This window comes from Psychrobacter sp. CX97 (assembly GCF_057396285.1).
This window is the reverse complement of record NZ_JBXYJE010000003.1, coordinates 57,672-115,342: the sequence shown is the minus strand read 5'-3', so window position 1 is coordinate 115,342 and position 57,671 is coordinate 57,672. Positions and strand designations below refer to the sequence as shown.

The 57,671-nt window shown below is 41.0% G+C and carries 44 protein-coding genes, 2 tRNA genes and 1 pseudogene (1 of these 47 only partly in view); 19 read left to right on the top strand and 28 right to left on the bottom strand.

Annotation, left to right across the window (positions count from 1 at the left end; translation table 11 throughout):
- Window positions 1-560: the 5' portion of a cell division protein FtsL gene (ftsL, locus tag AC2SLL_RS03480; protein ID WP_486530286.1), read on the bottom strand. 79 nt of this gene lie to the left of the window's left edge; 560 of the gene's 639 nt are visible here — the first part of the coding sequence; it begins with the start codon at window positions 558-560; its stop codon lies off the left edge, out of view.
- 154 nt (window positions 561-714) lie between these two features.
- A complete protein-coding gene (gene rsmH / locus AC2SLL_RS03475; RefSeq protein WP_486530425.1) occupies window positions 715-1,707 on the bottom strand; it encodes a 16S rRNA (cytosine(1402)-N(4))-methyltransferase RsmH in 993 nt (330 codons plus the stop codon).
- Between the two features lie 773 nt (window positions 1,708-2,480).
- Between rsmH and gltX the strand changes: the two genes are divergently transcribed.
- Window positions 2,481-3,995, top strand: a complete 1,515-nt coding sequence (gltX, locus tag AC2SLL_RS03470) for a glutamate--tRNA ligase (protein WP_486530285.1) — start codon at window positions 2,481-2,483, stop codon at window positions 3,993-3,995.
- 875 nt (window positions 3,996-4,870) lie between these two features.
- Window positions 4,871-6,058, top strand: coding sequence for an acyl-CoA dehydrogenase family protein (locus AC2SLL_RS03465; RefSeq protein WP_486530284.1), 1,188 nt, complete (start codon window positions 4,871-4,873; stop codon window positions 6,056-6,058).
- Between the two features lie 382 nt (window positions 6,059-6,440).
- Here the strand turns inward: AC2SLL_RS03465 and AC2SLL_RS03460 are convergent, their stop codons facing one another.
- On the bottom strand, window positions 6,441-7,301 hold the full coding sequence (locus AC2SLL_RS03460; protein WP_486530283.1) for a DMT family transporter: 861 nt from the start codon (window positions 7,299-7,301) through the stop codon (window positions 6,441-6,443).
- 151 nt (window positions 7,302-7,452) lie between these two features.
- Here AC2SLL_RS03460 and AC2SLL_RS03455 point away from each other — a divergent pair, with 151 nt between their 5' ends.
- Window positions 7,453-8,868 carry an aminotransferase-like domain-containing protein gene (locus AC2SLL_RS03455; protein ID WP_486530282.1) on the top strand — a complete coding sequence of 472 codons (1,416 nt, stop codon included), beginning with the start codon at window positions 7,453-7,455 and terminating at the stop codon, window positions 8,866-8,868.
- Window positions 8,869-8,979: 111 nt separating this feature from the next.
- Here the strand turns inward: AC2SLL_RS03455 and AC2SLL_RS03450 are convergent, their stop codons facing one another.
- Window positions 8,980-9,483, bottom strand: coding sequence for a YgjP-like metallopeptidase domain-containing protein (locus tag AC2SLL_RS03450; RefSeq protein ID WP_486530281.1), 504 nt, complete (start codon window positions 9,481-9,483; stop codon window positions 8,980-8,982).
- A 302-nt stretch (window positions 9,484-9,785) separates the two neighbouring features.
- Here AC2SLL_RS03450 and AC2SLL_RS03445 point away from each other — a divergent pair, with 302 nt between their 5' ends.
- The 3 genes from AC2SLL_RS03445 (at window position 9,786) to AC2SLL_RS03435 (ending at window position 11,276) form a co-directional block, all read left to right on the top strand.
- Window positions 9,786-10,673: a pirin family protein gene (locus AC2SLL_RS03445; protein WP_486530280.1), complete on the top strand. Its 888-nt coding sequence runs from the start codon at window positions 9,786-9,788 to the stop codon at window positions 10,671-10,673.
- A gap of 306 nt (window positions 10,674-10,979) precedes the next feature.
- Window positions 10,980-11,055 (top strand) — tRNA-Ala (locus tag AC2SLL_RS03440).
- Window positions 11,056-11,200: 145 nt separating this feature from the next.
- Window positions 11,201-11,276, top strand: a tRNA-Glu gene (locus AC2SLL_RS03435).
- Window positions 11,277-11,761: 485 nt separating this feature from the next.
- On the opposite strand, the gene AC2SLL_RS03430 is transcribed toward AC2SLL_RS03435, so the two are convergent.
- Window positions 11,762-13,162, bottom strand: coding sequence for a Do family serine endopeptidase (locus AC2SLL_RS03430; RefSeq protein ID WP_486530424.1), 1,401 nt, complete (start codon window positions 13,160-13,162; stop codon window positions 11,762-11,764).
- 1,126 nt (window positions 13,163-14,288) lie between these two features.
- Between AC2SLL_RS03430 and AC2SLL_RS03425 the strand changes: the two genes are divergently transcribed.
- On the top strand, window positions 14,289-16,385 hold the full coding sequence (locus AC2SLL_RS03425) for a cation:proton antiporter (protein WP_486530279.1): 2,097 nt from the start codon (window positions 14,289-14,291) through the stop codon (window positions 16,383-16,385).
- Between the two features lie 350 nt (window positions 16,386-16,735).
- Here AC2SLL_RS03425 and tmk read toward each other — a convergent pair whose 3' ends face one another.
- A complete protein-coding gene (gene tmk / locus AC2SLL_RS03420) occupies window positions 16,736-17,368 on the bottom strand; it encodes a dTMP kinase (protein ID WP_486530278.1) in 633 nt (210 codons plus the stop codon).
- A gap of 38 nt (window positions 17,369-17,406) precedes the next feature.
- Window positions 17,407-18,666 carry an endolytic transglycosylase MltG gene (gene mltG, locus AC2SLL_RS03415; RefSeq protein WP_486530277.1) on the bottom strand — a complete coding sequence of 420 codons (1,260 nt, stop codon included), beginning with the start codon at window positions 18,664-18,666 and terminating at the stop codon, window positions 17,407-17,409.
- Between the two features lie 116 nt (window positions 18,667-18,782).
- On the opposite strand from mltG, the gene AC2SLL_RS03410 reads away from it, so the two are divergent.
- Together AC2SLL_RS03410 and AC2SLL_RS03405 are read left to right on the top strand one after the other, a co-directional pair.
- A complete protein-coding gene (locus AC2SLL_RS03410; protein WP_486530276.1) occupies window positions 18,783-19,043 on the top strand; it encodes a DpnI domain-containing protein in 261 nt (86 codons plus the stop codon).
- A pseudogene (locus AC2SLL_RS03405) lies at window positions 19,040-19,376 on the top strand (DpnI domain-containing protein). Before AC2SLL_RS03410 ends, AC2SLL_RS03405 begins: the two are co-directional and overlap by 4 nt.
- A 40-nt stretch (window positions 19,377-19,416) precedes the next feature.
- On the opposite strand, the gene AC2SLL_RS03400 reads toward AC2SLL_RS03405, so the two are convergent.
- On the bottom strand, window positions 19,417-20,376 hold the full coding sequence (locus AC2SLL_RS03400) for an aminotransferase class IV (RefSeq protein ID WP_486530275.1): 960 nt from the start codon (window positions 20,374-20,376) through the stop codon (window positions 19,417-19,419).
- A gap of 192 nt (window positions 20,377-20,568) precedes the next feature.
- Window positions 20,569-21,252 (bottom strand): hypothetical protein, encoded by a 684-nt coding sequence (locus AC2SLL_RS03395; protein WP_486530274.1) that lies wholly within the window; start codon window positions 21,250-21,252, stop codon window positions 20,569-20,571.
- Between the two features lie 537 nt (window positions 21,253-21,789).
- On the opposite strand from AC2SLL_RS03395, the gene aroE reads away from it, so the two are divergent.
- Window positions 21,790-22,584, top strand: coding sequence for a shikimate dehydrogenase (aroE, locus tag AC2SLL_RS03390; protein ID WP_486530423.1), 795 nt, complete (start codon window positions 21,790-21,792; stop codon window positions 22,582-22,584).
- Window positions 22,585-22,939: 355 nt separating this feature from the next.
- Here aroE and AC2SLL_RS03385 read toward each other — a convergent pair whose 3' ends face one another.
- Genes AC2SLL_RS03385 through AC2SLL_RS03375 form a run of 3 tightly spaced genes read right to left on the bottom strand, consistent with a single transcriptional unit; the run spans window position 22,940 to window position 23,433 of the window.
- Entirely contained in the window at window positions 22,940-23,098 is a 159-nt protein-coding gene (locus AC2SLL_RS03385) for a hypothetical protein (protein WP_486530273.1), read from the bottom strand.
- A gap of 24 nt (window positions 23,099-23,122) precedes the next feature.
- The gene (locus AC2SLL_RS03380; RefSeq protein ID WP_486530272.1) at window positions 23,123-23,269 is read right to left on the bottom strand and encodes an FUSC family protein; all 147 of its coding nucleotides are present in this window, start codon (window positions 23,267-23,269) and stop codon (window positions 23,123-23,125) included.
- A complete protein-coding gene (locus AC2SLL_RS03375) occupies window positions 23,239-23,433 on the bottom strand; it encodes a hypothetical protein (RefSeq protein ID WP_486530271.1) in 195 nt (64 codons plus the stop codon). The genes AC2SLL_RS03380 and AC2SLL_RS03375 overlap by 31 nt, the downstream gene beginning before the upstream one ends.
- Window positions 23,434-24,007: 574 nt before the next feature.
- Here AC2SLL_RS03375 and AC2SLL_RS03370 point away from each other — a divergent pair.
- Entirely contained in the window at window positions 24,008-25,828 is a 1,821-nt protein-coding gene (locus tag AC2SLL_RS03370) for an acyl-CoA dehydrogenase C-terminal domain-containing protein (RefSeq protein ID WP_486530270.1), read from the top strand.
- A 109-nt stretch (window positions 25,829-25,937) separates the two neighbouring features.
- Here AC2SLL_RS03370 and AC2SLL_RS03365 read toward each other — a convergent pair whose 3' ends face one another.
- The 5 genes from AC2SLL_RS03365 to ybaK form a co-directional block, all read right to left on the bottom strand.
- The gene (locus AC2SLL_RS03365) at window positions 25,938-26,690 is read right to left on the bottom strand and encodes a YoaK family protein (protein WP_486530269.1); all 753 of its coding nucleotides are present in this window, start codon (window positions 26,688-26,690) and stop codon (window positions 25,938-25,940) included.
- Between the two features lie 394 nt (window positions 26,691-27,084).
- Window positions 27,085-28,977 (bottom strand): amidohydrolase, encoded by a 1,893-nt coding sequence (locus tag AC2SLL_RS03360; protein WP_486530268.1) that lies wholly within the window; start codon window positions 28,975-28,977, stop codon window positions 27,085-27,087.
- Window positions 28,978-29,488: 511 nt separating this feature from the next.
- Window positions 29,489-29,716 carry a DUF1427 family protein gene (locus AC2SLL_RS03355; protein ID WP_486530267.1) on the bottom strand — a complete coding sequence of 76 codons (228 nt, stop codon included), beginning with the start codon at window positions 29,714-29,716 and terminating at the stop codon, window positions 29,489-29,491.
- Window positions 29,717-29,872: 156 nt separating this feature from the next.
- A complete protein-coding gene (locus AC2SLL_RS03350; protein WP_486530266.1) occupies window positions 29,873-30,565 on the bottom strand; it encodes a hydrolase in 693 nt (230 codons plus the stop codon).
- A gap of 724 nt (window positions 30,566-31,289) precedes the next feature.
- The gene (gene ybaK, locus AC2SLL_RS03345) at window positions 31,290-31,763 is read right to left on the bottom strand and encodes a Cys-tRNA(Pro) deacylase (protein WP_486530265.1); all 474 of its coding nucleotides are present in this window, start codon (window positions 31,761-31,763) and stop codon (window positions 31,290-31,292) included.
- A 225-nt stretch (window positions 31,764-31,988) separates the two neighbouring features.
- On the opposite strand from ybaK, the gene AC2SLL_RS03340 reads away from it, so the two are divergent.
- The gene (locus AC2SLL_RS03340; protein WP_486530264.1) at window positions 31,989-32,384 is read left to right on the top strand and encodes a SpoIIAA family protein; all 396 of its coding nucleotides are present in this window, start codon (window positions 31,989-31,991) and stop codon (window positions 32,382-32,384) included.
- Window positions 32,385-32,601: 217 nt separating this feature from the next.
- On the opposite strand, the gene rapA is transcribed toward AC2SLL_RS03340, so the two are convergent.
- Window positions 32,602-35,484, bottom strand: a complete 2,883-nt coding sequence (gene rapA / locus AC2SLL_RS03335; RefSeq protein WP_486530263.1) for an RNA polymerase-associated protein RapA — start codon at window positions 35,482-35,484, stop codon at window positions 32,602-32,604.
- Between the two features lie 770 nt (window positions 35,485-36,254).
- Here rapA and AC2SLL_RS03330 point away from each other — a divergent pair.
- Window positions 36,255-37,265, top strand: a complete 1,011-nt coding sequence (locus AC2SLL_RS03330; RefSeq protein WP_486530262.1) for an NAD(P)-dependent oxidoreductase — start codon at window positions 36,255-36,257, stop codon at window positions 37,263-37,265.
- A gap of 97 nt (window positions 37,266-37,362) precedes the next feature.
- Window positions 37,363-38,310 carry a D-2-hydroxyacid dehydrogenase gene (locus AC2SLL_RS03325; protein WP_486530261.1) on the top strand — a complete coding sequence of 316 codons (948 nt, stop codon included), beginning with the start codon at window positions 37,363-37,365 and terminating at the stop codon, window positions 38,308-38,310.
- Between the two features lie 376 nt (window positions 38,311-38,686).
- Here AC2SLL_RS03325 and AC2SLL_RS03320 read toward each other — a convergent pair whose 3' ends face one another.
- The 3 genes from AC2SLL_RS03320 to AC2SLL_RS03310 are packed head-to-tail and all read right to left on the bottom strand — an operon-like array spanning window position 38,687 to window position 41,502.
- A complete protein-coding gene (locus AC2SLL_RS03320) occupies window positions 38,687-39,709 on the bottom strand; it encodes an RES family NAD+ phosphorylase (protein WP_486530260.1) in 1,023 nt (340 codons plus the stop codon).
- Complete coding sequence (locus AC2SLL_RS03315; protein WP_486530259.1) at window positions 39,706-40,644, bottom strand: sce7725 family protein; 939 nt, start codon at window positions 40,642-40,644, stop codon at window positions 39,706-39,708. Before AC2SLL_RS03315 ends, AC2SLL_RS03320 begins: the two co-directional genes overlap by 4 nt.
- Complete coding sequence (locus AC2SLL_RS03310) at window positions 40,645-41,502, bottom strand: sce7726 family protein (protein ID WP_486530258.1); 858 nt, start codon at window positions 41,500-41,502, stop codon at window positions 40,645-40,647.
- Window positions 41,503-41,653: 151 nt separating this feature from the next.
- Here AC2SLL_RS03310 and AC2SLL_RS03305 point away from each other — a divergent pair, with 151 nt between their 5' ends.
- Window positions 41,654-41,803 (top strand): hypothetical protein, encoded by a 150-nt coding sequence (locus AC2SLL_RS03305; protein ID WP_486530257.1) that lies wholly within the window; start codon window positions 41,654-41,656, stop codon window positions 41,801-41,803.
- Window positions 41,804-41,879: 76 nt separating this feature from the next.
- Here the strand turns inward: AC2SLL_RS03305 and AC2SLL_RS03300 are convergent, their stop codons facing one another.
- A complete protein-coding gene (locus tag AC2SLL_RS03300; RefSeq protein ID WP_486530256.1) occupies window positions 41,880-42,800 on the bottom strand; it encodes an EamA/RhaT family transporter in 921 nt (306 codons plus the stop codon).
- A 232-nt stretch (window positions 42,801-43,032) separates the two neighbouring features.
- On the opposite strand from AC2SLL_RS03300, the gene AC2SLL_RS03295 reads away from it, so the two are divergent.
- From AC2SLL_RS03295 to AC2SLL_RS03285, 3 genes are all read left to right on the top strand, one after another.
- On the top strand, window positions 43,033-44,952 hold the full coding sequence (locus tag AC2SLL_RS03295; RefSeq protein ID WP_486530255.1) for an ABC transporter ATP-binding protein: 1,920 nt from the start codon (window positions 43,033-43,035) through the stop codon (window positions 44,950-44,952).
- 420 nt (window positions 44,953-45,372) lie between these two features.
- Window positions 45,373-46,290, top strand: coding sequence for an alpha/beta fold hydrolase (locus AC2SLL_RS03290; RefSeq protein WP_486530254.1), 918 nt, complete (start codon window positions 45,373-45,375; stop codon window positions 46,288-46,290).
- Between the two features lie 42 nt (window positions 46,291-46,332).
- The gene (locus AC2SLL_RS03285; protein ID WP_486530253.1) at window positions 46,333-46,977 is read left to right on the top strand and encodes an alpha-ketoglutarate-dependent dioxygenase AlkB family protein; all 645 of its coding nucleotides are present in this window, start codon (window positions 46,333-46,335) and stop codon (window positions 46,975-46,977) included.
- Window positions 46,978-47,130: 153 nt separating this feature from the next.
- On the opposite strand, the gene AC2SLL_RS03280 is transcribed toward AC2SLL_RS03285, so the two are convergent.
- The 6 genes from AC2SLL_RS03280 to AC2SLL_RS03255 form a co-directional block, all read right to left on the bottom strand.
- Complete coding sequence (locus AC2SLL_RS03280) at window positions 47,131-48,126, bottom strand: NADP-dependent oxidoreductase (RefSeq protein ID WP_486530252.1); 996 nt, start codon at window positions 48,124-48,126, stop codon at window positions 47,131-47,133.
- A 322-nt stretch (window positions 48,127-48,448) separates the two neighbouring features.
- A complete protein-coding gene (locus AC2SLL_RS03275) occupies window positions 48,449-49,612 on the bottom strand; it encodes a glycosyltransferase family 2 protein (protein WP_486530251.1) in 1,164 nt (387 codons plus the stop codon).
- Window positions 49,613-49,893: 281 nt separating this feature from the next.
- The gene (locus tag AC2SLL_RS03270; RefSeq protein ID WP_486530250.1) at window positions 49,894-51,393 is read right to left on the bottom strand and encodes a hypothetical protein; all 1,500 of its coding nucleotides are present in this window, start codon (window positions 51,391-51,393) and stop codon (window positions 49,894-49,896) included.
- A 114-nt stretch (window positions 51,394-51,507) separates the two neighbouring features.
- A complete protein-coding gene (locus tag AC2SLL_RS03265; RefSeq protein ID WP_486530249.1) occupies window positions 51,508-52,797 on the bottom strand; it encodes a glycosyltransferase in 1,290 nt (429 codons plus the stop codon).
- Window positions 52,798-52,980: 183 nt separating this feature from the next.
- The gene (locus AC2SLL_RS03260) at window positions 52,981-55,077 is read right to left on the bottom strand and encodes a glycosyltransferase family 2 protein (RefSeq protein ID WP_486530248.1); all 2,097 of its coding nucleotides are present in this window, start codon (window positions 55,075-55,077) and stop codon (window positions 52,981-52,983) included.
- A gap of 886 nt (window positions 55,078-55,963) precedes the next feature.
- Window positions 55,964-56,614, bottom strand: a complete 651-nt coding sequence (locus AC2SLL_RS03255) for a DNA glycosylase (protein WP_486530247.1) — start codon at window positions 56,612-56,614, stop codon at window positions 55,964-55,966.
- 320 nt (window positions 56,615-56,934) lie between these two features.
- Here AC2SLL_RS03255 and upp point away from each other — a divergent pair, with 320 nt between their 5' ends.
- Window positions 56,935-57,576 carry a uracil phosphoribosyltransferase gene (gene upp / locus AC2SLL_RS03250; protein ID WP_486530246.1) on the top strand — a complete coding sequence of 214 codons (642 nt, stop codon included), beginning with the start codon at window positions 56,935-56,937 and terminating at the stop codon, window positions 57,574-57,576.
- Window positions 57,577-57,671 lie beyond the last annotated feature (95 nt).

Here is a 57,671-nt window from a genome sequence, read left to right as displayed (position 1 = left end):
ATACTCGGCTCTGCATTCGATACTGGACTTGAATCATTTTCTAAAGGCACATTAGAAGCTGCGGATTCGTGCATAGATTTAGGCTGTAAGATAAGCTTATCTTTTGTCGTGGGCGAATACATGCCCAGTTCCGTAATTGCACGGCTGGCAATTTGCGGCGTAGCACTAAAGGTTTGCTGCTCAATGACTAAGCGTTGATTTTCTATCTGTAGTTTACGGTGCTCAGCCTTCATTTTTTGCAATGACATATAGCTTTGATGATACTGCTGTACTTGCTCAGCTGTTAACACCGCAGTCCAAATAATACCGATGGCAAGTAAAATCATTACCGCACCATACAAACTGATACCACGATAACGTTTGGTCAAAATCTCACTTATTTCTAACGAGTCTGAGTCTACTGCTTTTTTATTACGGTGTTGTACACTCATCTTAGGTTTACCGGCATTTTTAGTGGCATTTAAAGTGGCGCTTGAGCTAACCCCTTCATTCATATGGCGAGGCGAACTCAACGCAAGAGCAGCGTTATTAGCTCTGGAAGACTTAGAAAACTTAATCATTAATTTCTCAAGCATTTTTAATATCTGGATGACTTAACTTACCGGCTCTAAGGAGCTATTTAAATTAGCATTATATTTTGTTTGTAGATCATCTTAATATATTAAACCATTATTATTACTTTTCACTATCATTACGTTTAACTGCGTCTAGTCATCAATGCTCTAGACCGTCATTATAGGGAGTATCCGTTCGAGTTGCCACTCTCAGCCATGCACTGCGTGAACGATTATTTACCGCCACTTCCGCCTTACTTGGTGCAATTCGTTTAGGTTTAGAGAAGTAGCGTGGACGCACCGATGGCATTGGCAGATTCTCATCTTCTGGATACTGACCACGGCTGTGACGCTGCAAAAACTTCTTGATGCGTCTATCCTCTAGCGAGTGAAAGCTAATAACAGCCAACTGTCCATCAGGCGCCAACAGCGGTAAGCTCTGCGCTAAAAAACTGTCTATATCACCTAGTTCATTATTGATAAAGATACGCATCGCTTGAAAGCTTTGAGTAGCGGGGTGTTTGCCTTTTTGCCATTTTGGATGTGCGTGCTTTATTGTCTCTGCAAGCTCTAGCGTGGAAGTATATCGTTCCATCTGTTTAATAGCACGTGCAATACGACGACTGTGACGCTCTTCACCAAAGTCATAAAGAACATTGGCAAGCGTTTCCTCATCTACAGTTTCTAACCACTCACCAACAGACATCCCGCAGCTGGTATCCATCCGCATATCAATGTCGCCATCACGCATAAAACTGAAACCACGGCTTCCATCATCTAGCTGCGGAGACGATACGCCTAAATCAGCCATAATGCCATTAACATGCTCAACACCATGTGCATGTAAGCATTCAGTTATCTTAGCAAAGCTCTCATGAACCACCGTAACACGTCTGTCGCTTTGAGCCAATGCATTTGCCACATCAATGGCTTCTGGATCTTTATCAAATACAAAAAGTCTGGCCTCATCTGATAAATACTTCAAAAGTAATTGACTGTGTCCCCCTCTGCCAAAAGTGGCATCAACATACATACCGGCATGTTTTGAGGTTTTGTCAGTTATTGTTCTCTTACCTAAAATAGCCGCCACAGTCTCGTTTAGCAACACAGTCTCGTGACTAAATTCAATATCTGATGGGGTGTCTAGTAACATAGAGTCTGGCTGCGATGTATCGTGCGGGCTAATCTTAGGTGGCAAGAGTGGGGAGTCGGTCACGGCTAATAAGCTCCCTTATAGGAGGTAAAATACAGTAGGAAGTAAAAATTCAGTAAAAATCAGTTCATTTTTTAAAATTTCAAATGGACACTCAAGCAGTGAGACGTTCGATTAACCATGTTTTAAATCACTACTCCAAGGTATGGCATTTATTAAAGGTAAACCTACGCCATTTAAAATAAAACTCATAATATTAGGGCTTGTCCTCATTCAGATCATTAGTCTAAGCATAGGATACATTGTCATCAGCCACGAATAATTTCGTAGGAAATATAAGTATATTAGCTAGAAGTCAGACACAGTTTGCCAAAATATGGCCATTTTTAGCCGCTACTACTAACAGGTACGTAGTATGAATGAGGAAACGGCTTAGTAAACTGCTTAATGGCCTTAATGGCTTAGTACACCGCTTAATATAGTTAGCCATTATCGCAATCCACGTCTTCATGTCAAGAACCGCAATAAAAGTTAACTAAAAAACATATGAAATATCGTATCTAAACGTTTCAAATGTCAATCATCACCTTTAGAGGAGGTTATAAGCAATAAATCAAACCTGTTATAATGAAGCTATATATTATACTAATTACGTCTGTCTCCCTTATCGCAACTGTTTATAATAATGCTCATTTTCGATATTAATAACGCTCTATTGACTGACTAAATTTTCTATAAAAACATTCTATTCTAAGATAACTTAAGAGAAAATAATGACCCAAACCACTGCTAATCGTCCTGTTCGTACCCGTATTGCCCCCTCGCCTACTGGCTTTCCACACGTTGGTACCGCTTATATTGCGCTATTTAATTTAGCGTTTGCCAAAGCCAATGGCGGCGAGTTTATCTTGCGTATAGAAGATACTGATCAAAGCCGCTCAACCCAACAATCGGAGCAAATGATTTTGGATGCGCTACGTTGGGTAGGTCTGGATTGGGCAGAAGGTCCAGATATTGGCGGACCCTATGCGCCTTATCGTCAAAGTGAGCGTAGTGAGATTTATAAACAGCATGCTCAGGAGCTATTGGATAAAGGCCATGCATTCCGCTGTTTCTGTACGCCAGAGGAACTTGACGAGATGCGAAAAGAACAAATCGCTCGTGGTGAAAACCCGCATTACGACGGCCGTTATGCTGACTTTCCTAAGGAGGAATCAGACAAATTAGCCGCCCAAGGCAAGCCTTTTGTCATTCGCATGCGCGTGCCTCAAGAAGGTGTTTGTAAAGTACAAGACATGTTACGCGGTGAGGTTGACATCCCTTGGGAACAGGTCGATATGCAAGTGCTACTTAAAACCGATGGACTACCCACCTATCATCTTGCCAACGTGGTGGATGACCACTTAATGGAGATCACCCATGTGATTCGCGGTGAAGAGTGGCTGAATTCTGCCCCGAAGCATCAGTTATTATACGAATACTTTGGTTGGGACATGCCTATTCTTTGCCATATGCCACTGCTACGTAACCCTGACAAATCAAAGCTATCTAAGCGCAAAAACCCCACCTCTATTACCTATTACCGTGATGCGGGCGTATTACCTGAAGCCCTGCTCAACTACTTGGGGCGTATGGGCTACTCCATGCCCAATGAGGAAGAACAGTTCACCCTTGAGGACATGATTGCAAGCTTTGATATCACTCGTGTGTCTTTGGGCGGGCCGATATTTGATATTGAAAAACTGCACTGGTTAAACGCGGAGTATCTACGTCAGCTAACCCCTGAGCAGCTAAAAGACAAAATCTTAGCGTGGGCCAATGATTCAGACAAGCTAACCGCTATTGCGGCAGCGATTCAGCCCCGTATTCATTTATTATCCGATGCGGTCAATTGGGGTGGATTCTACTTCCAAAACTTGCCAGAGATTAAAGCCGAAGACTTCGAGCACAAGACACTGACCCAAGAGCAAATTATAGAGATACTACAATTTGCGACGTGGAAGCTTGAGACGCTACCAGAGTGGACGGAAGACAATATCTTTAAGACGCTTAAAGGCTTAAGTGCGGCGCTTGATATCAAACTGCGTGACATGATGGCACCGTTCTTTATCGCCATTGCGGGTAGCACATCCTCTACACCTGTGATGAACTCGATGTACATTATCGGTGCTGATATGACCATGGCTCGCCTGCGTCATGCGATTGAAGTATTGGGCGGGCTGGGCAAGAAGAAGCTGAAAAAACTTGAGAAGACGGCAGCTGAATTGCCTGATTTTTTGGTTGATTAATTAGTAGACACTATATTGTAGATAACAATATAGATAAACCTGTATGCTAGCAGGGATCATCTATGAATATAGGTAATGATTTCTGCTAGTCATACGCACATAATTACGTTTAAACTAGTAACAATATTTATCTTTAAAAAACAAATTTGAAAAAAACACGTATTAAACTAGCAAAACTTAAATTTAGTAAGGTAATATATAAGCACTCTATCTTCCTTTTGAATTGGTAAATAAATGATTTTGCTTCTAGTTTTAGTACTGTTTCACCTGTGTTTATTCGGGGTCATAGAAATCTCCTTAGTAAACATTATAGTATTAGGCATCATGAGCTTAGCCTCTTTTAGCATAGTTGCGTTTTTACTCAATAAAAGCTTAGCTTCTGATCATCCTTTAAGCATTAAATTATCTTGGTTCGAAAGAGTCGATGTATTTCTTAGTGCCGTCCTTATATATGCATATTGTATCTTTACTTTTGTTTAACCTATTAAATGGCGATATCAACTAGTCATTGCGAAATATATATACAGTTGGATTCTATCCAACTCCTAGAAAAATTTGAAGCATATAAAAATCAGACACTTAAGACCGCATTTAAATCTTTTAAAAGTCTTAAATATTCAATCATACCTTCTTAGGTTTGTGCCATTCATATCAAAAACCCTCCTTTAACTATTCTAAAAACTCTCCTTTAGAAAGTGTTGGTTACGTGTGTAATACAAGACTTTATTTTTAATTTACTTTTGTTTTATGTAACCTTAGTTTTAAATATTATTGATAATATTAAGAGGAACTTAAAACTCAGTCTTAAACGCTCTTTATTGTCATGACCGTGAATTTCAACTTGAGCCCTCAACATACTATTTCAAGGAAAAAGTATGAATAAGTTACCTTCACAAGCATCTAAGAAAAAACTGCCCACTGAATACGCCCAAGAGCTTAGTGATTTAATCTTAACGTACGCTGAAGCCACTGAGAACCAAAGAAAAATCGCCCCGCCTATTGTTGAAAAGCTTAAAGAATTCAATTTATTTAAAATAGGCTTGCCAAAATCTTTAGATGGATGGGCAGACACTCCTGTAGAAACATTAAAGGTTTTTGAAGCATTAGCAAGTGCGGATGCCTCAATTGCTTGGGTCGTTTGGAATAGCCATACATCAGCTGCTTTAGGTCGTTATTTGGATGAAAAGAGCCTGCATGAGATATTTAGTTCACCAACTCATGCGGTCGCAAATGCAGGTAATCCACACGGTCTTGCTCAACAAGTGACTGGTGGCTTTAAAGTATCTGGCCAATGGAGTATTGTGTCTGGATGTGAGATCGCAGATTGGTTTATCTTACGCTGTTTGATTAGCACAGAGGACGAGCCTATGGCTGATAACCTCGGTACAGGGCCAGACTTAAAGTGGTTTTTTGTGCCCAAAAAAGAGGTAAAAGTAATAGACACTTGGCAGGTGGGTGGGTTACAAGGGACAGGTAGCCATGACATAGTGGTCAATAATGCTTTTGTAAAACCTAATCATGTTATTGATTTTGACCGGCCACTAGCTATTGATAGTGCATATAGCCGCCTACCTTTTGCCTGTATCAATGCTGCAGGATGTTCGGCCATAGCCTTAGGCGTTTTAAAAGGTGCTATTGATGCCTTAGTACAGATATGTCTCGAAAAGGTAACCGCTGGTAACAAGCCAGATTTACGCGACCGTGAAAGGGTGCAAACGGCCCTTGCCAAAAGTAAAGCGCTACTGTCATCAAACCGTCTGCAATTGCATAATAGCGTCTCAATATTGTGGGAATGTGCTCAAAATAATATTACTTATACCGATGAACAGCTTGCCGACGTATGGGCATCTGCCGTTGAAGCCGCTAGAGAAGCTCGCTCAATGGTGTCTGAATTATTTGATGTTGCAGGTACCGCTTCCCTCTATAAGATAAATAAGATTGAAAAAGCTCACCGAGATATTCATGCTGTTTTACAACACGGTATGCTTCAACCGCACTGGATGACCCTAGCTGGAATGGCCTATGTTGGTTTAAAGCCACCTAGCCCCATGTTTCGAGCATGACCTTTTAACTTCACCTATTGAAATATTTCAAGCATTAGCTTCCACACTGAAACAATTAAAAGCAAGGCAGCATCTAAGGGCTTGAAAGTTACTTAAGGGTTAGAAAGTTACTTAAGGGTTAGAAAGTTACTTAAGGGTTAGAAAGTTACTTGAGGGTTTGAAAGTTACTCCGCAATTTTAGGCCAATGAAACACATTTTTTAGATAGGATTTGCACTATTTTTCTATTGCTTAGTGTCAATCAATAAAAAATAAGTTTTGCGGCAGCGTAACGTGGGGGTTTATTGCCTATTGTTTTAGGACTTTACAGCCAATCTTAATATCTAATGCGGATTTAGCTGTAACTCCTTTTGACATTTAAACCGAGTGAAACTCTTACCTTATCAGGCATAGCGTTTAGCCCCTGCCACACACGTAATAGCGCCCAATGTGCTAATTATCATGCTTACACTTACTGTTTCATGAAGCAGTAATGCCGCCAACATTAATCCCATAAAAGGCTGTAATAATTGCAATTGCCCAACTGCCGCGATGCCGCCTTGTGCCAAACCACGATACCAAAATATAAATCCAATAAACATACTAAACAGTGAGACATATCCTAAACCAAGCCAGCCTTCTGTACTGACATTGGCAACGCTTTGCGGACGGGTAAAAATTGCCAGTGGCAACATAATTGGCAAGGAGACAATAAGTGCCCAGCTGATAACCTGCCAACCACCAAATATTTTAGTTAATCTTCCGCCTTCGGCATAGCCGATAGCGCAGGTTACGACTGCCCCTAGCATTAACAAACCCCCAATCATTGAAGTACGTCCTTCACTGAGAGCTGCAAACCCTGCCACAAAAGCGCTACCTAATAGTGCAAATACCCAAAACAATATTGGGGGACGTTTATCACCTCGTATCACCGCAAAGATAGCCGTCAATAGCGGTAGTATTCCTAAGAAGACGATAGCATGTGCTGAGGTAATATGTTGTAGTGCTAAAGCGCTAAGGAGCGGAAAGCCGACCACCACGCCTAAAGCTGTCACAATAATAGAAGCAAGATATTGCTTAGTGGGCACTTTTTGTTTCAATGCTATTAACACAATCGCCCCTAGCATGGCAGGAATAGTCGCTCGTACCGTGGTTAAAAATACAGGGTCAAAATCCATTACCGCCACCCTAGTAGCAGGTAGAGATCCTGCAAAAATAACCACACCGATAAAGCCATTTATCCATCCAGCTGTTTGTTCATTCATTGTCAAATGTCTCCTCTACATTGGGAGCACCATTACAACAAATTATTTTGACTTAAACGACAGACAATCCAGTACAATGACACTTAACTGTTTGGTGTTAACTACCCATACAGTTCCAATCTTACGCTATCAAAAGAGAAGTCGTTAAAATATGTCCTCAGAAACTACCATTCCATCGACACTTATCGAACAGATTATGGTGGACGTCAAACAAAAAATAGCCACCGTCAGCTATCTGCCTGGCACTCGCTTACCGTCTATCCGAGCGACTGCCAAAACACACAAGGTTTCACCCACAACAGTGGCTGAAGCGTATGAGCGTTTGGTTGCCGAAGGAGTGCTTTATTCAAAAGCTGGGGCAGGATTTTATGTGATGGATAGCGCGCCCCCCTTGTCTTTAGCAAAAATGGCGCCCAATCTTGAGAGAGTAGTAAACCCGCTATGGATATCAAGACAATCATTAGAAACTGATGACACTTCTATGAAGCCTGGCTGTGGCTGGTTACCTGCTGACTGGTTGTATGAAGAGGGTATGCGCCGAGGGTTGCGTCAAGCGGCTAAAGCAGGTTCTGATGTGATTGGCGAATACGCCACACCTTTAGGATTGCCAGAATTAAGGCATTATTTGGTACGGCGTATGGCAGGTTTGGGCATTGAAGCTGTACCTGAGCAAGTGATGTTAACCGTATCAGGGACACAAGCGATTGATTTAATTTGTCGTTATCTGTTAACTGCTGGCGATACGGTCATCGTTGACGATCCCTGTTATTTTAATTTTAATGCCATGCTAAGAGCACATCGAGTTAATATTGTTAGCGTGCCTTATATGCAATCTGGACCCGATATTGAAGCGTTCGCGACAGCCTTAACAACGCATAAACCGCGCTTATATATTACCAATGCGACGATTCACAATCCTACCGGTGCGACATTATCCCCGAGTACAGCGTATCAGATGCTTAAGTTAGCGCAAGATGCTGGACTGTATATTATTGAAGATGATATTTTTGCTGATTTTGAGGTTGCTAACTCTAAACTACCACCCGCACCAAGGCTAGCCGCACTTGATGGGCTTAACAATGTATTTTATATTGGTAGTTTTTCCAAAACCATTTCGGCATCATTACGTTGCGGCTTTATAGCAGCCCATGAAGATGTGATAGAGGAGCTGGTCGATTTAAAGATAGCTACTGGCTTTAGCGGTAGTCAGTTGGCGGAATCTGTAATTTTTTCCATATTGAACCATAGTGGCTATGCCAAGCACATTCATTTTCTTCATGGCCGCCTAAATCAAGTTCGTAAGCAGACGGTCAAACGATTGGCTGAATTAGACATAGTACCTTGGTTGCTGCCACAAGGGGGCATCTATTTATGGTGTCGTCTTCCTGAGCATATTAGTGCCTCTGAACTAGCCAAACGCGGATTGCACCACAATCTAGTATTGGCTCCCGGTAATGCGTTTAGCCACACTCAAAGCTGTGATAACTTTATGCGCTTTAATATTGCGCAATCGATTAATCCTGACATTTATAAGGTATTGGCGCATGTCATAACAGAGTTTGACTAGTTGCTTTTATATTATAGGACTTACGCGACAATACGATTTTACGGCTTTAAAAGCGACTGGTTATTATTTATATACGCTGGCTGTACCGTGGTTCCATTCATTACTCGTTTGCTATTGCAACTCCCGCCACAATAACCAAATTCTTGTGTCCAGTTCAACCTGATGATAGTCAGGTTGCATATGACAGCACAGCTGATAAAAGGCTTTATTATGATCACTCACTTTAAAGTGGGCTAACTCATGTACCACAATCATCTGCAAAAACTCTAATGGCGCTTCTTTAAATAAACTCGCTACCGTAATACTGTTATGTGCCTTGAGCTTACTGCCCTGCACTCTCGATTGATGGGTATGGATGCCGAGCGCATTTTTTAATACCGAAAGCTTGCTATTATAGCTGACTTTAGTAAGGGTTCCGACGTTACGAATGTGGTTATTTTTAAGGTCGTTCACATACTCATACAGTGCTTTATCACTTTGTATATCGTGCTTGCCTTGAATGAAATCAGGATATTTATGGTGTAGATAGTCGTCTAACTTGTGGTTATCGATAAGCGCGCTTACTTGTGTCTGAACCTGCTCAGAATAATGAGAAATATATTTTAATTTATTCAAGAGGCACTCCTGTCTATTCAACTAGCTATAATTTATATGGCTTAAGTTAGGGGGTTTAAGGTACGTCGTTGAAGTTCAATGGCTTAAGTTAAGTTGCGGATTATTTATCAAGATAGCACAATCAAAAAAACGATTGTAAAAACGAATGTTGTTTATAAATATATCTTAATTTATCAACTATTACGATTATTTTATCTTAACAATATAAACTAAACTCTAACAGAATCAGAACATTCTTAACCCTTGAATTTCATACCATTAGCTATCAAATAATTAGCATAATCAAACATCTGGAGATGGTAATGACTAATATAATTAACAATAACGTAAATATAACCCATCCTCGCCAAGTTGAGCATTTATATGCAGGTGTAGAAACCCAAGATGGTGCTGGGGTTAAACTAACCCGTGTCTTGACTCAGAATCTACAACAGCGTCTTGATCCGTACCTCATGCTAGATAACTTTAAAAGCGATAATCCAGATGACTATATTGCTGGCTTCCCAAGCCATCCACACCGTGGCTTTGAGACTATTACCTATATGATATCTGGCCGTATGCGCCATAAAGATAGTGCAGGTAATGAAGGATTACTTGAAAACGGCGGCGTACAGTGGATGACGGCTGCTCGGGGGGTCATTCACTCTGAGATACCCGAACAAGAAGATGGCGAAATGGAAGGTTTCCAACTTTGGTTAAATCTACCTTCTAAAGATAAAATGAATGATCCTTGGTATAAAGACTTTCAAGATGGCGACTTACCTAAATTTGAAACAGAAAACGGCACCAAAGTGACGGTTATTGCCGGTGAGTCGCATGGTGTAGAAGGCGCAGTAAGTCGTGATATTACTGAGCCTACTTATTTGGATATCCATATACCAGCCGGGGCAGGCTTCAGTCACCATATCCCTGCGAATCATAATGCGTTTGCTTTTGTTTATCGTGGCAGTGCCAATATCGAAGGTAAAGAAGTACCCGTTAAAAATATGGCCATATTGAAAAATGATGCCAATGCTGATGGTATTGTCATTGAGGCCGACAGCAATGACGACACAAAAGTAATTCTCATTACTGGTCGTCCGCTGAGGGAACCTATTGCTCAGTACGGACCATTTGTGATGAACAGTCAGCAAGAGATTATGCAAGCCGTTACTGACTTCCAAGAAGGTCGTTTTGGTGAAGGGGCATAATTTTGATACTGATATTTAAACTTATTCTTTGAAAGTTGAAAGCCCATCTTCAATAATGAGAGTGTTCATTAACATCACATGACTTAAAGTACTTTTAAGTAACAAACAAGTAGTAACAAGCTTTTCAGCAACAAGAACGTGAGATAGAAAGAGGTCGCTACAGTTAGCGGCCTCTTTTCATTTTTACCTCTAGTAGTTGGGGAGCAAAAATAATCATCGCTAAAAAAACTGAAATGTTTACGCCTTTTTGAAAAAAGGTATTGACAACTTGCCTCTACTTGCATAAAATACGCCAACTCTTAAAGAGGGGCTATAGCTCAGTTGGTAGAGCACTTGCATGGCATGCAAGGGGTCAACGGTTCGACTCCGTTTAGCTCCACCAATAAGTTAAGAATAGTTGGTACTCATAATTTATGTTATTCTGACTACCAGCGGCACTAACGTAAGCACCTAGGCAACGCTCATCTATTTTTAATAGATGTCAGCACCTTACGTTATAAAACTATTTCATGTTTACATGATTTTGTGTCCCGTTCGTCTAGAGGCCTAGGACACTGCCCTTTCACGGCGGTAACAGGGGTTCGAATCCCCTACGGGATACCACTTATTCGGTTGATATCTTTTTTTATTAAAGGCTATTAACACTAAACACCCAATCAGACCGATTGGGTGTTTTTTTATGCTTCTCTAATCTATATCTTTCAATCCTTCTCAGAAATATCAGTGGCGAGAAAAGGTGGCAAAATCATGACATCTAACCCAATATATATTCCAACACATGTACTCATAGTTAGTTAGGTAGTTAGGTTAGACAGCATATTTGCTTAAATAGCATGTAACCTAAACCATTCCAACAAAGCGAATGTTATTTTCAAGTTGTTCATGAGCCAGATGAGCGAATAAAAGAGTCCCCTAGTTGTTACGACACTAGAAAGACGCTTTATCTAATACTAACACTCTGTATCCGTAAGCTAAAGTTAGGGGGTTTTTAGGCAATTTAGCCAAAAACATACCATTGTAGATTTTGAATACAGGTTCTAAACTCTAAAACATGATGACACATCACGCTAACTGCGCTAACCATTCGCTTATTCAATGCGTAAACCAATGATCGCTGGAATACCTTGACGTACCACCTCAATGGTTACTACCCCTTTTTCAGGCAACTGCTCTAAAGCGCCTTTAAAGTCACTGATACTTTGAATAGGCTTTTGATGTAAGTTTGTAATGACATCACCTGCTTGCAGACCAGCACGTGCAGCCAAGCCAGTAGGGTCAACTGCAGTTATTAACACCCCATTTCCGCCAAGTGCGGCTAAGTCAGCTGCCGCCAATTCACGTAGACGCAGACCCAGTCTCACTTGGCTATTACTGGTTTTGTCCATGAGGTCGGAAGTCTCGTCGCTAGGCGCTGAGCTAAGCTTCCCTGAAACCTGTAGGGTTTTACCTTTTCTGAGTACTGTGGCATTAAACGCATCACCTGGCTTAGCACGATTAATAGAGTTTACTAAATCGCCAGACTCAATAATCGTTTTGCCATTATACTCTGTGATAATATCACCTGATTTAAGCCCTGCTTTTGTCGCAGGAGAGTCTGGCGTTACTTTAATCAGTAGGGCACCATGTGGTTTATTCAGGCCATAGGCTTCCGCTAAATTACGGTCGATATCTTGTGGAAACACACCTAAATAAGGGCGTAATACTTCACCGGTATTTTTAAGTTGCTCATAAATGTCTATTGCGGCATTAATCGGGATAGAGAATGATAATCCCATATAGCCGCCTGTACCACTGAAAATACGCGAGTTAATACCAATAACCTGCCCTTGGTGGTTAAATAATGGACCGCCTGAATTACCTGGATTTAGCGCCACATCGGTTTGGATGAACGGGACGCTGGTATCCCGAGAAAAGTTTCGGCTTTTTGCACTGACGATACCTGCAGATGCGGAGTAGTCAAACCCAAATGGCGAGCCAATCGCTAATACTGACTCGCCTACTTTTAACGTATTTGAATTTCCTATAGGTAATGCTGGAAACGGCCTTCCTGATTTCGGTTTAACTTTTAAAACAGCAACATCCGAGCGCTCATCGCTACCCACCAAGGTGGCGTCATACTCTGTCCGATCGTTCAAAGTAATGGTTATCTTATCAGCACCTTCAACCACATGGTGATTGGTCAGCATATAGCCATCAGCAGTAATAAAAAAAGCGGTACCATAGGCCCGTTCAATGGCTGGGGCAGTTTGGCTTTTTGGTATACGAACTCTATCACCAAAAAATTGACGTAGCAGCTCAGCAGTTTGCGCCTTCGCCAGCTCGGCTTCACTGACTTGTTTGGTCACATTCACTCGGGCAACGCCAGGCGTGACTTGCTCAACCAGCTCAGAGAAGTCAGTTGCGCTAACAGCGGCAGTCGCTTGAGTTGGTATCAGTGCTACAGGTAAGGCCCCCATAGTACTGAGGACAATAAGCCCAGATGCACTCATTTGTTTAAGTGACTGAAATAACTCTAAGGGTTTAAATTCATTACTTAACCATGGTTTTAACTTAATAGATTTGTCTACACGGTGGCTTATGACATCAGAGTTGTGGGTAATTTTAGTCATGAAAAGTATCCTTGATTTTATATAAATATCGTTATACTGATTTTTTAAAATTAAATAAGTCGGCTCAACCATCAACTAAACTGGCATCTTTCTTGTGATTATTCTTGGCATCATTCTGTCTTTGCATTGTTTCTTGCCTTCATTCTTTTCAACGCTATAGAAATGTTGTTCTATAAGATTTAAGCTTGGAGAACTATATGCGTGTTTGAGATGTTAATTAAACCCACTCGTCAATTATTCTGCTATCTCTATATATCAAAAGCATGTATATCAGATGAATCACACACATTAATTACAACTGTTAGTTGTTTAGTTAACCACATCAATAATTACGCTTATTTGTACCTTTATTTATAGAGGCTATGTCATCTACGTATGCCAAACGTGCGCATAAATGTACTTGTTTATATCGTGATATAATAACATGCACTAAGCACTGATTTTAGCTTGTATTTAAGGTATTCTGTCAATTTGTCGTCATCATATATCGCTATCATTTAACTTGGTAGATGTGTATTTTGCGATTTTTATTACTGCTAATATCCCAATCTTAAATTTGGAATAGGTGGCAGAATGCGCTTTAATATTCGTTATGAATAGATTAGAGTTTATCTCTTTTAAGATAATTATTGCCTATTTAGGCGCTCTTGTTTACTTGGTAATGCCTATTGGCAAATACTCAATACGCCCTAGTAATTACTAGGCTTTATTATTTTTAGAGCTTAGCCTTTTATTTTGGAGCTTAGCCTTTTAATAGTCTCGTCGAAAACTGCTACGACATGACCCTTAATTTGCAACCGTATTAATTATAAACCTCAATATCTAAAATGAGTTGTCTCATATTAAATGTCGTCTTTTTGAGACGTGAAATCTATACTGAGCTTGAAGAGAAATTTGAAGTATGTCAGTAACTTGTTAGCTATGAATTAACTACATATCAAAATAGCGACGCGTATGCTGATATAAAACCACATCGTGATGATGTTATAAATACAAGGACCTTTTCATGGATACCGCCTTACTTTTATCTGGCGTAGTTGGACTTGGCATTGCTGCCCAGTGGCTTGCTTGGTATTTGAAACAACCGTCTATTTTATTTTTATTGCTGATTGGTATTTTGGTTGGCCCTATTTTGGGCTATTTTGATCCAGATGCTGTTCTTGGCGACTTGTTGTTTCCATTCATTTCACTCGGTGTTGCCATTATTTTATTTGAAGGCTCACTGACGCTTGAATTCGATGAAATTAAGCAACACGGTAAAGTGGTACAAGGGTTAGTTTCCACTGGCGTGCTAATTACAATCGCTATAGTAGCACTCGCCACCTATATACTCTTTGATGTAGACCCACTTATTGCCTTATTATTTGGCTCACTGGTATGTGTGACCGGCCCCACTGTCATTATGCCATTACTACGCAGTGTCAGACCCAATAAAACCATCTCTAACATTTTAAAGTGGGAAGGTATTATTATTGATCCTGTGGGTGCAATTGCGGTGGTATTGGTGTACGAGTACATCATCTCTGGCGGTCAGGGTAATAGTATCTTTTTATTCTTACAAATCGTTGTCATTGCGTGTGCGATAGGTATGTTTGGTGCCTTTGTATTAGCAAACCTTATTAAACGGCACTTACTTCCCGAATTTTTGCACAATGTCTTTACCTTAGCGTTTGTCTTGGTGTTATTTTCACTCTCAAACCATTTAGAACATGAGTCGGGTCTACTTGCCGTAACCGTTATGGGTGTCGCTTTAGCCAACTGGAAAGGTTTTCCACGTGACCAAATATTAGAATTTAATGAATCCCTCACGGTACTCTTAATTTCAGTTTTATTTATTGTACTGGCGGCTCGAGTGCAGCTTGATAACCTACTAAGTGTTGGTTTCCAAGGTCTAATATTACTCGCTGTTGTTATGTTCATAGCTCGGCCACTTGCCGTCTGGGCATCGTCGATAGGCTCAAACCTTAAGTTTACCGAAAAGCTTATGATTAGCTGGATTGGCCCGCGCGGTATTGTTGCTGCCGCCATTTCCTCGTTATTTGCCATTCGTTTGCAAGAATATGATATTCAAGGGGTTGAACTGCTTGTACCGCTTGTATTTATAATTATTATCGGTACGGTACTTATTCAGGGCTTAGGCGCCAAAATGATAGGCAATATATTAGGCGTACGTGAACCTGAAAGTAACGGCGTATTAATTGTGGGCTCAAACCCAGTGGCGCTATTGGTTGCTGAATCACTTAGAGAACAAGGCTTTGAGGTATTGGTAGCACATAATAACTACACAAATATTGCAAAAGCACGCATGGCTGGACTGCGCACCTACTTTGGTAACCCCATCTCTGACCATGCTGACCGTCATCTAGACTTCATTGGTATTGGTAATTTATTCGCTATGAGTACCGATAAAGAGATGAATACGTTAAGTGAGCTTCATTTTCGTCATGAATTTGGCGAACGGCACGTTTTCCGTTTAAAATTTACTGAAGATAAGTCTAAAAGTGAGCGGGAAGAGAAAAAATCGAACTACAAGTCGCGCTGGTTATTTGGTAAAGACGCCACCTATACCAAGATGGCAAGTATGCTATCAAAAAAAGCCCGTATCAAAATTACCAATATTACTGACAGCTATAGCTATAGTCAGTATCGAGCTGATAATAAGCAGTTTGTTCCTCTATATACTGTCGACAAAGAGGGGCGATTATTTGTTATTACAGACAGTTTTGACAATGAGATACCACGTGACCGAAAACTGGTTGCACTGGTCATCGAAGATGAGGTCCAACCAAAGCCTGTGGATGTAACCAACAAACAAGAACAGGCCAGAGCGATGGCTGACGCTCAATTTGATGCAGCCTCTAAAGCACCAGAGAGAAGAGCGACTAAAGGACTGGCACAAGAAGTTTATGATCCTATTTATGCCACTGAGAAACAACTGGAAAAGCAGCTAAAAGCTCCCAAACCGGAGGCTAAGGCAGTGAAATCAACGCCATCAAGTGTGAATGGTAACTCAAAAGCACCAAAGCAATCAGATGGCTCGCTAGACCCTGAACGCCTGCCAGATACATTAGCACGTAAGACGGAAGCTGATAAAAAACCTTAATTAAATAGCTTTTAGGTTTGGCGTGCCTAGGTACTGAAGTCTAGTGACTCAATTCTAGATACTCAAGTCTAGCTTGGAGCGCTTAATCATAGCGTAGGTATCTAAATGGGAATATATAGTCAGCGAACTACTACACGGTTACAGTGTTAACCTCGTTAAGCCTATTCTAGTAGTACTTGCACTCGGTTGCCTTGTAACCATTTTAGACTTCTTTGACTATAGCAAATGAGAGCCCAACTTAAGTCCATAAAAAAAGAGCAGCCAAGGGGTTGCTCTTTTTTATGCGCCTTATTAAAGCAAAAATTCATCACTAACGTAACAATTCAAACCCGACTTACTCATAGAGTCATTTATTGCCATAAAGGTGACTGCACAACTTCCCATATGCGTTGACCTACTTGTTGCTCATTACCGCTGGCATCAACGCGATGCACTCGAGTTGGCTCCGCTTCATATTGTGCTTTAAAACCTTGATAAACACGCTCAAAGAAGGCAATGGCTTCTTGTTCAAACCTATCTGCTTCACTGCGCTTACCCGCCCGCTCCAGTCCTAGCCTAACGGGTAAATCAAGCCATAAAGTAGTATCTGGCATACGCGGAACAAAATGGCTTATTAAGCTTTGAATTTTTTGCAGCGCACGTGCCTCTCCCTTACCACGTCCGTAACCCTGATAAGCCACTGATGAGTCAGTAAAACGATCACAAATTACCCATTTTCCCGTGTCAAGAGCGGGCATAATTACCTTATGTAAGTGATCACTACGCGCTGCAAACATCAGTAGCAACTCAGTATCAGCCTCAATATCAGTATTTGGGTTTAGTAATAGCGCGCGCAATTGCTCAGCAAATGGGCTACCGCCTGGCTCACGCGTACGGACAAAAGGTATTCCCTCATGCGTTAATCGCTGGCAGAGATAATTAATCGCCGTGGTTTTACCCACGCCTTCGGTGCCTTCAAATGTAACAAATTTGCCAGCTTGCATTAGTTAATGACCTGTGTCTTTTATGGGTTATCCTGAAGTTATTGGGGCTCAGTCGTTGCGTCAGATTCTGACTCAGTCTTTTTATTTCGCATCACACTAAGGTACGCCTGCACTGCTTTGTTATGCTCAGCCAATGTCTTGGTAAATTTATGCCCACCCGTACCTGTTGCCACAAAATATAAGGCATCGCTTTCGGCGGGGTGCATTGCAGCCTTGATGGACGCATGAGAGGGTAGCGCAATTGGGGTGGGAGGTAACCCCTCTATTTGATAGGTATTATAGGCTGTTTTTTCATTAATATCTTGACGCCTAATATCCCCATTATAGCGCTTGCCCATGCCATAGATAATGGTCGGGTCGGTTTGTAAGCGCATTCCTTTTTTGAGACGGTTCACAAATACAGCTGACACCAGCTCACGCTCACTAGGTATACTGGTCTCTTTTTCAATAATAGACGCCATTATCAACGCCTCATAAGGCGTTTGATAAGGCAGCCCCTCTGCACGATTATCCCACGCTTCAGCCAAGGCTTCTTGTTGATTTTGGTATAAATCTGTTAATACCTGCTTGTCTGTTACCCCTGGGTTATAATAATAAGTATCTGGCGTAAACCACCCTTCTAAATTATCAGAAAACTCTCCATTAGGGGTAAAAGCATCAATACCCAAAAGCTGCTTAAAATTAGCCTTTGGCGTACCGTCAGCTTCTAACACTTTTAACGTAATGCTGTCGTTGCTTGCCAAGGCTTTATATAGGTCAGCCGCAGTCTTGCCTTCAATGATCTGTACCGTCACTACTTCAACCTTCGGGCCTTCCTTGAACACCTCCATCAATTGCACTAAGTTGGCGTTTTCAGGGACTTCATATGTACCTGCATGCAAAGGCGTATTAACAGACCTAATGTATAGTTTGGCGAGATTCGCTGAAAACAAAGGCACATCACGCTGGAACTGAGGCAAAAATCCGTAATAACTCTGACCTTCCTCCACAATCACATCGCCCGCCGCTCGCTTTGTATGACCAAATAAAGTTTGATAGCCCATAGCCAGCACAAACGCCGCCATAAGGCCTAAGACAAGCATTATTTGGTAGCTTCGCTTTGATGTTGGGCTAGAGGACTCACTAGAGGAAGGTTTCTTATGCGTTGATTGCTCGCCACAGATAATGGATACATCGGTATGTACCGTATCATCCGTTATCGGCTTTTGGCCCTTGGATGTCGGTTTATTAGCCTCCAATGCATTATCATCGGGTTTATTATGTTCTGAATTTGGGGTATTAGAGGTAGAATTACTCATGTCCACTCGCAAATAAACTTTTGCTAGAATTTAGCACTGAATAGGTACTTATTCAATGGGCATTCGTTTTCCGTATTGCTTTTAACTGTCTTTTATATTCAAACTAGGGCTTGGTTATGCATTTAACGTTCAATAAACAGTTAGCCAAAGGCTATAAATCTGCAAGCCAAATTATTCGTGTCCTTAGCGAAGATTGGGTAAATAAGTGTGGTTATTGTCCAAATTGCGGAAATGACCCCTTAAGTAAATTTACCAATAATCAACCTGTGGCAGACTTCTTTTGTCAACACTGCGGCGAACAGTACAAGCTGAAAAGTAAAAAAGCCAAACTTAGCCATATAGCCATACGATTAATGATGGCGCTTATAAAACCATGATTGAGCGCATCACTAGCGATACTAACCCTCACTTTTTCTTCTTAACCTACTCTAAAGAACTTATCGTTAATAACTTTTAATCATTCCAAAGCACTTTTTTACCACTCACATTATCATTGAGCGCACTCCCCTATCTGAAACGGCAAGACGAGAGAGATGGGTAGTTGTAATAGACAACTTAGCAAAGTGCCTGAGCTGGGTAAAGTGCTTTTAGTCAAAAACCAACAGGTAATATCACCTATTCAAGTGAGTTCTCAATTTGATACAACCACCTTTTTGCGCCAACAAACTGCTAAAAACCGAAGATGGGCTTTGGAAGTTAAGTTATATTAAATAGTGACCCCCACATTAGCACGGAATTTGTAGTAAATACCTATAAAACTGGCTCACTTGGTAATAGTCCCAGTCGCTGATCATTAACCAGCAACTCTCTAACCGGAATAACGCCGCGTACCGCATTACAAAAGAACATCGCCTTTAAATTTAGTAAATCTTCATCCCTTAAGATCCGTTCTTGAGCTGGCGCGCCCAATGAATCCATTTCATCCATAATCACTTGACGCATGACCCCATTTACACCAGATGATACAATCGGCGGGGTGTACCATTCCCCTTCCTCCCCACCATTGAGCTGATAAAACACATTACTCATTACTCCTTCTACCCATGAGTCGGTCATATCTCGTACTAGTCCTTCAGCAAGATCGGGGTAGGCCAGTTTGCGCTGCTCAAGCTCGCCAGCTATCAGCACACTATCTAAGCGATTCAATGACTTAATACTGGCTAAAGGCGGTGGCAAACAAGCCAACTGTGCGTCTAAACATGTGGCTACGATAGAGGGTTGCTGCAAAACAACCTTGCCAGAATTCACAGATAGACGATGACTTAAAGAATCAGTAGAACGGGTTAAAAAACCAGCTGTTTGAGTAGCAAGTGGCTGAGTGGACATAACCCCTATCCAAACATGGCAGTTATTCTCAGATAGTTTTGAAGAGTACGCATAGCCCCGCAAGTGTTGCTGTTGACGAGTCACAATGACTTTAATCAGGCCATGCTCAATACTATCAGCAAGCTCAGTGACGGCAAGCCAAAGGCCCAGCTGACGCTCAGAGGTAAGATGTAAATAGAGGGCGTTAAGATGGTGGTTCAACCGAGCCTTGTGGTAGTCTTGCCACAATATATGAGCTTGATAAACACCCATCGTGGTAAAAAAACCATCTCCATATGCAAGTCCTCTTAAACTGGGCGACAGCAATGATGGCTGGTTTGGGGCAGGAAGGGTGCATACCACGCCAGTATCCTCTAACTGATACCACTTCATGGTCTGCAACATGTGTACTTCCTTATAAAAGACTAAACTACTGTGACGATAATCAACTGTGACTATAATCAACGTCATTCTAAACACGGACTATATGTGCTCAATTGCCCTATGACTGTTTTAGACTAGCTTTTTAAATGACTTGATTTAAATCAGTTTGTTTAAATTACCTTTTCGACTATATAGTACGGTTTGTCAAGACAACTAAACAGATTTTTTGAGGATCAGCATACAACTATAAAACTCACATTTTGCCAAAGCAACTTGCTGTGAACCCACCTCCTTATCTTTGATAATTTGGCCAGCTAGCATGTTTTCAACTACCTTTGCACCCTCTGGGCCCATCAAACCCTGAGCCGCTAAGTAGGCTTTTTTAGCGTGATTGATGCTTATTTCTTTTTCGGCATCCGAATCATCAGGGTTAGCATAATACCACCCATATTCTAAGTATTCTGTCGAATCAATAATGTCGAGATAGGGATCTTCGCCTTTCATAAAGCGATATTTGGTGGCAATATTGCTAGCGTAATCTAAACTATTCTCATCAGTTACTGCCACTTTACCAAATATACGTTTCATTTTATCAATATCATCAATAGCAAAGTGCTCAATCTCACCTTTATTCCAGCTCTGAACATCATAACTAACTGGCTTGCCTTCAGGTTTACTCTCGGCATTGTCGCTACTTTTTACATCGCTGTTCGCTGTAGGTGCATCGTTTTGTTTCCGACTGCTTGGCAGTGCTTGTTCAGCCAGTTCTTGTTCTTGCGCGGCAGATTCTGTTTGACTGCACCCTGTGAAAAATAAGCACGCTGCCAACCCGAGTACACTCAGACGAGCGACAGCAAAGTTTTTTAATCTAAACTGTGTTGCTATAGCAGAAATCATTCACTCACCTTTTTACATACATTTAATTGTGTCGTTGAGCTAGTTCTTGGGTCATCAACACTCATTGCTTGAGCAAGTGCTTAGTTTATATAAAACTGGGGTAACTGCATAGTGGAAAAAGTATGCAAAGCCTACTCAATATTACAGAGAGCTCTCTATAGAATGGCAACTTTGTTATAATAAAACCGCTGATATAAATGACGACTATAAACGATAGCACTGGCTCGGTAAAACTGTGCATAACCTAGAGACTGTTACCATTAAAGTAGTCTAAAATGGGCTAAGCCAACTAATTATAGATAATTTATAGATAATCGCTATTAAATATAACTGCTTTTAATTAAAGCGGATACAGTAACCGAGGTCAATAGAATAGAGTTACCGTTGCAAATTACTTTGACGGTACAACCCAAGGAATGTAAGAGAACCATGACACACTCTACACCACAAGCCAAGCAGTCTATCCCAAATCCTTTATTTAATGAACAGCGTGAAGACAAGCGTTACCTAGACCCGCAAACTGCAATTCATCACTTTATGGTTATTGGTAACCCTATTTCCCATAGCCAATCCCCTACTATCCATAAAGCATTTGCGAAACAAACCGGTGTGCATATTCGCTACGCAAAGCAATATTGCCCTGATAACTCTGAGAGCTTTATCGCAGTGGTTGAGGCTTTTTTTAATGGTGGCGGTGTGGGTGCAAATGTTACTGTACCTTTTAAACAAATGGCTTACCAACTTTGCGCTGAACGTGGCGGTCTTTCTCCTCATGCTCAGGTTGCTAGTGCGGTCAACACCTTGATGCTTAAAGACGGTAATATTTATGGTGATAATACCGATGGACAAGGCCTAGTCAATCATTTGTATCAGTTAGATTGGCTTATAAAGGGCGCTAAGGTGGCTATCATCGGTGCGGGCGGTGCATGCCGTGGCGTTGTTTTACCATTAGTCGAGGCAGGAATAAACCAACTTACCATTGCCAATCGCACGATAAGTAAGGCAGATAAGCTGATTAGTGAGCTCGGCGATGCTCATCCTCAGATTGCTGCGATTAAACCAACTGCCTGTACCATTCATGAACTCGAAGGTAGATTTGACCTTATTATCAATGCAACATCTATCGGTCTATCAGCTGATACGCTTCCCCTATCAAGAGCTCTAGAATGCAGCTATGCTTATGACATGATGTATGGTCGCGACCTACCCTTTTTAAATCACTTTCACGCGTTGCAGGCGCAAACCTCTGATGGATATGGCATGTTGATGGGTCAAGCCGCACTTAGTTTCGAGCGATGGACAGGGAAGCGAGTGGATACACTATCTTTATAGAGCCTTAGCCATGACGTTGGGTTATAGAGGGCTTTAAATTCGGCTCAGGCTTATCATAGGCATAGTCTAACCCTAAGTCATTCTGTCTTAAATATTTTTTGTTATGTTGCCATGTATTGTGGTTATGCACGGTGTTGTTATCATATATACAACTGGGTTGCGTCCTCATTTAAATTATGCGGGTAAAATGAGATAAATTATCGCCAAACCCGAATGACTTCAAAGAAAAAATAGCGGCATATCTGCTTAAAATCAGACAAAGTATACCGGCAATCTAGCCATTTTTACCCATAAAATATAAATTACGGTAATTAACGCCACGCCTTAGCAAAAGCCTTACTTTTTTGATTGGTGTTTATTCCCACTCATTCTTATCACTGATAAGCTTAGATTCCAATATCATTAATGGTTTTCTTAACCACGTTGAATGCATGATTAACCCACCAACTGACGCAATAGAGCATCCTAATAAGGTATCAATGAATCTGGCTTGTACGATCCCTTGATAAGACATAACGCCCACATCAGCCAGCACATTTTAAGTATCTCGGCTATATTCAGCAATAAAAACAGTCAGTGGTGTAACCATCACAACGGCCAGCCCGTAATGACGCACAACCATAGTCTCAATCCATAAAAACATCAGGAATAAGGCTATTGCCACACCGACTGGGGGCAACGACATCGCCAATACAAACGTAGCTTACCTGTTAAAGCACCTACGAAAATGGTCAGACTAATAGTTGCCTCTGCAACCACCACAAGGTTCCACGGCCTATCAATAGATTGAATGGTAAAAATATGGGCGACTTCTCGACTGGCAAGTTGTTTCAAACGGCTCTTAGACATAATAAGGGGGGCACAATTTAGATTAAGAATACTATGAATTTATGAAATTTAGGGTGATACTTAATTCAAAAGCGTTCATACCCTGAAACTTGTTAAAAACACACCCTCTTTCAATTTTACTAAATATGATGAATTTAAGCTGCTTATAGAGACCTTAAGCAGCTTATAGAAAAGGCATCAGGATCAGAATAAACCTATAAGTCTTTCTGCCAACCATTACACCTTAAGCCACCCCATTAGGATGCCTCAGGCGTTGTATACGGTATATTTTTTTGTTTAGCAACATCATTATAACTTTCGACGTTATTTCTGTCAGGGCTTCTAGTATGAACAGCCACCTAACGGTCTAAAGTTAAACGCTTGTGCACAATACCACTATTTAAAACATCATGATAAAGTAGTATAACTAATTTCTATCAGTACACATGTAACTCATGAATAATAGTTGTCATAATGGGAATTTCTCATAATTAGACTTATACTAATTTAGATAATATACCTCATAACGTCTTAAAATTATTATTTCAATAGCTCATTCCCCTTTGCCGACTCCACCAATTTAAGAGAGATTATTATGTTAAGTTATAAAGCACCTTTGCGTGATATGAAATTTTTGCTAAACGATGTTTTTGATTATCAAACTCATTTCAAAGATTTAAGTAATGGCGAAAATGCCGACCCTGAAACGGTAGATATGATTCTTCAGGGGATGGCAGATTTTGCTGAAAATGTAGTATCCCCTCTTTATCAACCTGCTGATGAAGAAGGTTGCCACTTTAAAGATGGCGAAGTAACCACGCCAAAAGGTTTTAAAGATGCCTATAACCAATTTGTAGAAGGCGGCTGGCAAGGTATTTCGTATCCTGAACAGTACGGCGGTATGAACCTGCCGATGTCTTTAAACCTGATTAAGTCTGAAATGATTGGTACAGCAAACTGGCCTTGGGCGATGTATCCTGGTTTAACCACAGGCTGTATCAATACACTACTTCAATACGGAACGGATGAGCAAAAAGACGTTTATCTGCCAAAATTAGTTGAAGGTACTTGGTCAGGCACTATGTGCTTAACAGAGCCACAAGCAGGTACTGATTTAGGTCAAGTTAAAAGTAAAGCTGAGCCACTAGACGACGGCACGTATAAAATTAATGGCACTAAAATTTTCATCTCAAGTGGCGAGCACGACTTAACCGATAATATTATCCACATTGTGTTGGCTCGTTTGCCAAATGCTCCTGAAGGCACACGTGGTATTTCACTGTTTATAGTCCCTAAGTTCATTCCAAACACTGAGGGCGAAGCAGGGGATCGTAACGGCGTTACTTGTGGTTCAATCGAACATAAGATGGGCATCAGTTCATCCGCTACCTGTGTACTAAATTTTGATGATGCCACGGGCTATTTAATTGGCGAACCCAATAAAGGTCTTAAAGCGATGTTTACCTTTATGAACACGGCACGTATTGGTACGGGTATACAAGGTCTTGCACATTGTGAGTTGGCTTTCCAAAATGCGCTACCATATGCCAAAGAGCGTCGCTCAATGCGTGCGTTATCAGGCCCGAAAGAGCCAGATAAAGTAGCGGATGCTATCATTAATCATGCAGATGTGCGCCGTATGCTATTGACGATGAAAGCCTTTGCTGAAGGCGGTCGTTCGATGATTTATCATGCTGCCCGTTATGCCGATAAGATGAGTGAAGGTATTGCAACCGGTAATGATGAAGAGTTTGAAAAATGGGATGATAAGCTTGGTTTTTATACGCCTATTTTGAAGGGCTTCTTAACTGAGCTGGGCATCGAAGCGGCAAAACATGGTCAGCAAGTATATGGTGGACATGGCTATATCAAAGAATGGGGGATGGAACTGATCGCCCGTGATGCTCGCATTGCCACCTTATATGAGGGCACGACTGGCGTACAAGCATTAGATCTGTTGGGTCGCAAAGTCATCATGCAGTCTAAAGGTAAAATTATTCGTGATTATACCTCTAGTATCATGAAATGGTGTAGCGAGTATGCCCTTGACAAAGACATGCGCAAATTTGTATGGGCATTGACCAAACTATGTGCAGAGTGGAACACATTAACCGTACGCCTGATGCTAATGGCACGTAAAGACCCTGAGGTTATTTCTGCTGCCTCTGAAGATTACTTAATGTACTCGGGCTATGTGATGATGGCATATCATTGGGCGCGTATGGCAGCAGTCGCCTTTAAGAAACTAGAAGAAGGCGGTACAGAAGCACCAGAATTTTATACTGCAAAAGTGCAAACAGCGGAGTTTTACTTTGATAAAATCTTACCTCGCACTTCAGGTCATGCCGAAAGCATGGTGGCGCCAAGTGAGTCTATGATGTCTATGGACATTGATAACTTCTCTTTCCTAGACTAATTGCGCAGGAAATTCTGTTTGAGAACAAAAGCGTTTCTTATAAAAAATGCCAGTCAGTAAACTCTGACTGGCATTTTCTTTTTTTTCAAACTTTGCTAAGTACGGGTGGTTAACTTTGGGTCGCAATTTTTAGATTTTGTTTGTTGCGCATACGGATGGCTGAATACAGGACAGGAAAAATAAAAGGGGCAATCGCCCATAACCCAATCTGTATATATAATAATGCACCAACAAATGCACCAATGGTAAAACTGGCGACGATGGTAAAGCTGTGTTTTAGACTTTTAAAGTTACAGTTATTACGATCAAATAGATAGTCTGATACATCAATACCTAACTGAGTAGTATTACCGGTCATAAGTAATGTCGGATTCATTTTACCCATAACCGTTTTACCTGCTGTATTACGAATGGCAAAGGCTATTAAACCTAAGAATCCTGTAAAGGCTACCTCAATAGTACCGGCTTGAGTAAACGGTCCGAAATATACTGCTGATAATAAGAAGGCTGTTAAAAAGGCGACTTCAGCAAAAAGTAAGTCACTGAGTATAGGTTTGTTGGCTTTACGTTTAACAATAACCCGTTTGGTGGCAATGACTGTTAGTAAAAATACAGGCAAGGCCCCAAGTTTAACCCATAAACCAGCGCCGCCCTCAACTATCCCCGCACCCGCCATTACCAAGTTTCCTGTCACATGATTCGTGAAGAAACCAAATAGACCGATAAAACCAATAGTATCAATCGCACCGCCCACTGTTGTTAGCATGACTGGTATTTCATATCTCTGCCAGAAAGTGACATTCTCAGAGGCGGTATGCCCCTCTGCGCTTTCATTTTTATCCTGAACTTCATTTACACTCATGAGTTTACCTTATAATTTTTCATTCGATATGGCTGCGCTTGCCCAAACTTAATCTTATAACCTTTATTTATACTGCGAAAGGGTATGAGAACAAGTTCCCTTACACTAGGGCGTGTCCTCATTTTGAAAATGGAGATAAAAATAAGATATATCGCAGTCAGACAAGGAAAATAATAGGTAAATATCGAGATATTTCCCCGCTATTTGACGTGGTATGACAAGATTTAGCTATTTTTAGGCCATTTAAATGCAATTGTACGAATTGAGGACACGCCCTAGTTTTTAGTATAAATATAACAGTAAAAAAACCCCGCTGAAAATTAATTTCACCGGGATTTTAAAAGCAAAAAACCTTAGACGTAATACGTTTTCTTTACGCATTTAACTTAGGCGGTTAAACCGCCCAGCAAGAGCAACCAAATGCGCCAAAGAAATCCTTGAAATTAGACACAGGCACTTTAGACTGCCATGCTTTTGCATGGTTATGACCATGAATGGTACATGCCGTTGAACATCCGCAAGATGCTGCCATAGCTGCTTGATTTTGCAGAGGTGCTAATGAGTTTTTACCGGCCCCTTCAGGCTCGCCCCACGCGGCATAACCACCGTATTGATTCACAGGTGACCAATCTGGCATTGCTGGAGGTATTGGCGAATCAAAGTCAGAAAACTCGCCTGCTCCATACACACTCTTACCACCAACAACGGTTAAATCTGACGTTAAGAACGGTATTTCATTTTCAGGAACTTTAAAGAAATCTTTGTTTGGTACGATAAAGTCAGCAAGATGACCTTCTTCGATACGGCCACGTTTACCCACTTCATTGGTAAACCAAGCTACCTTCTCCGTCCACATACGCAGCGCAGTCTCACGGTCAAGTAGGTTGTCTTGATCATAAATTTGCATACCACCTACAGTTTGTCCACTGATTAACCATGATAATGATACCCAAGGGTTGTAAGAGGCAACCCGTGTTGCATCTGTACCAGCGGAGACGTTAACTCCACTGTCAAGCATTTGCTTAATTGGTGGGGTGTTCGAAGCAGCAGCTGTACCATATCGCTCTGCAAAATATTCGCCTTGATAAGCCATACGGTGTTGTACCGCAATACCGCCGCCAAGCTCAGCAATACGATCTATAGACTTTTGAGAAATGGTCTCAGCGTGGTCAAAGAACCAATTTAAACCTTCAAAAGGAATCTCTTTATTGACCTTTTCATACACGTTTAATGCCCGCTCAATGGTTTCATCATAGGTTGCATGAAGACGCCACGGCCATTTGTTTTGCGCAAGAATACGAATAACTTCTTCCAAATCCTCTTCCATATTTGCTGGCATTTCAGGACGTGGCTGGCGAAAGTCTTCGAAGTCAGCAGCTGAATATACCAGCATTTCACCAGCACCATTATGGCGGAAGTAATCGTCGCCTTGCTTATAAGTCACTGAGGACGTCCATTTCAAGAAGTCTTCTTTTTCTTCATTAGGCTTTTGAGTGAATAAATTATAAGCCATGCGTACGGTTAGTTGATCTTCATCGTGAAGTTTTTGTACGACTTCATAATCATCTGGATAGTTCTGTGACCCACCACCTGCATCAATAATACCCGTAACCCCTAAACGGTTAAGCTCACGCATGAAGTGACGAGTAGAGTTAAGCTGATATTCAAAGGGTAGTTTAGGACCTTTTGCCAAAGTAGCATAAAGGATGCTTGCATTTGGTTTAGCCAATAGAAGACCCGTTGGATTACCATTCACATCACGTTGTATTTCACCGCCCGGTGGTTCTGGCGTGTCTTTTGTATAGCCAACAGAGCGCAGAGCTGCTGCGTTTAATATGGCACGGTCATAGAGGTGTAGGATAAAAACAGGGGTATCAGGCGCCACCGCATTAATTTCATCTATTGTTGGCATACGTTTTTCTACGAACTGATTCTCAGTAAAGCCGCCAACAACACGTACCCATTGCGGAGCAGGCGTTTTATCAACTTGCGCTTTTAACATCGCCATCGCATCCGCCAAAGAGCGAACCCCATCCCAACGCAGTTCCATATTGTAGTTTAGACCACCACGAATAACATGAGTGTGGTTATCAAATAGGCCCGGTAATACGCTACGACCCTTGAGATTTATCGATTTAGTATTGCTGCCTACTAAATCAAGCACTTCTGAGTCATTACCGACTTTGATAAAGCGGCCATCCTTGATAGCCACCGCTGTTGCCGTAGGGTTTTTAGGATCAAGAGTGGTTATATTACCGTTAAAATAAATAATATCTGGATGTGTCATATTGTTATCCTATTGAAATGAGAGTAAGAAAATTTCAGGTAACGAATTTTTTAGGACTTTTAGATTATTTTATAGACTATATCAGTACCAGATGACACCCTATTAAAATCGCATAGGTAACCGTGTGGCAAACCAAAATTAATTTAAATGAAGCTATAGATTTAAACTTGCACAATAACCTATCTTGCGCAATAACCTATATAGTAAAAGGCCTCATAACTAAATTGTCTACTGATACTGCCCCCTATTTAACTACAGAAATGATCTTACTGAGTGTGATAAAGTTTACACTTAACTTTAGTAATAATGGTTTCTACTAATAATCTAATAAAATAGGTAAATTACATAGACAGTAAGTCTCATAAATAAGCCACTATTACTTACTTTTAATCTCTTACTTTTAATCTCTTACTTTTAATACTGCACCGCTGCAATATTAAAACAACACTGTGGAAAGTAGGTAGATCCAGCAGCATGACAAAACGCTTCTACATTAAAATTTTATGGATTATTAAGTATCCGAGTTATGTTGAGAAGTTATTGTTTGATCTGCCTGCTGTACATGGGCGGAACTATTAGAAAAATGTTGCTTGATATAAGGTATAGCTTGCTCGCCAATTAACATACCCAATAAACCAACCAGAGCCCAAGTAGGGGGGGCAGGTGAACGCACATTAACTAAACTATAAATAACTCCAACCAGAATCCCTACAATCAATGATGCAATATAAATTTTCATTATTTATATACTCTTTAGGGTTCAAAAAAAAGAAAGGATTAATCAAGTAGAGGAAACCGAAACTTAATTACGACTTCTCATACTCAACTAATCCTTTTATAACCAGTTAATCAGTTTTAACAAATACTTTAGATTAAAAATATTTAAATGAAAACATTATTTAGCTGGGTTTGGACCAATAGTTTCGCCATGTTGAGCACGTTCTGGAGCGCCATGCACCATAGTATAAGCATAATCAACACCCATACCATAAGCACCTGAATGCTCTCTAACAATATCCATCACTGCGTCATAAGTATCTTTGTTAGCCCAATCACGTTGCCATTCAAGTAGAACTTGTTGCCACGTTACAGGAACAACGCCTGCTTGAATCATACGATCCATTGCATATTTATGAGCATCAGCTGAAGTACCGCCAGAAGCATCAGCGACCATATATATTTCATAATCGGTATCTTGCATGCAAGATAAAGCAAATGAAAGGTTGCAAACCTCAGTCCATAACCCTGACACTACAACCTTTTTACGGCCATTTTTAGCGCCTTCAGCCAGTGCATCACGAACGTTTTGATCATCCCAAGAGTTCATTGAAGAACGTTCTAGTAATTTGTTTTGTGGGAAGACAGACAGAAGCTCTGGATAGGTATGTCCTGAGAAGCTTTTAGTTTCAACCGTTGTAATTGTAGTTGGGATATTGAAAACCTTAGCCGCTTTAGCAAGACCAACAACGTTATTTTTAAGAGTTTGGCGGTCAATTGACTGAACACCGAAAGCCATTTGTGGTTGTTGATCAATAAAGATCATTTGAGAGTTTTTAGGGGTTAATAGTTCTAATTTATTATTAGACATATGACTATTCCTTTTTTTGATGTGAGTTATTTATCGCTGGATTAACCAGTGATTTTTCAGCCTTATCATATCGTTAATGAAAGTCTGAAAACGTTTATTTTATTGTTAAGATAGGCTTAACTAAATAATAAGTTATATTAGTTAGGCTTAACACTATTATATTTATAGTTGTGAAGAATCACAAGGTATAACCTTATTGATTACAGTTTTTGTACATTGAGACACTATTGTAGCTCTCTAAATAGTTGACGATAAAATAATGGGAATCGCATACCAGTAAAAAATAAGCAACAAGACAAAGCTTGCTACATCCCTACAAACATTAGCTTTAGCAGCTGACAGAGTCGCTATCTTTTATGACTTATACCTTGTTAACCGCTGCTGGAAACCTAAGCTACTAGCGGCTGTCAAACAGCAACTCAAACTCTATGCCTCCAAGGCTTGAATGACAATTGCCATGCATTTAATAACCCAAGCCTCAACCATTAAGAGTTAATCCAGTCAGGTAGTCAAGATGTTAATAATTTAATTTTGCATAAGTTGAACAATAAAATTCGACATAGGGTGCACTTTAGATAAAGGTTTAATCTGTGCTCTATAGACTGGTGTATTTGGCCTATTTTAGCCATGACTTCCATAGCTGAAAGTTTCCCACCCTGTTCATATATGTATTAAGTAGAACATTTAGCCAGCAATTTAAGCAGTATACGCAGTGATTTTGGCATTAATGACTATCGATAATATCGTAAAATTTAGCAGACAGAACGGTGGCCAGCTGCTGGGCCGGTAGCTCAATTTCAAGCCCTCGACGTCCACCACTGATATATATACTTGCTAGCTCTTGAGCCGATTCATGAATAACCGTTGCTAGGCGCTTCTTCTGACCTAACGGGCTAACGCCACCGAGTATATAGCCTGTGCTTCGCTCCACAATTTTAGGGTCAGCCATTTGTACCTTCTTACAGCCCAGCGCTTTCGCCATTTTCTTAAAACTTAAGGTCTCACTAACAGACAAAATAGCTACTGCAAGCTTATTGGCATCTGTCTCTACCACCAAGGTTTTGAAGACCTGCTCAGCAGGGACACCCAATTTATCAGCGGCTTCTAGTCCATAAGACTCAGCTTTTGGATCGTGATGGTATTCGTGAATTTGATAGTCCAATTTTAGTTTTTTAGCTAGGTTTACAGCAGGTGTCATGAGAGCTTACCTTTCCTTTATATTCGATATAATTTAGCACTTTATAAAATATAATGATTGTTATTTAAAAGTTTTTTGACAATTAACAAATTATTTATAATAAATGCGTAGCATACTTTGCTAGTTATGCAGGTTCGTAATATTACAGCGCTATCGTTTTTAATATCACTACTTATAACAGTCCATATAAAACAAGTGCCAACCCATATAAAATAAGGAAAAATCATGAACTACACCTTAAACCAACTTAGCGACACCCATATAGAGCTTTGCATAAAGGGTAAAATCACTCAAGAAGATATGAAAAGCTTATTAGATGAATGGATGCAGGCAACTTCGGCCATTTGTGAGGCTGACTCAGACAATGCGCCAAAGAATGCAACACTGCTATATCGAATTGAAAATTTGGCTATGCCAACGTTCTCAGCGGTAATAGAAGAGATGCGCCGTATGCCTAAGCTTTGGGAAACCATGAAATATTTTGGCAAAATGGCGGTCATTAGCGACCAAAAATGGATACAAAAGATTGCTGAAATTGAAGGATGGATGTTACCCAATCTGGATGTTAAAGGATTTGACCCTTCAGATGAGTCGGCCGCTAAGGCATGGCTGAAAATATAAAGTGAAACTTAAGCTAAAAATTAATGGTTAACATTGGATAATTTATAGATGAATTATCCAATGAGCGCGGTTTAGCCTCGATTTGAGACCCATTTAAAAATTGCATGGCGTTTTTAGAGACGCAAAAGAAGCTCTCTTAAATGAGAGCTTCTAAAAGGGTAATAGTAGGGACAAGCGGGACTAGCGACTGATTATTCAATCAAACCAATCGCCCAATTTAAGGCTTAACGGCTACTAATACACGAATACTATCAGGAACAAGTGATAAATTAGCCAGTGCTTGCACGCCTTGTGCTTTAAGAGACTCTAAACGCTGAATCTCCTCATCACGAACATTAGGGTTAACTTGCTGTAGCTTTTTTAAACGACTAATTTCGCGTTCCCAAATTTGGCTAAAGCGGGCCAACGCTTGCGCACTGATATCGTCAAGCTTGCTTTGTGCAATTGTCTCAGCGTCCTGAAAGCGTGACTCAATCACGCCACTACGCACTTTGACTACTTGACGAGCCCGATTTTTATCCAAGCGCTCAATATGAGGCAGTATCATATCAGCGGTAATGCGTTCTGATAAATCTCCCCCTTGCTCACCTAAAAATACCCGTAATACTTGAGTGGGTAGGTTCGCAGTTAGGTTCAATACCTTTGGAGCAATGGTTGTGATTCTAAAGTTAACTTCAAGCAATAGCATGCCTTCAGGTACGGTATTACTCTTAAGCATTGCCACTGTGGTGTTACCAAAGGTGCCTGAGTTTGCCATGTCATATATCGCTAACATAAGCGGATGCTCATGGGTAATAAAGTCCATGTCTTCACGCACTAAGGCTTGGCTGCGTTTAAAGGTTAGAGTCATGCCATCTTCAGAAATCGGTAAGTTTTCAATGTCTGGATGTTGACTATTTTCAGCCTCAGGGGGATGCACAATCCATGATCCATCGCGCTGCACGCTGTGATCTAAGTTAGCAGACGCTAAAAAACGATCTAGAAAGGCGGGCAGTATATTATTAGCATCAAAATCGCTCATTGCATCGGCAATACGCGCTGCCACACGAGGTCGGCAAGAGTTATATTCTAGCAAACGGTCACGCCCTGCTTGTAACTCCGCTTCTAACTGTTGGCGTAAGTGACAGGCCTCTTCGATAAGCTCGTCTAGGGCTTGACGATTTTCTGGGCTATTTTCGCCCTCAAGCAGGGGCTTTAAGTCGACAATAAACCGCTCTTGCACCGTCTGAGCGGTGGGCGAGATATGATTAAAAATGTTTAATGCACCGTCATACCATTTATACATTCGCTCTTGTGCGGTACCTTCTACATAAGGAACATGCAGGGTGATTTCCTTATTCTGACCAATACGGTCAAGACGACCTATGCGCTGCTCTAAGGTATCTGGATTAGCGGGAAGATCCCATAGTACAAGATGACTGGCAAATTGGAAATTACGCCCCTCAGAGCCAATCTCAGAACATAATAGAATTTGCGCACCTTCTTCATCAGCAAAGAACGCTGCGGCTTGGTCACGCTCAAGCAAGCTCATTTGCTCCGTGAATATGGCTGTTTTAATACCCGCATGTAAGCGAAGTACCGCCTCTAAGCTCTCGGCCGTAGCCCCACTACGGGCAATCAGTAACACTTTTTGTTGCTTCAGATCTTCTTTTAATAGGTTAATCAACCAAGGCACACGCGGATCATCTTCAAGCCAGCCGCCATCAGGTTGGTTCTCTTCGCCCCAAAGCTGTTCACGCAATTTACCACAGGTTTGATAATTACCCACCCATGCGTCAGGGCACGGCAGTGGATGAGGGACGCTGGTACGCCCATGAAACCCTTGCACGCTATCGCGTGTATTACGGAATAGCACCCGACCCGTACCATGACGATCTAATAACTGGTTTAACGCATAGGTACGCAATCGGTCATCGTCATTAATGGTAACAAGTTCATTGTCATCTTCTATCCCAAGCAGATGGGTTAGCGCATTAATCTGACCCTCTGACAACGGTTTTTCATCCATTAATACTTCTGCCACAGCAGCGGTATCAACAAAGGCTTCTTGACCAGCAATGAAATCATCTAAGTTATCAAAGCGGTCAGCATCGAGCAGGCGCAAACGAGCAAAGTGACTTTCTACGCCCAGCTGCTCAGGGGTTGCTGTTAGTAGTAAAATTCCCGGTGTTTCATGAGCAAAATCCGCAACCAATTCATATTTATCATTACCACCTTGCTCACTATCCCAATGCAGATGATGCGCCTCATCGACAACCAATAAATCAAACCCAGCTTCCATGGCTTGCTCGTACAAATCATGATGATCAAGCAATAAGTCTAGGCTTGCAATAATGCACTGCTCTGTCGCAAAAACATTTTGTTCAGGATTGTGCTCTTTAATCGCAGCAGTACGCACGAGATCAAACAGGGCAAAGTTTAGGTTAAAGCGACGGCGCATCTCTATCATCCACTGATATTGCAAGCTATCTGGCACCAATATCAGAACCCGCTGAGCTTTACCCGTAAGCAGCTGCTGATGAATAATTAGACCTGCCTCAATGGTTTTTCCCAGACCCACTTCATCAGCGAGCAATACACGCGGTGCGATACGCTTTCCCACTTCATGAGCAATATATAACTGATGCGGAATAATATCGACGCGAGCGCCCATAAGTCCTTTAAGAGGATGCCCTGCTAACGCTGACTGCATTCGCAATATGTCTTGACGTAGCTCGTACCAATCGCCACGCTCTACTCGCCCCGCCAGCAGCCGTTCAAGCGGTTTTGCCAAGGTAATATTTGCAGCCAGACGTGTTTCCATAATACCGCGCGGATGCCCCTCAACATGGTATTTAACAACACCCATGACCTCATCAACGCCCGTAACAATATGCGAGTTGCCATCTTGATCAGTAATTTCGTCGCCCACCTTAAAGGTTACTCGGGATAACGGTGCAGAGTTTTTAGCGTAGACCCGTGTCTCTTCGCTTTGAGCAAATAAAATATGCACACAGCGGTCATCAACATCAATAACAACACCTAGGCCAAGTTCGGCCTCAGTGTCAGAAAGATAACGTTGACCTACGGCGAATTCGGGGATTAAAGCTGCTATTGTCATAAATCAGTCAGTTCTTTTAATAAATTTCAGGATGTTTTTCAGTATACTCAACAACGATACTCTGCACGTTGCGATGAATGTGTTATTCACATGTAAGCTGATAGTCAGATCCTATTATAAAGGATAATCGTGACTTTCTACCTAGCTTAATGAGGACAAAGTTAGTAATTTCCATACTTTGATTTAGTAAATACGGTTAATTTGCCAGTATTGGTTATTTTTTAGATCCATATGTTGGCATAAGCATTTGTTTCAATTGATTATTAAATTGTAAACCCTTCTCAGCTAATATCAAGAAATACAAAATGAAAACCGGTATTTTAGTTTTTCAGGTTCTTAGGATTAAAGCTGCTATCTGAAGAATGCTATCAGCATAAAGTCATTGCTATCCATATTTCCATCAATATTGTCATCCATAATGGTATCAAATTAAACTTTATCCTAATCCCAGAACATGGTTGCGACTTAACGCACAATTCATACAAAAGTTATAAGCGCCTGATGCATTTACTCGCAAATCCATACGTTAAAATGAGTTATAAAATAAAATGAAGCCTTAGGAGCATGAGGTGCTTAGTCTTACTTTAGTATGGCATTATAACCCCTAGTACTAACCTTTCATTATAGCCCTTATTTGTCTCAAAATAAGCCAGTGTACGACTAATAATGAATTTACTGATGAATAGCCAGCACTAAAGGCTAATAAATAGACATGAATCATAAGTAAACATAAATCGCACTGATTAGAAGCCATAATAAAGGAGAACACTATGAAATCAGAATTATTAAAACCAGAATTATTAAAAGAAGAGTTATTAAAAAAAGACACTTTTAAAACTGTCCTATTGGATGAAAAGAGATTTTCAAACGACTTGGCGCTTACGCCACCAGAGAAAGTAGGCGAGTACATTACCTATTACGAGACGCCGCAAGATAATCAGGTTATTATCGAGCGCTGTCAGGATGCCGAGATTGTCATTGTTGGAACATTAAGAATAGAGCGTGACGTGATTGAAGCGTTGCCTAACCTAAAGCTGTTGCAAGTCACCTCTGTCGGTACCAACCAAATCGATATGGAAGCTTGCAAAGACAATGGCGTCGAGGTATACAATGCGCCAGGTTTCGCTACCCAAAGTGTGGCAGAGCATGGGTTTATGCTTATGCTAAACGCCATGCGTACAGGTATCCATTATCACAATGCAGTGCTCGATGGCACATGGCAAAAGTCGCGTCAAGTGTCTTATCTCGATGAAGAGCTGATTGATATCCATAACTTAACCATCGGCATCATCGGCGTCGGCTCAATTGGTAAACGTATGGGCGAGCTTGCCAATTCGTTTGGCATGACGGTGCTGTGGGCAGAGCATAAAGGCAAAGAGCCTCGCGATGACTCTTATACTGACTTTGACTCTGTGCTTGCCGCCTCTGATGTGATCAGCCTACACGCGCCACTGACAGAAGAAACCAAACACCTTATTAATGCTGAAGCCATTGCAAAAATGGATAAAAAGCCTCTAATCGTCAATGTTGCCCGTGGTCAAATAGTCGACAGCACCGCGTTAGCAGAGGCCATAAAAAACGATAAAATCTTAGGCTATGCCACTGATGTGTTTGAAAAAGAGCCTGCGAGATCAGATGACCCCATCGTACAACTGGCAAAAGACAATCACCCCCGCGTTATTCTCAGTCCTCACCACGGTGCCGGTAGCAAAGCGGCGCAAAGAAAGCTGTGGAACATCGTGTGTGCTCAAATAAACGAGTTTATTAAAGAGCAGTCTTAGAACGGGCATTGAACGTTAAGAGCTTATATTCAACGTTAAGACCCAAGAACAGTTGAACCATCTATGTTATAAGTTATAAATTATAAAAGGTTATATTATGAAAGCCGTATTTTTAGATAAAGGTACTTTTTTAGATTCAGTCGACTTATCAGCACCTGATGGCGTCACCGATTATGTCACTTTTGACGACACTGAGCAGGACGATGGCTTGATTATTGAGCGCTGTCAAGATGCCGACATTATCCTTGCTAACAAGGTTAAGATTGGCCGTGACGTTATTGCTGCCCTCCCCAATCTTAAGCTCATTCAACTGACCGCCACTGGCATGAATAATGTCGATAGTGACGCTTGTAACGAGCATAATGTCGAGCTGTATAATGTTGCAGGCTATGCGGTCAAAAGTGTGCCCGAACATACTTTTATGCTGATGCTAGGGGCACTGCGGGCGGTGGTTCATTATCACCAAAAGGTCGTCGATGGTACATGGGAGGCGTCAGGTAGCTTTAGCCTATTGGATATTCCGCTAATTGATTTAGAGAACAAAACGTTAGGCATTATCGGTGTCGGTACTATCGGCGAGCGGGTTACTAAGATTGCCAAGGCCTTTGGTATGAAAGTTCTTTGGGCGGAGCATCAAGGCAAATCGCCGCGTAATGATGACTATACTGATTTTGACACGGTACTCAAAACCTCCGATGTTATTAGTCTGCATTGCCCATTAACCGAGGAGACTAAACATCTGATCAACCATGATACCTTAGCGAAAATGGATAAGCACCCATTAGTCGTTAACGTCGCTCGTGGCGGTGTGGTCGACTCGCAAGCCATGTTTGATGCAGTACAAAACGAGCAGGTTATAGGCTATGCCACAGATGTATTCGAGCAAGAGCCTACTACTGAAGACGATCCGCTTCTTAAGCTTGCTAAGGAGAAACATCCTCGAGTGATATTTAGTCCGCATAATGCTTGGGGCAGCACTGCCGCTCAAGAGAAGCTGTGGGAGATATTGAGTGTGCAGGTGAGTGATTTTATTGAGAAGCAGTAAGTGCTCAATGTTTTTATGGTTCTTTAAGTGTTAAATCCTCTTTTTGAAGAGGATTTTTTTGTTTGAGGGGTTATATCGGATCTTCTACTCTTTTGTCAACCGAGTGTGAGGGAGGCTTTGCTGCCCTAAAATAAATAAGATGAGTCTAGAGCCAATCCCGCCGTCCGCTTGTATCTGCCAGTCTGAGCGAGGCGGTGACACAAGCTGAAGCATTCCTGCTCGGCGAGACTCCTTCAGACTTTAGCCACCACACCTCGCTCATACCGTCAGGATACCACTTCCGTCGCGGCTAAACCGCTTTTTCAGGCAGCGGGACATTTGCAGGGATTGGGTTTGCATGTTGGTTTAAAGAAACAGACTATAGTATAACTATATTCTATTTAACTTTTTTATAGCTTATATCTACTCCTGAAACTTGAATCCTATTAACATCTGTACACATCATAATATTTTGATCAAAAATTACATAGTTTGTACCAGTATTATGTAGAGAACTACGAAATCTTAACCCTTCAACATTCGTATATATTTTAATAAACTCACATATAAATTGCGTAGGTATATAATCGAGTTCTGAATCATACCTCCTAATAGGTTGAGATAAGTCATGGCTTATAAGCCTCTTAAGTAATCTCGATTTTATCCTATTGTTAACTTCATTGGGATGATATAAAGTTGGTATTTCAGTAAAATCAGATATTAATACCTTCTTATCTAAATCAGGTCTAATAGAGAATTGAGCTACACTAACATCATCTAGATAAGTGGCTCTAATTTCGTATAATACAGTGTCTTGATTATCTGATAAATACAAATAAGGAATACCCATCGGGTTTGCTCGACCAGCTGTGCTCTTTTCCTTTGGCGGGCAAAACATAGAATCACTATCGTAGGGTATATCATTAGTGTTTTGATGTAATCTAGCTCTGTATAATACGTCGTTTTTATTAATTAAAGACTGGCTTTCAAAAAAACTATCCCACCCTAGCTCATTTATCAGAAAGTCGATATCAGCTAAATACCTCCTCTCCCATTTCAACTGCTCTTTTAATTCGTGCCAATAATTAATGTTATTTAAAATTTCTTGACTATACATAACTAACACTTCAGCATTATGAAAAGTTAGTTTAAGCTTATTAATGACAACATTAATTATATCATCAGCAATTTTATTACTATAAAATAAATCCCAGTCACCTTGGATTAAACTAACTAAACTTGTACCATTGGAATTAGTTTCAAAGCAATTTAAAAATTCTTGGAAAAAATCAAGCAACTCGTCTATAGAAATAACTTTGTTTAAATTAATATTGCAAAAATCACATTTATCTACCTTGCCTTCGGCATTTATAAAACCTTTAAGTTCTTTGTCACTAAAGCAACCTTCGCATATATTCATGATAATTTGTCTAAATATTGTTTAATGACTAACAAATGATTTTTTATAGTGATTTTCTTAACTGTGCCCAAACCTGGATACTTCGACTCTCTTAGATATCCTCTAAGTTCTGCAATACCTGAATTATCCAAAGATAGCGTGTCACAAAACTTGATAGCTTTAAAAGTAGCTTCAGCAAACTTACCCTGAACATTTGAAATAGAATCATTAGTATCTGAGGTAAAGTGCCTTATCCAAATTTGGTTTTCAACTTTCTCATTAATATAAGTAATATTAATTACTACAGCTCTAGGAGTACTTCCGCCTTCAACATACTCTTTTGGTAAGACAGTAAAGTCGCTGAATCCTTGATATCCATCAGCTTTATAATACAGATGCTCCTCTGAGAATTTATGTTCTGGTATACTCAAAAAATCAGAATTTCTTTTCTGTTTTTCGAATAGATCATCTAATCTAATGTAAGTTTTATTCAGCTTTTTTATATGCCTATCTAATGTTCTATATCTATGTGGTTCCAATAACACAATATGATTGATGCGCTCATCTTCACAAATTGAAATCAACTCATCTTCTTGAGTAAAATTATCTACACAAATTAACATGCAGCCATTTAAGCTATATTTGTCGATACATTCTAAAATGTATTTAGCATTATCTGAATAATTGAATGCGTGTCTATATACTGAGTTTTCAAGTTTATCCATATAATCTAAAAAATGAAGTTTATCTCCAGATACCTCTCCTACCTGAGGATTTACAATTAAAAAAGGATTAATACTGGCCTCAACCATAACTTTATTAGCAAGATTCAGGCTATTAAAGCTCTCTTTAACAGGCTCAATAATAGGAACGATTCGCTTTAAAGCTCCTTCTAAAGCTAAGTCTCTTATAGCAATAAGTTCAAATTGTCGTCCTCTTAGGTATGGAAAATACATTTAATACACCTTGTTTATTTTGAGTTTGTTAATAAGACTCTTTCTGTCTTCTTCCTTGAGGTTTAATGAAAGACAAACCTGATTAAATTCGTTATTAACTTTATTAAAAAAAGAGTTATTAATCGACCTTTGTTTCATTGCATTAATAAATAAAAGATTAATATCTTCAAATGGAATTTCTGATATAAGTTTTTTACATATATCGAATTGATTAAAAGAATTTAGTTCGGGTATATCTGTTTCATCATAGTATATATGGACAATATTAAGATATTCTTTAGAGTGTAGAACATTCATCAATACGTCAATATCTATATGAGAGTTAGTCGAAGCTTCTCTTTCTATTTCAAATCTCTTTATTTTGGAATCATATGAAATTATCGCTACCTTACTATCATACTTCATATATTGTGAGATGTTCTCTTGTGGAACAATTACATAAACCTCATTAAAAATCTTTTTATATACATCAAGTTGTTTTGACAATCGATACTCTTTATCAAGTATAGTTTTGATTTCAAAAACCTTAGATATCCCATTAAAGATAGCTAAATCAGCGGTTACACTTCCTAGTCTCATCTCATTGATGATTAAAGAGTCTCTATTCCCTATTTGGTTAATTAAACGTTGATTCAAAAACTCATTCTTTATGACATACTCATTTTGATAATTTTTCAGAATAATTTTATAAGCATCTTTCAATACCTTTAAGTAAGAGCAACCACGCTTTTTTTCGAACATGTCATATCTGACGAGCTTAGTATTAATCGACTCAAAGTCGTTTTTAAATAGACGCTGTATCTCACTTCTAGTAAAGAGTGTTGAAATATCTCTAAGCTGATTAATATCTGTAGACATTTAAAACTTCCATACATCAAAAAATTAACAATAGTTATTAAATTTAAACTAATGTGTTCTATCATTGCAGAATATATACTATAAACTTTATATGTAATAAAATATACAACGTAAACATTCAATATTTTTATTAAATATTATTGGTAACACAATGACCCCTACTCAAACAAGGCTTCTTAGCCCCGATAGCAGCGGATATACTGCTGGGGTTAGCAAGTTGCGGGTGCTTGGTATTGGGTGGCTCGCGAAGCAAGAGACACTCAATGGCTTAGCGCACCGCCTTGCTAAGCCGAGCAGATAGTAGCGGATAGCGGGATTGGCTACTTATTCTTCACTGGGTTTATGTTGTGAAGGTTTAGATGGCTACAAACCTCCCCCTACCCCCAAAACAACACCAACACACACCCTATCGCCAACACAATACCTAGCATATTTAGCTTGCTAAGCGTCTCTTTAAACGCAACCACACCGACTAAGGTTGCCACCGCAATTACCCCGACATTCATACCGGTAAATACCACGCTTGGCGAGTCAGCTAACATTTGATGGGCTTTGATGTAGGCGTAAATATTGCCCATATTTAGCGCCCCTAATAGCAAACCTGAGGCTAATGCCTTGCCACTCCATTGGGTTTTATTAACCAGCAAATAGATAAATAGCAACCCGCCTGCCATGCCAAATGCCAAAAATAAGGTCAAGGGGAAAGCAGCGCCTTGTTTGGCTACCTGCTTGAACAGGATATCAATAACACCATATCCTAACCATACGCCCAGCAGCCACAGGCCAACAGGCAGTTTGTCTAGTTTAGGTATCGCTGGTTTTGATGGTAAGGCGCTGGAGGTCAGATTGCCTAGCTCATTTGGCTGTAGGCTTGACGCTGTGCTGACCTCAGATTGACGGGTAACTAAAGCGATTAACGCTAAGAAACCAAGCACAATGCCTAAGGTGCGCTGCGGGGTAAGCACCTCTTGAAACAGCACGAAGGCAGCGCCAATAGGGATAATCAACGACAGACGCTGCGCCGCATCGGTGGCAATAATGCCGACTGATTCAATCGCACGGCCTAAAATCACAAAGATTAACGGCAGTAACACCCCCAATAACAGTATAATGCCCCATGTGCTGCCAAGCTCAACTACGCCACTAATATCAGGGCGCAAAAGCAGCCAAGTGAGTAAGAAGGCAACTGGATACCCTGCGACGATGGTTTGACGGATATCGATGCCTTTTTGGCGCAAGACTTTAAGTAGCACCGACACCGAAACACTGCAAAGCACGGCGATAATAAGATAAGTCATAATAATGTCTCTAAAGCGATGAATGTAACAATATATTTCACACTTAACAACTCGTTTGTGGTTTGAGTTGTCTAGCGCAATCCTTTATACCTTTTATGCGTTGCCTAGATACTTATAGGCTCTAACAACCTAGCCATTAATAAGTTAATAAACTAAATAGGCCAATTGGTGAATCAGAAACTGAGTAAGGTAAGACATTGTTTTGCTCTGCATTCTGAATGGTAATTATATAATGAACAAGCTATTCCAATTTTTTGAAAACCGCCTCTCTGCTTTTCCAGATACTAAAATCCCTCTGCCAAAGGAAGGGTTGTTTAAATTCTTGTGGGCATGTACTCACGGTCTACGCGGGTGGCTTGTGCTGTTTATGATACTGACCGCAGGTATCGGTGTCTATGAAGCCTTGCTATATGCATGGATTGGCGACCTTGTCGACTGGATGGGTATTTATACACCCACCAGCCTTTGGCATGATAAAAGCGATACCTTAAAGCTCATGTTTGCGGTTCTCATTTTGAGCCCATTTTGGGTAGGTTTGTCGGCCCTAGTGCATTTTCAAGTTATCCAAGGCGTGTTCCCGATGCAAATGCGCTGGCGATTTCATAAGCGCATGCTTGGTCAGTCGATGCAATTCTATCAAAATGAATTTTCGGGACGTGTTTCTGCTAAGGTCATGCAAACGGCATTGGCGGTGCGTGATACGGTCATTACCGTTGTCGATATGATGACCTATGTCTTGGTATTTTTTGTGACCAGTGGCATCATTTTATTTAAACTAGATAGCTTGTTACTGATACCCTTTGTACTTTGGTTGCTCATGTTTAGTGCCACGCTGTGGTACTTCTTGCCGAAGCTTAGGCAAACTGCCAGTGTTCAAGCCAATGCCCGAGCGCTTATGACAGGGCGTATTACCGATGCTTATGCCAATATCATGACCGTCAAGCTGTTTAGCCACTCTCGGCGAGAGCTAGGCTATGCAAAGTCAGCAATGAGCCAGTTTTTGCAAACGGTACATGGTCAGATGCGCTGGGTAACGTCACTAGAGTTTGTCAATCATTTGGTCAGCGTGACACTCATCGGTAGCAGTGCTGGGATTGGCTTATATTTATGGCAAAGGGGCGATGTGGGTGTGGGCGCTCTGGCGGTCGCTACTGCAATGGCATTACGTTTGAATGCATTAACGCATTGGATTATGTGGCAAATGGCCAGTCTTTTCGAGAGCATTGGCACCGTGCAAGATGGTATCCGTACATTATCCGCACCACAAAATGTCAGGGATGCCCCGAACGCCAAAGAGATGGTAGTCAATAATGGTCATATTAAGTTTGAGCATGTCGATTTTGGTTATGAAGGTGCCGACTTGAGTATTGCCACTGAAGCGTCTTTGACCACTCCTAAAGGCAGGCTACCCAATAAAAACTTTATCAAACTGCTCGATGATTTTAACCTAGATATCAAACCTGGGGAAAAAATTGGTCTGGTGGGCCGCTCAGGGGCAGGCAAATCCACCTTGGTCAACTTGCTGCTAAGGTTTTATGATGTCGACTCTGGCAAAATAACCATTGATGGCCAAGCCATCGATGCGGTCACTCAAGAAAGCCTACGTCAACAAATTGGGATGGTTACCCAAGACACCTCTTTGCTGCATCGTACGGTGCGTGAGAACATTGCGTATGGTCGCCCCACCGCCACCGATGCCGAAATTATAGCGGCCTGTCAACAAGCGCAAGCGTGGGACTTTATTCAAGATTTAAATGACGCCAAGGGCAATAAAGGACTCGATACGCAAGTAGGCGAACGGGGCGTTAAACTGTCTGGCGGTCAACGTCAACGTATTGCCATTGCTCGTGTGATGCTCAAAAACGCCCCTATTTTACTACTAGATGAGGCAACCAGTGCCCTTGATAGTGAGGTTGAGCACGCCATTACTGAAAGTCTAAACACCATGATGGAAGGCAAAACAGTGATTGCCATTGCACATCGGCTTTCAACCATTGCTGCTCTGGATCGTTTAGTAGTTATGGATCAAGGACACATCATTGAGCAGGGCAGCCATGATGAGCTACTGGCTAAAAATGGAGTATATGCAGGATTGTGGCATCGTCAAAGTGGAGGATTTTTGGGCGATGATATAGAGGTTGATGCGCGGTAAAGCAACAAGACTGTAAAGAAAGATTATAAAGAATAGCCTCAATATCGGAGCATTTAATAAAGGGAGAAATAGGCGCGGCATGGGTAGGCTTTCTTTAACTGCTCAGCTCAGTGCTCGTCCCTCACACAAAAGCAAGCATCCTCTTTATAAATAAAGCAGTTTTGATAAGTTTTGCCCCCTTCCTTCTCCAGTTTGGCCAAGCTCAGATTCACTCTTACGAAGCTAAAAAAATCTCGCAGACCTTTTATTAACACCTCTCAGGGCTGGGAATAGGCCATCCTATGAAATAACTAAAATAGTCAGCATGGTTTAACAAAGTGTAAGCCGACCGAACACAAATCATTCAAAAGTTTGCCCTTATTAATCTTAGGGGCTAACATTACTGTCTCACTTGATAATTTAAGCGTCTTAGGAATAAGTATGAAAGGAACCAAGGTTAACACCATCCGGCCATTTGAGAAAGAACTCGATATACAAGGCAGAAAAGCGCGCTATTACGACTTTATTGAGCTGATAAATAGTGATGGCAATCCGTCATCAAAACCAACCCTGCACTTTTATGGCGGCAACGGATTTCCTGTAGGTGTGTATCAGCCATTAATTACCGAGCTGAGCCAATACTTCCACGTAATAAGCCTTGCTATGCGTGGCTATTGGGTTGACTTGCCAGAAGACAAAATATTGACCCGAGAGCAGGACGCTGATTTATTAATTGAGTTTCTGCAAAAGACTCAAGACAAACCCATTATTGCTATTGGCCACTCGCAAGGAGCAACTGCCACAGCGATGGCGGCTGCCAAACGTCCTGATTTATTCTCTGCACTGTATTTAATTGATCCGGTTACGTTTACCAGAAAGCAAAAGGTAATTTTCGACTTAATACCCCGCTCTATTTTAATGAATCAAGAGCCGTTTAAAAGTACGAAGGTTAAACAAGCTGATTGGGAGAGTGTGGAAGCCTATTTTCAACATTTACGCCAGCATCGGGCTTTTAAGCGCATCAGCGATGCAAACTTACACATCTTCGCCCAAAACAGTTTGACGGCCACAGATGATGGCAGATATACCCTACTGTTTACACCCGAACAGGAGCTTGCCAGCTATTTTGGTACGCCCTATATCGACCCAGCACTCAAACAGTTAAATATAGTCAATTTACCTTATGCCTTAATTCTGGCGAAACCCTCTATGTTTAATAGTGAAAAAGTGCGTAAAGGTTGGCGTAAATTTGTACCTAATGAGCGCATAACGGTGTTAGCAGATTACGGGCACCTATTACCGATGGAAGCACCTGAAACCTGCGCAAAGATTATTTTTGACCTGCAAACGACCCGCTAAACATCACATTAACCCGCTGAACATCACATTAAATAGGTAAATATGCCTGATTTATTCGCTCCCACTCCAACCGATAACTTATTGCCATACGATGGTATCGTCAATGATCTCGGGTTTGTGATTGAAAACCCTGCTGAGTTATATCAGCAACTGCTTGATGAATTGCCGTGGCAGTCTGATAAGGTAACCTTATTTGGTAAAACGCATATTACCTCCCGTAAAATCGTATGGATGGGTGATACCCGTTCAGATAGTAGTCAGGATAGCTCGCTGGCTTACCATTATTCGGGACATACTCGTCCTATTATGCCTTGGCATGACGTAGTGTTTCACGTGAAACAACGGGTTGAACATAAGCTTGCAGACATAGGGGTCTATGTCAGCTTTAATACTTGTCTATTGAATTACTACCCTAGCGGTCAAGACGGCATGGGCTATCATGCCGATGACGAACCTGAATTGGGGCACCAACCAATCATTGCTTCACTGTCACTAGGGGCAACACGCAAATTTGTACTCAAGCATAAAGTGACTAAAGAGAATGTAGAGCTTATGCTTGAGTCGGGTCAGCTAATAGTGATGCGAGGTGATACGCAGCGCCACTGGAAGCACACAGTTACCAAAACCAAGACCGTGCATGACGGGCGCATTAGCCTTACCTTTCGACAAATGCTTAAGCCCGTCTAGCTTCATATGTAGCCTCACGTCTTGATGAGAGCGTTTTGAACGGCAATCAGTACACTTTAATAAATGCACTTTAATTAAGGGGAATCGGTAAATTAGCAGGGGTAAATTAACCCTGCTGATAGGGACGCTTTACTGTACCCGCACTACCAAAGCTTACACCTCAAGTACAATCTTACCAAAGGCTCTACCCTTCTCCATTTCGCGATGTGCCTCTTTGGCTTGCGCCAATGGATAGGTTGTTTGAATATGTAATTTCAGCTTACCTGCGGCTATGTCTGCCAAGACTTTACTGATGTCTTTGCCATTAGGGCTAGCAATCAACCCATCCACTTGAATACCCTTATCAGCACCCGCTTCTTGTAGCTTATCTACCCAGATTGAAGGCAATACCACAACACGTCCGCCTTGTTTTAGCACAGATAGCGCCCGAACTCCCGCATCGTTACCCACCAAATCAAAAAGCAAATCTGCTTCTAACTCAGGAAAGACTTCATCTTTGGTGTAATCAATCCAACCAGCGAGCTTACTGGTATCTATTAAGCCTGCTAACTTTTCATACTTTTCAGGCGAGCAAATTAGGGTCAGTTTGATACCTTGCTGCTCTATTTTATCCATCAGCATTTGTAGGGCGACATGACCTACGCCGCCTGCTGGTGCATTCATAACCACATGCTCGCCTGATTGTATTTTGGCAAAATCAATCATCTGCAAGGCAGTCGTGCCAACACATGGCAAAACACCTGCAGTTTTTAAATCGACAGCATCGGGGACTTTTGCGATTAAATCGCTATCCACTGCGGTGTATTGAGCATAACAGGCACTGGCAAAACTAAGGGCGCATACTTTATCGCCTACCTTGAATTTGTCCGCTTTACTTGCCACCACTTCTCCCGACATCTCAAAGCCTAAGATAGCCGGTTTACCTTGGGAAAACTGATTATTTTTAATATTCTCAGCGCCCCAACCTAAGCCTTGACGCGTTTTATAATCGACTGGATTGACGCCGGTATAAGCAATTTTAACCATAACCTGATTGTCGCCCATTTCCGGCAGGTCAACGTCGGTTTGATAGTGTAATACTTCAGGTGCGCCAAACTCATTAAGGGTAATGGCAGATTGTTTTTGTGGTAGTGCGTTGTCTATTGACATCGTTGTCTCCTTATCGGTTTTGGGGACTTGGGTTCACTCGACCCCAATCATGCTTAGTTTGTCGACTGATATTATTCGTGTATTAAGGGCGTTTCCTGACAATCTAAATCAGGGTACGCCTTAGGTTGGCTAAATCTCTACTGTATTGATTTATTGATTTGCTTATGGCGCGTCCGCCGTTGCAGTATCAGGATTCTATACTCGGTTGCCTCGTCATCATTTAGACTACTTTGATAATAATATAAGATGGCAGGTACATCCTGTAAAGATATAGCCCAAAGCAGGATTGGCTTCTATTATGAATATGATTTTTTGACGACGCCTATACGAACGGTGCATCAGGATGGTGTGCAAGACTGATTTCGTGTTTGGTAGGCTGTCGCAATAAAGTAATCGCTGTGGATTGGTCGGGGCGCCATGCGATAAGACCCATTTGAGCAAATTCTGCTAACCAACCAGACATGGGCCAATGATGCCATTTCTCAAAAAATCGATTGGCATTGATAACGATACTGTTTAGATGGTTGAGAGGGGGTCGATATACGGCATGTTGCTGATGGTAAACTACGTCGTTAGTGAGATAGAAGTTTATATTTTGCTGACGTGCGGTAAAAGCAAAGTCTGTGTCTTCGGCGCCGTAGCCCACGTAGTTAGTATCGAAACCACCTATTCGCTCGAACTGTGATTTCTGAATGGCAAAACATAAACTCCAAAATGCGCCATAATCTTGTGTTTTTTCGATTGATTTGTAATGTGTACTTTGTTCGCTTATAGAGGCGCTATCTGATACGAGATTATGTCGATAAGGGTTTAGTATGGACAAGGATTGTAACCAGTTTCTAGACTGTAACGTGTCGTCCTTACTCATGTCATGACTGGTATTAAAGTCATTACTAAAGCGCTCTAAGCACTGCGATTCTTGCTCGGTTAAAGGACGAGTAAGATAGCGAGGTTGACCCATGATTAATGCGTGCGGATATTGTGCCATTTTACCAGCTAACCCTGCAATAAAGTCAGTAGCGACGATACAATCCACATCTAAAAATATAAGCGTGTCATAGCTTGCTTGCTTGGCGCCTAGATTGCGGTTAAGACCTATGTCAAAAGCTCTGCTGTTTTTTGTATGAGGTTTATTTTTAAGGGCGTTTTTAAGATCGTTTTTAAGATCTTTTTTAAGGTCATTTGGAAGACAATTTTGAGGGTCATTTTGCGCCCCCTTTCCCTCTTGTTTATCTATGTGACTAACAGAGCTATCTACAATGTGGTCTTCACTTGCGGTGGTAGGGATTTGAAGGATATTTAAATCATATGTCTCAAGCCTGCTAACATCTGCGTCATCATTAACAATAATGACCTCAGCTGGCTTCTTAGTCCCTGATTGTAAGCTAGCCAGCAGGTTGTATAGATGCTGGTTACGACCATAACAGGTGGTAATCACACTAATAGGTAGGCTGTTAGAGTTACTTATAGTCATAGCGTTATTCATGTTATGAGTCATATTATCGGTTTATGGTCTTTGAATGGATATGAGAGTTATAGTCGGCGAACTTATAAAGAGTCACGGTGTTAACCTCGTTAAGCCTACTTCAGTAGTACTTGCACTCGGTTGCCTTGTGACTACTTTAAAGTTCTTTGACTATAGAGTGCATAGAAGCTTATATTCCTATGCTTATTACTATGTCTTACTTGTGACTTATTGCTTAATTGTCATGCAGATACCTTGATTAAACCATGAGTTGCCTAACGTATCACTGTCAGTTTTGCAGCTCAGGTTGGACGATCAGGTTGAATGCTAAGCTGGGGCAATAACCACTCATAAAACCATTGTTTAACACTGTCAGCTCGGGCGATACTTTCAACAAATTCGCCACTATTAGACCATGAAACTGACTTTACCAAAGATGCAGAGGGCTGGAGCGTGTGCAAAAACCTCGTATCTTTGGAGGTTCTCAACTGGGTTTTTGGAGCCTGTTTGTTGTCTATATGGTTTTTCTGAGTGTTGCTGGTGTTGCTTCTGAAGTCATAGGCTTGTTCTGAGTTTGAGTATTGCTCATTGCTAGGGTTTGGCTCTTGGCTGGGATAACAAAGGTACCATTCTTTTAAATCTATCGCTCGACCACAAGCAATTAAAGACTTTGCCATGTCTTCTTGCTCTGCGTGCGGTCTTTCATCAGGTATAACAATTAGAGGTGTCTCATACTGACACACCTCCCCTATCGCATTGAGACCACAGGCCATTACCAGTAAGTCGCTGTGCTGTAAAAATGGCATGACACTATCGACCTGTGTAGCTAAGTCTACATATGGTATTGCACCGGTATCAATGGGACCAAGCGAAATAATATAGGCATTGGGTAGAATCTGCCTCAGCTCTGGCAAGATATTGTCTATGTTTTTATGTCCTCCAAAGCCTTTTACCACGGTCACTATCATCGGTAATGACTCTAATTTATCCACCACACCTGACATCATTAAGTCTGATTTCGTTAAAACTGTATTCGTTGCCTTAGGGTCACTGTGTTTAGGGAAAAGATCACTATAGGGTTTTTCATGAGACTTTCTATCAGTTTTCCTATCAGTTTTTCTATCAGTTTTGCTATCGTGCTTGCAATCTAAGTTGTGCTCTGAATTGTCGGGGGCAATAGCGTTGTTGGCTAATCTAGTCAGGAGTGCCATGAATGATGATTTTGATATAGGCAATGACCGCTGAGGCTGAGATAAAAAGCCGAGATAAAATGTTTTTTGACGTACCCATTCAGGCGTATTGGTTGACTCTAAGATTTTTGGGTAAGGCGCTAGTAAGGCCAGTGCACCTTGAAAAGCATTCCTATGCGGAGGGTCATTACGGTCACCTGGTAAACGTACATATAGATAAGGAATACTAGCGGTACGACATAGTAAGGCAATCTCAACGCTTAAATCAACTATCATCAACTCTATATGGCGTGCTTGCAGCTCTGATAGCAGTATGTTGCTGCGACGCTGAATATTGTGATTTCCAATGGGAGAATAATGCAAACATTCAGGCTGCCAGTAGATACCTGCTCGACCTGGTAAGACATCTGTCGCCGTTTCATGCTCATCGGGGAGACGTATTATATTCTTGGCGCTGATATGACTGAACTTATAATCCTCGGCGGGCAAACTGGTAAATACCGTCAAAGTCTCTGCTGCAGATGGGTGTACATTTTGCCAATGTGCAGCGAGTTTATCGGCTTGCCGGCAATGCCCTGTCCCATGATGATGCGCGTAGTACCCAATGTTCATAAATAAGAATGCTCAATATGTGTCATTAATTTACCATTTTTGTAGTATCAGACCCTATTTTGATAACCAATATGATATCAATAGCGCCGTAGTATTGATGCCTTGACTGATCACTTATGACCTCGATGGTAATTCTTGGTTAGCCGATTGCCCACTTGCCAGCTCTTTTGTCTGTTGATTATGAGCAAAATCCTTAGCAACGGGATTTTTTATAAGCTCACTATTTGAGTCGCTATTAAAAATACGGGGTTGATTGTGACGCTTATTAACTAAGTTATTCACAGTATTTAAATAACACGTTAAATACCCGTCAACCATAGGCACTACCGAGCAAAACGACTCTGCTCGAGTACGACACGCTTTGCGAGAAATATCCATAATACTATCGAAAGCGGCGATAAATTTATCTTCATCGAGTTTTGGTACAATAATGCCACTGTCATTTGTGATAATCTCTTGACTGGCACCCACCTCAAAACCAATAACAGGACACCCACTGGCAAGGCTTTCAGCCAATGTTAAGCCATAAGGCTCATCCCAAATACTGGTAAACAACATGGCTGTCGATTGCATTAAATACGTATTTATGTCGTCTTTGGTCAAATGCCCAACATAGGTAAATAAACCCTGCCCTCCATTTGCAATGTTGTCTTGTTCAAGCAATGGGGTCACTTTGTCATTAAAGTAGTCAAGATTACTTTTAGGCCCCGCAATGACAAGTTTTTTATTGGCTTTTTGACAATACTGCATAGCCAAGTGTGTGCCCTTTTCAGGACAAATTCGGCCAAACCAAAAATAAGATTCGTCTGCAACCTTGTTGGTATTACAAGAAAATGAGTGAACGTCAATGCCATTATATACGACTGTAGAAGGCACAAACTCATTAAACAACTGCTGCTGAAACTGGCTGACACTGGTAAACTGGGTGTCTGTACCTTTCTCCAAAGTAAGCAAGGCCAAGCGCAGATGTGCAAAAATTGGCGTATGGAATGTGGTCATTAATCGAGGGCCAAGCGCTTGACCTACCAACATAGGCACATGATGCAAACTATGATTATGGACAATATCAAAATGACCTTTATGGGTCGCTTCAATAATTTCTCGCATGGCATCTTGGTATAAGTGATATTGATATAGCTCATCTCGGGTCATACCGACCGCATCATGCTCATTTGGATAAATGTGCTCATCAAACTGAGCTCGGGACATAAAAGGCCTGAGCTTAGCAAGTGTATCGCTATCTTCATGAGCGTAAAGCGTAACCTCATGACCGCGCTTAACCAGTTCGTTACATAGTAACTGAGTGATTAATTCCAGCCCACCCGCATAAGGCTCAGCTATGGGATATAAAGAGTGGGCAATGACTGCAATCCGCAAAGGGTTATTAGCACCAGCCTTAAACATATAAAATCCTATATTGTATTAATTTAATTACTTATCGTTTAATCATCTAAGTTTAATAATTTTGACTGACTATTTAATTGACTTCTCTGATTAACCTCCTTGCTTATACATGTATAAAGCTTAAAGGAGGTATTAAGCTTATAAATAGCTAAAACACCTTGAAATCTCGGCCGTTTTCACAAGTTACGCTGAACTTCTAAAACCATTAAATTCAGAAACCTGCCCCTTTATACCATCATTCATTTCTTGTGTTAAACGTGAACTTACTTCTGAAAAATTTGTCATTAATACCCAGCCAGCCGCTAATTTAATAAACAGTAACGCCACAGAGTAAGCGAATAACTTGGCAGAATAAGACCATACAACTATGGCAGTGAGTGCATTTAAAATAATCAAAAACTTAGGTATAACAGCGACAGTTGCCCATAGACTCCTCAAGCTATGTTGTGCGTTATCAATTTTCGGAGTACATACAAAGGGTCTTTTCTGTCCCCATAACACAGGAAACCAAGATAATGCGCCCAGTTCCCAAAAGTTTAAATGTACCAACCAAGCACGTAATCTACTAACTAGTGGGGTTTTAGCATCAGGCGGTGTTTTTAATTGTGAGGTAACAACGGCTAATCGCTTACGACTAGACCTCTTGATTGTTGCTACAAAATTCTGAGTAGTTCTATGCTTGGCTTGCACACTATGTTTTTTGGCAAATTTCTGAATAATTTTGCTTTTAGTTGTATTAAAAATCTTACCGAGACTTCGTTTACAGGCTTTTACTTTATGGGCTTTTACTTTATGAAAGTGATGTGGACGATTATTACGCTCAGACTCAGTACTTAGTGTTGAAAAAAGCGGCTGCTCATCATCACTCTGGTTATATAACCGCTCTAGTGAAGCGTTGGCAGTAGCACAATAGCCCTCATTATTCTTTTTGTTTTTATTCTGGTTTTTACTAACACACTCTTTATCTTGCTGTTCATTATCAATAAAACATGGTCTAACCCATGAGGGTGTTTTTGAATAACGTGCTACTGCCTCAGATGTTTTCCTAGATGCTATGCTCTCAGATACCATGTTCTCAGACGCAATGCTCTCAGACGCAATGTTCTCAGCTGACATGTTGTTGGGTGTTTGCAGCGGCTTTGAGTCACTCATATAAGCCCATAATCTACGAGCCATAAAAACGGTATAGCTTCCGTAACACCATTTGAGTACCGTTAACGAAGGGGGTATTAGTGAAGGTACACGGAGACTAGTGGCAGCCAGCAAACCACCAAGACTGGCAACGTGCAATATCATAAATATGCCAGTAAAATTTACCCATGCAGTTAACTGGGATAGATGTGCACGCAGATAACGAGGCTCCACATAACCAACAAATAGATATTTGCCCTTCAAGCGCTGATTACCCGCCCCATTTTTTTCACTCTTATCCTCAAAGTGTGACGGAGTAAAGTAACGATTGCTAAAATTAACCTCTTTTGCACTATTAGTTGTAGTTGCACTTAATGAGGCTGATAAACGAGTCTCACAGTAGGTCAAGGTACCTATATCAAATCCTTTATCAAATAAGGATGTGACTAAAATTTTGCAATAATTACGCAACACCTGCATATTGCCGTAGATCCAGCGTCGGCGCTGAGCAATCAGATCTGCCACGGTCAGTGGTAACATACCTGTGGCTATTATTTCATTGATGTATTGACTACTCTCTCCGTTAAGATGTAATAGAACCCCCATTTGTGCGTCCTCTGTAATTGAGTCGCTACACCACCCTCCCAATCTTAAGAGCGCCTGTTTTTTTATGACGGCACAAGTCCCTGTAGATAAAGCCCGGCTTTGATTTTTGTTTCGATTTAAATGATGGCTGAAATAATGATTCAATTCAGCATGTATGTCAGCTTTATCATAGTCACGGTAATATTGTGGGAACTGTAATAAGGCATGCTTAGGGTAATGTTTAATGGCTTTTTCAATACGGTTTCTAGCCCAAGGAAGAACGTGGTAATCGCTATCGATAACCACTATATAATCACAGGCTTCATCCATAAGCTTTAAGGCTAGGTTTAATGCGCCAGCTTTGTATCCCGGTATATGATCAATGTGATGAAAGCGAACGTTAAGTGAATCAGGCAAACTATTGCAGTAGCGTGCTAAAGGCTTATAAAGCGCTTCGTTGGTATGATTATTATCTATAATCAGGATTTCATCAGCGTGGGACTTAACCGCCAATAATGCTTGAATAGTTTGCTTTACCACCGAGGCGGGTTCAGCACGAGTCATTATTTGAAAGCTAATGTTAATAGGAACACCTCAATTAAATATAAATAAATAACAATTAAATGATATTTATGTAGATCAAAAATACTCCTGTAATCACACAAAAGATTGGGATTGCAACGTTTAAAATTAATAGGTATGACAGTTAAGGAGATAACTATTCCGTTATGTCCCTGCTAATCTGGTAACAGGTAAACAATAGGTAAGTTAAGAATATGCAAGTAAATAACTAAATTAATAACGAAATAATTAAATATAAACAGTGGCGAACAACATTAGATAGTAAGCCAGTTATTAAGCTACTTGTATGTCTTTTTTGTCTTGTGATTTAACGACATGTAAATTGACCATACTTCCTGTAACTTAATGGCAATTATGTAACTTTATACAATGTATATACGCTATATATGTGACAAATAAACGAGTAGAAGATACAGGTTGGAGAGCTGTAAACACATAAATATTAACGTCATTGTTAAATTTTAGAATTTGTCTCAGCAAGTGTTAGGGATGAGCCAGCTGGTTTAAAGGACTAGATGGTTTAAAGGACTAGATAGTGGTTTACTGAGGCTAAAGGCTCATTGACAATCGTAAATCTATTTGTAGATATAGATGAGTACGTTGTTTGGGTGTCGTTGTGATAGGGTATGTTTAGAGATATTAAACAGATAAAGATATTTAGTTTTAACCACGATAATTAGTGGTAATCGGCTGATGTGACCGCTAGCCCAGATTGGAGCAAATATACTGCTTGGCTAAGCGAGTTGCCAAGGCTTGGCGTTAAGTGGCTCGCGAAGCAGGAGACAGTTAAGGCTTTAGCCTTGCATCTTGCTTAGTCAAGTAGATAGTAGCGGAAAGCTGGATGTGCTCAAGCTAATGTTTTGAAGTTTTATATCTTACCTACCTGTTTAAAAAATGCTCGATAGGCGTCGACTTTTTTGTCTATCGACAAGGGATAGGCTCTAGAGGTGGATGGCAAGCGATATAGGGTCAAGTCTCGCCCTGCATAGGCGTAGTCGATATGCTGATTGGTTTTGGGCATTTTGGATTTGGGAATAGGTTTGCCTTGTTCTTTAGCCAGAAGCCCCAAGAGAATCTCGGTTGCTTTGCCGCCCGTGGTAAATAGCGTGTGCACTTTTGGTACTTTTGCTAAGACGTCTTTTAGGTCAACAGTTTCAACAATAGTGAGATGTTTATCTGCGGCATTGCCTTGCTCGCGGATGGCTTTTTTTACCGTCGGGCATGAGGCAATGGCGTGCTGTTTCATAAATGCTTTGATACGCTCGGGGTCAAAACCCTTGTTATCGCCATCACGAAAGTAATCAGCATCATCAAAAAACACCCGGCCATAGATACGCCACATGTCGTTATAAAAGTTAGGATAGTGAAATGGCATACCCCATTTGTCTGATGTAGGTGGAAAAGTGCCCATCATCATGATAGTGGCGTTGCTGGGGAGGACTGCCGCAAAAGGATGGGTTTCGACTGGCAGATTAATGCTGGGATCCTCCTCTTTCTGGCTAGTTAAGCTGTGGTTCATCAAGTTGACTAACTCCTTGGAGTTGAATAGCTATTTGTTTATTTACATATGATAAGCTGATTTTTTGAATCCCTTTTTATATAGAATATCTAGATTGGGATTTTTTTCTGTTGTTTTTATTTTATTGGTATAATCGTTTTTATTGATCGATGACTAAAATATATCTAAAAGAAAGTGCGTATTAAAGTAGACAGTGACTCTCAAAGACTCAATAGGCACTATTTGGTTAACAGTACGCTCAACCACTTAGAGTAGAATACGATATCAACCATTAATACAAGCCATTTACAAGTATAACAGACAGGGGTCACAGAGGTTTTATGCAAAATAATAACATAGAAATAATTACTCATCCTTTAGTACGCCATAAACTGAGCCTGATACGTGCAAAGGATTGTAGTACTTATAAGTTTCGCACATTAACCAAAGAGCTTGCTCGCTTGATGGCTTATGAGGCGTGCCGTGATTTCGAAATCGAAGAGTTTGCCATGCAAGGCTGGGATGACACTGAGATAACCGGTGAACAGATTATGGGTAAGACGGTCACTGTTGTGCCTATTTTGCGTGCGGGTTTAGGGATGCTTGATGGGGTGCTGGACTTGATTCCAACGGCTAAGATTTCTATGGTTGGCCTACAACGTGATGAAGAGACGCTTGAACCTGTGCCATTTTTTGAGAAGCTGGTAGATGATGTGGACAAGCGCCCTGCTCTCATTATCGACCCTATGTTGGCAACAGGAGGCTCCATGGTAGCCACCATTGAAATGCTCAAGCAAAAAGGCTGCTGTGATATTAAAGCCTTGGTCTTGGTTGCTGCACCAGAGGGTGTGGCTGCGGTCAATGCCGCTCACCCAGATGTGAAAATCTATACGGCTTCTTTAGACAGTCATCTTAATGAAAACGGCTATATCATTCCCGGTCTAGGCGATGCAGGCGACAAAATATTTGGAACGAAGTACTAACTTTCGCATCCGCTGAATACTACATTGGTCAGTTAAACAGGTTTCAATGATTCTTTGAAAGATGCCTATATCTAACTGACAACTATAAATGAACA

Bases quoted from the DNA above. Each gene is read 5' to 3' on its own strand.
- rsmH (WP_486530425.1), bottom strand. From the start codon at position 1,707: ATGTTACTAGACACCCCATCAGATATTGAATTTAGTCACGAGACTGTG.
- gltX (WP_486530285.1), top strand. From the start codon at position 2,481: ATGACCCAAACCACTGCTAATCGTCCTGTTCGTACCCGTATTGCCCCC.
- AC2SLL_RS03465 (WP_486530284.1), top strand. From the start codon at position 4,871: ATGAATAAGTTACCTTCACAAGCATCTAAGAAAAAACTGCCCACTGAA.
- AC2SLL_RS03460 (WP_486530283.1), bottom strand. From the start codon at position 7,301: ATGAATGAACAAACAGCTGGATGGATAAATGGCTTTATCGGTGTGGTT.
- AC2SLL_RS03455 (WP_486530282.1), top strand. From the start codon at position 7,453: ATGTCCTCAGAAACTACCATTCCATCGACACTTATCGAACAGATTATG.
- AC2SLL_RS03445 (WP_486530280.1), top strand. From the start codon at position 9,786: ATGACTAATATAATTAACAATAACGTAAATATAACCCATCCTCGCCAA.
- AC2SLL_RS03430 (WP_486530424.1), bottom strand. From the start codon at position 13,162: ATGAGTGCATCTGGGCTTATTGTCCTCAGTACTATGGGGGCCTTACCT.
- AC2SLL_RS03425 (WP_486530279.1), top strand. From the start codon at position 14,289: ATGGATACCGCCTTACTTTTATCTGGCGTAGTTGGACTTGGCATTGCT.
- tmk (WP_486530278.1), bottom strand. From the start codon at position 17,368: ATGCAAGCTGGCAAATTTGTTACATTTGAAGGCACCGAAGGCGTGGGT.
- mltG (WP_486530277.1), bottom strand. From the start codon at position 18,666: ATGAGTAATTCTACCTCTAATACCCCAAATTCAGAACATAATAAACCC.
- AC2SLL_RS03410 (WP_486530276.1), top strand. From the start codon at position 18,783: ATGCATTTAACGTTCAATAAACAGTTAGCCAAAGGCTATAAATCTGCA.
- AC2SLL_RS03400 (WP_486530275.1), bottom strand. From the start codon at position 20,376: ATGTTGCAGACCATGAAGTGGTATCAGTTAGAGGATACTGGCGTGGTA.
- AC2SLL_RS03395 (WP_486530274.1), bottom strand. From the start codon at position 21,252: ATGATTTCTGCTATAGCAACACAGTTTAGATTAAAAAACTTTGCTGTC.
- aroE (WP_486530423.1), top strand. From the start codon at position 21,790: ATGGTTATTGGTAACCCTATTTCCCATAGCCAATCCCCTACTATCCAT.
- AC2SLL_RS03385 (WP_486530273.1), bottom strand. From the start codon at position 23,098: ATGTCTTATCAAGGGATCGTACAAGCCAGATTCATTGATACCTTATTA.
- AC2SLL_RS03380 (WP_486530272.1), bottom strand. From the start codon at position 23,269: ATGTCGTTGCCCCCAGTCGGTGTGGCAATAGCCTTATTCCTGATGTTT.
- AC2SLL_RS03375 (WP_486530271.1), bottom strand. From the start codon at position 23,433: ATGTCTAAGAGCCGTTTGAAACAACTTGCCAGTCGAGAAGTCGCCCAT.
- AC2SLL_RS03370 (WP_486530270.1), top strand. From the start codon at position 24,008: ATGTTAAGTTATAAAGCACCTTTGCGTGATATGAAATTTTTGCTAAAC.
- AC2SLL_RS03365 (WP_486530269.1), bottom strand. From the start codon at position 26,690: ATGAGTGTAAATGAAGTTCAGGATAAAAATGAAAGCGCAGAGGGGCAT.
- AC2SLL_RS03360 (WP_486530268.1), bottom strand. From the start codon at position 28,977: ATGACACATCCAGATATTATTTATTTTAACGGTAATATAACCACTCTT.
- AC2SLL_RS03355 (WP_486530267.1), bottom strand. From the start codon at position 29,716: ATGAAAATTTATATTGCATCATTGATTGTAGGGATTCTGGTTGGAGTT.
- AC2SLL_RS03350 (WP_486530266.1), bottom strand. From the start codon at position 30,565: ATGTCTAATAATAAATTAGAACTATTAACCCCTAAAAACTCTCAAATG.
- ybaK (WP_486530265.1), bottom strand. From the start codon at position 31,763: ATGACACCTGCTGTAAACCTAGCTAAAAAACTAAAATTGGACTATCAA.
- AC2SLL_RS03340 (WP_486530264.1), top strand. From the start codon at position 31,989: ATGAACTACACCTTAAACCAACTTAGCGACACCCATATAGAGCTTTGC.
- rapA (WP_486530263.1), bottom strand. From the start codon at position 35,484: ATGACAATAGCAGCTTTAATCCCCGAATTCGCCGTAGGTCAACGTTAT.
- AC2SLL_RS03330 (WP_486530262.1), top strand. From the start codon at position 36,255: ATGAAATCAGAATTATTAAAACCAGAATTATTAAAAGAAGAGTTATTA.
- AC2SLL_RS03325 (WP_486530261.1), top strand. From the start codon at position 37,363: ATGAAAGCCGTATTTTTAGATAAAGGTACTTTTTTAGATTCAGTCGAC.
- AC2SLL_RS03320 (WP_486530260.1), bottom strand. From the start codon at position 39,709: ATGAATATATGCGAAGGTTGCTTTAGTGACAAAGAACTTAAAGGTTTT.
- AC2SLL_RS03315 (WP_486530259.1), bottom strand. From the start codon at position 40,644: ATGTATTTTCCATACCTAAGAGGACGACAATTTGAACTTATTGCTATA.
- AC2SLL_RS03310 (WP_486530258.1), bottom strand. From the start codon at position 41,502: ATGTCTACAGATATTAATCAGCTTAGAGATATTTCAACACTCTTTACT.
- AC2SLL_RS03305 (WP_486530257.1), top strand. From the start codon at position 41,654: ATGACCCCTACTCAAACAAGGCTTCTTAGCCCCGATAGCAGCGGATAT.
- AC2SLL_RS03300 (WP_486530256.1), bottom strand. From the start codon at position 42,800: ATGACTTATCTTATTATCGCCGTGCTTTGCAGTGTTTCGGTGTCGGTG.
- AC2SLL_RS03295 (WP_486530255.1), top strand. From the start codon at position 43,033: ATGAACAAGCTATTCCAATTTTTTGAAAACCGCCTCTCTGCTTTTCCA.
- AC2SLL_RS03290 (WP_486530254.1), top strand. From the start codon at position 45,373: ATGAAAGGAACCAAGGTTAACACCATCCGGCCATTTGAGAAAGAACTC.
- AC2SLL_RS03285 (WP_486530253.1), top strand. From the start codon at position 46,333: ATGCCTGATTTATTCGCTCCCACTCCAACCGATAACTTATTGCCATAC.
- AC2SLL_RS03280 (WP_486530252.1), bottom strand. From the start codon at position 48,126: ATGTCAATAGACAACGCACTACCACAAAAACAATCTGCCATTACCCTT.
- AC2SLL_RS03275 (WP_486530251.1), bottom strand. From the start codon at position 49,612: ATGAATAACGCTATGACTATAAGTAACTCTAACAGCCTACCTATTAGT.
- AC2SLL_RS03270 (WP_486530250.1), bottom strand. From the start codon at position 51,393: ATGAACATTGGGTACTACGCGCATCATCATGGGACAGGGCATTGCCGG.
- AC2SLL_RS03265 (WP_486530249.1), bottom strand. From the start codon at position 52,797: ATGTTTAAGGCTGGTGCTAATAACCCTTTGCGGATTGCAGTCATTGCC.
- AC2SLL_RS03260 (WP_486530248.1), bottom strand. From the start codon at position 55,077: ATGACTCGTGCTGAACCCGCCTCGGTGGTAAAGCAAACTATTCAAGCA.
- AC2SLL_RS03255 (WP_486530247.1), bottom strand. From the start codon at position 56,614: ATGAACCACAGCTTAACTAGCCAGAAAGAGGAGGATCCCAGCATTAAT.
- upp (WP_486530246.1), top strand. From the start codon at position 56,935: ATGCAAAATAATAACATAGAAATAATTACTCATCCTTTAGTACGCCAT.